The 57,671-nt window shown below is 35.2% G+C and carries 66 protein-coding genes and 2 riboswitches (2 of these 68 cut by a window edge); of the genes, 57 read left to right on the top strand and 9 right to left on the bottom strand.

What is annotated here, in order from left to right; genetic code table 11:
* The 4 genes from HUW50_RS26780 to HUW50_RS26765 all read left to right on the top strand — a co-directional run.
* Positions 1-1,158: the 3' portion of a spore germination protein gene (locus HUW50_RS26780; RefSeq protein WP_260445632.1), read on the top strand. The gene continues 303 nt to the left of window position 1, outside the view; only the last 1,158 of its 1,461 coding nucleotides appear in the window; its start codon lies beyond the left edge, outside the window; its stop codon occupies positions 1,156-1,158.
* Entirely contained in the window at positions 1,155-2,309 is a 1,155-nt protein-coding gene (locus tag HUW50_RS26775) for a Ger(x)C family spore germination protein (protein ID WP_066330172.1), read from the top strand. The genes HUW50_RS26780 and HUW50_RS26775 overlap by 4 nt, the downstream gene beginning before the upstream one ends.
* 95 nt (positions 2,310-2,404) lie before the next feature.
* Positions 2,405-2,728 (top strand): iron-sulfur cluster biosynthesis family protein, encoded by a 324-nt coding sequence (locus HUW50_RS26770; protein ID WP_066330157.1) that lies wholly within the window; start codon positions 2,405-2,407, stop codon positions 2,726-2,728.
* A gap of 10 nt (positions 2,729-2,738) precedes the next feature.
* On the top strand, positions 2,739-2,981 hold the full coding sequence (locus HUW50_RS26765; protein ID WP_066330155.1) for a DUF2552 family protein: 243 nt from the start codon (positions 2,739-2,741) through the stop codon (positions 2,979-2,981).
* A gap of 458 nt (positions 2,982-3,439) precedes the next feature.
* On the opposite strand, the gene HUW50_RS26760 is transcribed toward HUW50_RS26765, so the two are convergent.
* Positions 3,440-4,345 carry an alpha/beta hydrolase gene (locus HUW50_RS26760; RefSeq protein WP_066330153.1) on the bottom strand — a complete coding sequence of 302 codons (906 nt, stop codon included), beginning with the start codon at positions 4,343-4,345 and terminating at the stop codon, positions 3,440-3,442.
* 348 nt (positions 4,346-4,693) lie between these two features.
* On the opposite strand from HUW50_RS26760, the gene HUW50_RS26755 reads away from it, so the two are divergent.
* Positions 4,694-4,978 carry a DUF5316 family protein gene (locus HUW50_RS26755; RefSeq protein ID WP_066330150.1) on the top strand — a complete coding sequence of 95 codons (285 nt, stop codon included), beginning with the start codon at positions 4,694-4,696 and terminating at the stop codon, positions 4,976-4,978.
* A 142-nt stretch (positions 4,979-5,120) separates the two neighbouring features.
* A complete protein-coding gene (locus HUW50_RS26750; protein WP_066330149.1) occupies positions 5,121-5,354 on the top strand; it encodes a YqkE family protein in 234 nt (77 codons plus the stop codon).
* A 42-nt stretch (positions 5,355-5,396) separates the two neighbouring features.
* Here HUW50_RS26750 and HUW50_RS26745 read toward each other — a convergent pair whose 3' ends face one another.
* Positions 5,397-6,305 (bottom strand): aldo/keto reductase, encoded by a 909-nt coding sequence (locus HUW50_RS26745; protein ID WP_066330148.1) that lies wholly within the window; start codon positions 6,303-6,305, stop codon positions 5,397-5,399.
* 80 nt (positions 6,306-6,385) lie between these two features.
* Complete coding sequence (gene mciZ / locus HUW50_RS26740; RefSeq protein ID WP_083964553.1) at positions 6,386-6,544, bottom strand: Z-ring formation inhibitor MciZ; 159 nt, start codon at positions 6,542-6,544, stop codon at positions 6,386-6,388.
* Between the two features lie 165 nt (positions 6,545-6,709).
* Between mciZ and HUW50_RS26735 the strand changes: the two genes are divergently transcribed.
* Together HUW50_RS26735 and HUW50_RS26730 are read left to right on the top strand one after the other, a co-directional pair.
* A complete protein-coding gene (locus HUW50_RS26735; RefSeq protein ID WP_066330256.1) occupies positions 6,710-7,270 on the top strand; it encodes an NUDIX hydrolase in 561 nt (186 codons plus the stop codon).
* A gap of 133 nt (positions 7,271-7,403) precedes the next feature.
* The gene (locus HUW50_RS26730; protein WP_066330142.1) at positions 7,404-8,570 is read left to right on the top strand and encodes an endonuclease Q family protein; all 1,167 of its coding nucleotides are present in this window, start codon (positions 7,404-7,406) and stop codon (positions 8,568-8,570) included.
* 53 nt (positions 8,571-8,623) lie between these two features.
* Here HUW50_RS26730 and HUW50_RS26725 read toward each other — a convergent pair whose 3' ends face one another.
* Complete coding sequence (locus tag HUW50_RS26725; protein ID WP_066330141.1) at positions 8,624-9,184, bottom strand: GNAT family N-acetyltransferase; 561 nt, start codon at positions 9,182-9,184, stop codon at positions 8,624-8,626.
* 127 nt (positions 9,185-9,311) lie between these two features.
* Between HUW50_RS26725 and spoIIM the strand changes: the two genes are divergently transcribed.
* The 19 genes from spoIIM (at position 9,312) to lysA (ending at position 25,882) form a co-directional block, all read left to right on the top strand.
* Positions 9,312-9,965 (top strand): stage II sporulation protein M, encoded by a 654-nt coding sequence (gene spoIIM, locus HUW50_RS26720; protein WP_066330140.1) that lies wholly within the window; start codon positions 9,312-9,314, stop codon positions 9,963-9,965.
* 118 nt (positions 9,966-10,083) lie between these two features.
* The gene (fur, locus tag HUW50_RS26715) at positions 10,084-10,560 is read left to right on the top strand and encodes a ferric iron uptake transcriptional regulator (protein WP_066330139.1); all 477 of its coding nucleotides are present in this window, start codon (positions 10,084-10,086) and stop codon (positions 10,558-10,560) included.
* 476 nt (positions 10,561-11,036) lie between these two features.
* Positions 11,037-11,264, top strand: a complete 228-nt coding sequence (locus tag HUW50_RS26710; RefSeq protein ID WP_066330136.1) for a YqzK family protein — start codon at positions 11,037-11,039, stop codon at positions 11,262-11,264.
* A 6-nt stretch (positions 11,265-11,270) separates the two neighbouring features.
* A complete protein-coding gene (gene xerD / locus HUW50_RS26705) occupies positions 11,271-12,164 on the top strand; it encodes a site-specific tyrosine recombinase XerD (protein ID WP_066330135.1) in 894 nt (297 codons plus the stop codon).
* Positions 12,165-12,401: 237 nt separating this feature from the next.
* Positions 12,402-13,586 (top strand): phosphopentomutase, encoded by a 1,185-nt coding sequence (deoB, locus tag HUW50_RS26700; RefSeq protein ID WP_066330134.1) that lies wholly within the window; start codon positions 12,402-12,404, stop codon positions 13,584-13,586.
* Positions 13,587-13,596: 10 nt separating this feature from the next.
* Positions 13,597-14,424: a purine-nucleoside phosphorylase gene (locus HUW50_RS26695; RefSeq protein ID WP_066330132.1), complete on the top strand. Its 828-nt coding sequence runs from the start codon at positions 13,597-13,599 to the stop codon at positions 14,422-14,424.
* Between the two features lie 20 nt (positions 14,425-14,444).
* Complete coding sequence (locus tag HUW50_RS26690) at positions 14,445-15,746, top strand: pyrimidine-nucleoside phosphorylase (RefSeq protein WP_157094345.1); 1,302 nt, start codon at positions 14,445-14,447, stop codon at positions 15,744-15,746.
* Between the two features lie 400 nt (positions 15,747-16,146).
* Positions 16,147-17,310: a D-alanyl-D-alanine carboxypeptidase family protein gene (locus tag HUW50_RS26685; RefSeq protein ID WP_066330131.1), complete on the top strand. Its 1,164-nt coding sequence runs from the start codon at positions 16,147-16,149 to the stop codon at positions 17,308-17,310.
* Between the two features lie 95 nt (positions 17,311-17,405).
* A complete protein-coding gene (spoIIAA, locus tag HUW50_RS26680) occupies positions 17,406-17,759 on the top strand; it encodes an anti-sigma F factor antagonist (RefSeq protein ID WP_066330129.1) in 354 nt (117 codons plus the stop codon).
* Entirely contained in the window at positions 17,756-18,196 is a 441-nt protein-coding gene (spoIIAB, locus tag HUW50_RS26675) for an anti-sigma F factor (RefSeq protein WP_066330128.1), read from the top strand. Before spoIIAA ends, spoIIAB begins: the two co-directional genes overlap by 4 nt.
* Positions 18,197-18,209: 13 nt before the next feature.
* Positions 18,210-18,968: an RNA polymerase sporulation sigma factor SigF gene (gene sigF, locus HUW50_RS26670; RefSeq protein WP_066330125.1), complete on the top strand. Its 759-nt coding sequence runs from the start codon at positions 18,210-18,212 to the stop codon at positions 18,966-18,968.
* A 375-nt stretch (positions 18,969-19,343) separates the two neighbouring features.
* Complete coding sequence (locus HUW50_RS26665; RefSeq protein WP_066330120.1) at positions 19,344-19,970, top strand: stage V sporulation protein AA; 627 nt, start codon at positions 19,344-19,346, stop codon at positions 19,968-19,970.
* A complete protein-coding gene (locus HUW50_RS26660; RefSeq protein ID WP_066330254.1) occupies positions 19,957-20,379 on the top strand; it encodes a stage V sporulation protein AB in 423 nt (140 codons plus the stop codon). Before HUW50_RS26665 ends, HUW50_RS26660 begins: the two co-directional genes overlap by 14 nt.
* A gap of 13 nt (positions 20,380-20,392) precedes the next feature.
* Positions 20,393-20,848 carry a stage V sporulation protein AC gene (gene spoVAC, locus HUW50_RS26655; RefSeq protein WP_066330118.1) on the top strand — a complete coding sequence of 152 codons (456 nt, stop codon included), beginning with the start codon at positions 20,393-20,395 and terminating at the stop codon, positions 20,846-20,848.
* Positions 20,849-20,863: 15 nt separating this feature from the next.
* Positions 20,864-21,886, top strand: coding sequence for a stage V sporulation protein AD (gene spoVAD / locus HUW50_RS26650; protein WP_066330115.1), 1,023 nt, complete (start codon positions 20,864-20,866; stop codon positions 21,884-21,886).
* Entirely contained in the window at positions 21,886-22,236 is a 351-nt protein-coding gene (gene spoVAE, locus HUW50_RS26645) for a stage V sporulation protein AE (RefSeq protein WP_066330112.1), read from the top strand. The genes spoVAD and spoVAE overlap by 1 nt, the downstream gene beginning before the upstream one ends.
* A gap of 9 nt (positions 22,237-22,245) precedes the next feature.
* A complete protein-coding gene (locus HUW50_RS26640) occupies positions 22,246-22,824 on the top strand; it encodes a stage V sporulation protein SpoVABEA (protein ID WP_066330106.1) in 579 nt (192 codons plus the stop codon).
* Positions 22,808-24,280: a spore germination protein gene (locus HUW50_RS26635; protein WP_066330103.1), complete on the top strand. Its 1,473-nt coding sequence runs from the start codon at positions 22,808-22,810 to the stop codon at positions 24,278-24,280. The genes HUW50_RS26640 and HUW50_RS26635 overlap by 17 nt, the downstream gene beginning before the upstream one ends.
* Positions 24,281-24,559: 279 nt before the next feature.
* The gene (gene lysA / locus HUW50_RS26630) at positions 24,560-25,882 is read left to right on the top strand and encodes a diaminopimelate decarboxylase (protein WP_066330099.1); all 1,323 of its coding nucleotides are present in this window, start codon (positions 24,560-24,562) and stop codon (positions 25,880-25,882) included.
* An 88-nt stretch (positions 25,883-25,970) separates the two neighbouring features.
* Here the strand turns inward: lysA and HUW50_RS26625 are convergent, their stop codons facing one another.
* Complete coding sequence (locus tag HUW50_RS26625; RefSeq protein ID WP_185653542.1) at positions 25,971-26,864, bottom strand: DUF1002 domain-containing protein; 894 nt, start codon at positions 26,862-26,864, stop codon at positions 25,971-25,973.
* A gap of 330 nt (positions 26,865-27,194) precedes the next feature.
* On the opposite strand from HUW50_RS26625, the gene HUW50_RS26620 reads away from it, so the two are divergent.
* The 5 genes from HUW50_RS26620 (at position 27,195) to HUW50_RS26600 (ending at position 31,175) form a co-directional block, all read left to right on the top strand.
* Positions 27,195-27,629 (top strand): peptidylprolyl isomerase, encoded by a 435-nt coding sequence (locus HUW50_RS26620; protein ID WP_066330089.1) that lies wholly within the window; start codon positions 27,195-27,197, stop codon positions 27,627-27,629.
* 127 nt (positions 27,630-27,756) lie between these two features.
* A riboswitch (FMN riboswitch) is annotated at positions 27,757-27,903 on the top strand.
* Between the two features lie 330 nt (positions 27,904-28,233).
* The gene (gene ribE / locus HUW50_RS26615) at positions 28,234-28,881 is read left to right on the top strand and encodes a riboflavin synthase (protein WP_066330087.1); all 648 of its coding nucleotides are present in this window, start codon (positions 28,234-28,236) and stop codon (positions 28,879-28,881) included.
* A gap of 57 nt (positions 28,882-28,938) precedes the next feature.
* Positions 28,939-30,132 carry a bifunctional 3,4-dihydroxy-2-butanone-4-phosphate synthase/GTP cyclohydrolase II gene (locus tag HUW50_RS26610; protein WP_066330085.1) on the top strand — a complete coding sequence of 398 codons (1,194 nt, stop codon included), beginning with the start codon at positions 28,939-28,941 and terminating at the stop codon, positions 30,130-30,132.
* A 26-nt stretch (positions 30,133-30,158) separates the two neighbouring features.
* Positions 30,159-30,623 (top strand): 6,7-dimethyl-8-ribityllumazine synthase, encoded by a 465-nt coding sequence (gene ribH, locus HUW50_RS26605; RefSeq protein WP_066330078.1) that lies wholly within the window; start codon positions 30,159-30,161, stop codon positions 30,621-30,623.
* 186 nt (positions 30,624-30,809) lie between these two features.
* Positions 30,810-31,175: a GNAT family N-acetyltransferase gene (locus HUW50_RS26600; protein ID WP_066330076.1), complete on the top strand. Its 366-nt coding sequence runs from the start codon at positions 30,810-30,812 to the stop codon at positions 31,173-31,175.
* 44 nt (positions 31,176-31,219) lie between these two features.
* Here the strand turns inward: HUW50_RS26600 and HUW50_RS26595 are convergent, their stop codons facing one another.
* Both HUW50_RS26595 and HUW50_RS26590 read right to left on the bottom strand, forming a co-directional pair.
* Entirely contained in the window at positions 31,220-31,750 is a 531-nt protein-coding gene (locus HUW50_RS26595; RefSeq protein WP_066330074.1) for a DUF309 domain-containing protein, read from the bottom strand.
* A 92-nt stretch (positions 31,751-31,842) separates the two neighbouring features.
* Positions 31,843-31,938, bottom strand: coding sequence for a YjcZ family sporulation protein (locus HUW50_RS26590; protein ID WP_072579338.1), 96 nt, complete (start codon positions 31,936-31,938; stop codon positions 31,843-31,845).
* Between the two features lie 206 nt (positions 31,939-32,144).
* On the opposite strand from HUW50_RS26590, the gene HUW50_RS26585 reads away from it, so the two are divergent.
* The 17 genes from HUW50_RS26585 to HUW50_RS26505 all read left to right on the top strand — a co-directional run bounded on the left by HUW50_RS26585 (position 32,145) and on the right by HUW50_RS26505 (position 48,304).
* Positions 32,145-32,888: a segregation/condensation protein A gene (locus tag HUW50_RS26585; protein WP_066330071.1), complete on the top strand. Its 744-nt coding sequence runs from the start codon at positions 32,145-32,147 to the stop codon at positions 32,886-32,888.
* Between the two features lie 3 nt (positions 32,889-32,891).
* On the top strand, positions 32,892-33,488 hold the full coding sequence (gene scpB, locus HUW50_RS26580) for an SMC-Scp complex subunit ScpB (RefSeq protein WP_066330068.1): 597 nt from the start codon (positions 32,892-32,894) through the stop codon (positions 33,486-33,488).
* A 172-nt stretch (positions 33,489-33,660) separates the two neighbouring features.
* Complete coding sequence (locus HUW50_RS26575) at positions 33,661-34,131, top strand: DUF3907 family protein (RefSeq protein ID WP_185653541.1); 471 nt, start codon at positions 33,661-33,663, stop codon at positions 34,129-34,131.
* A 68-nt stretch (positions 34,132-34,199) separates the two neighbouring features.
* Complete coding sequence (locus HUW50_RS26570; protein ID WP_066330060.1) at positions 34,200-35,351, top strand: D-alanyl-D-alanine carboxypeptidase family protein; 1,152 nt, start codon at positions 34,200-34,202, stop codon at positions 35,349-35,351.
* Positions 35,344-35,931 (top strand): nucleoside recognition domain-containing protein, encoded by a 588-nt coding sequence (locus HUW50_RS26565; RefSeq protein ID WP_066330054.1) that lies wholly within the window; start codon positions 35,344-35,346, stop codon positions 35,929-35,931. The genes HUW50_RS26570 and HUW50_RS26565 overlap by 8 nt, the downstream gene beginning before the upstream one ends.
* Before the next feature lie 7 nt (positions 35,932-35,938).
* On the top strand, positions 35,939-36,469 hold the full coding sequence (locus tag HUW50_RS26560; RefSeq protein ID WP_066330052.1) for a spore maturation protein: 531 nt from the start codon (positions 35,939-35,941) through the stop codon (positions 36,467-36,469).
* A 261-nt stretch (positions 36,470-36,730) separates the two neighbouring features.
* Positions 36,731-37,459: a 23S rRNA pseudouridine(2605) synthase RluB gene (gene rluB / locus HUW50_RS26555; RefSeq protein WP_066330050.1), complete on the top strand. Its 729-nt coding sequence runs from the start codon at positions 36,731-36,733 to the stop codon at positions 37,457-37,459.
* 95 nt (positions 37,460-37,554) lie between these two features.
* Entirely contained in the window at positions 37,555-38,076 is a 522-nt protein-coding gene (gene resA / locus HUW50_RS26550) for a thiol-disulfide oxidoreductase ResA (protein ID WP_066330048.1), read from the top strand.
* 16 nt (positions 38,077-38,092) lie between these two features.
* A complete protein-coding gene (gene resB, locus HUW50_RS26545; RefSeq protein WP_066330043.1) occupies positions 38,093-39,727 on the top strand; it encodes a cytochrome c biogenesis protein ResB in 1,635 nt (544 codons plus the stop codon).
* A 90-nt stretch (positions 39,728-39,817) separates the two neighbouring features.
* Positions 39,818-40,993, top strand: coding sequence for a c-type cytochrome biogenesis protein CcsB (ccsB, locus tag HUW50_RS26540; protein ID WP_066330041.1), 1,176 nt, complete (start codon positions 39,818-39,820; stop codon positions 40,991-40,993).
* A gap of 147 nt (positions 40,994-41,140) precedes the next feature.
* Positions 41,141-41,863, top strand: a complete 723-nt coding sequence (locus HUW50_RS26535; protein WP_066330039.1) for a response regulator transcription factor — start codon at positions 41,141-41,143, stop codon at positions 41,861-41,863.
* Positions 41,860-43,659 (top strand): ATP-binding protein, encoded by a 1,800-nt coding sequence (locus HUW50_RS26530; RefSeq protein WP_066330037.1) that lies wholly within the window; start codon positions 41,860-41,862, stop codon positions 43,657-43,659. The genes HUW50_RS26535 and HUW50_RS26530 overlap by 4 nt, the downstream gene beginning before the upstream one ends.
* Before the next feature lie 225 nt (positions 43,660-43,884).
* Positions 43,885-44,466, top strand: coding sequence for a cob(I)yrinic acid a,c-diamide adenosyltransferase (locus tag HUW50_RS26525; protein WP_066330031.1), 582 nt, complete (start codon positions 43,885-43,887; stop codon positions 44,464-44,466).
* Positions 44,467-44,482: 16 nt separating this feature from the next.
* Positions 44,483-44,935: a 2-thiouracil desulfurase family protein gene (locus tag HUW50_RS26520; RefSeq protein ID WP_185653540.1), complete on the top strand. Its 453-nt coding sequence runs from the start codon at positions 44,483-44,485 to the stop codon at positions 44,933-44,935.
* A gap of 294 nt (positions 44,936-45,229) precedes the next feature.
* Entirely contained in the window at positions 45,230-45,778 is a 549-nt protein-coding gene (gene sigX / locus HUW50_RS26515; protein ID WP_066330029.1) for an RNA polymerase sigma factor SigX, read from the top strand.
* Positions 45,756-46,949 (top strand): GerMN domain-containing protein, encoded by a 1,194-nt coding sequence (locus HUW50_RS26510; protein ID WP_066330028.1) that lies wholly within the window; start codon positions 45,756-45,758, stop codon positions 46,947-46,949. Before sigX ends, HUW50_RS26510 begins: the two co-directional genes overlap by 23 nt.
* A 398-nt stretch (positions 46,950-47,347) precedes the next feature.
* Positions 47,348-48,304 carry a M23 family metallopeptidase gene (locus HUW50_RS26505; RefSeq protein WP_066330024.1) on the top strand — a complete coding sequence of 319 codons (957 nt, stop codon included), beginning with the start codon at positions 47,348-47,350 and terminating at the stop codon, positions 48,302-48,304.
* Positions 48,305-48,476: 172 nt separating this feature from the next.
* On the opposite strand, the gene serA is transcribed toward HUW50_RS26505, so the two are convergent.
* On the bottom strand, positions 48,477-50,051 hold the full coding sequence (gene serA / locus HUW50_RS26500; RefSeq protein ID WP_066330023.1) for a phosphoglycerate dehydrogenase: 1,575 nt from the start codon (positions 50,049-50,051) through the stop codon (positions 48,477-48,479).
* A 213-nt stretch (positions 50,052-50,264) separates the two neighbouring features.
* A riboswitch (FMN riboswitch) is annotated at positions 50,265-50,402 on the top strand.
* A 163-nt stretch (positions 50,403-50,565) separates the two neighbouring features.
* Between serA and HUW50_RS26495 the strand changes: the two genes are divergently transcribed.
* Positions 50,566-51,156: an ECF transporter S component gene (locus tag HUW50_RS26495; protein WP_066330022.1), complete on the top strand. Its 591-nt coding sequence runs from the start codon at positions 50,566-50,568 to the stop codon at positions 51,154-51,156.
* A gap of 38 nt (positions 51,157-51,194) precedes the next feature.
* Here the strand turns inward: HUW50_RS26495 and HUW50_RS26490 are convergent, their stop codons facing one another.
* Positions 51,195-51,443 (bottom strand): ferredoxin, encoded by a 249-nt coding sequence (locus HUW50_RS26490; RefSeq protein ID WP_066330021.1) that lies wholly within the window; start codon positions 51,441-51,443, stop codon positions 51,195-51,197.
* A 274-nt stretch (positions 51,444-51,717) separates the two neighbouring features.
* On the opposite strand from HUW50_RS26490, the gene HUW50_RS26485 reads away from it, so the two are divergent.
* The 7 genes from HUW50_RS26485 to HUW50_RS26455 form a co-directional block, all read left to right on the top strand.
* The gene (locus HUW50_RS26485) at positions 51,718-52,773 is read left to right on the top strand and encodes a YpbB family protein (protein ID WP_185653539.1); all 1,056 of its coding nucleotides are present in this window, start codon (positions 51,718-51,720) and stop codon (positions 52,771-52,773) included.
* Positions 52,770-54,269: a RecQ family ATP-dependent DNA helicase gene (locus HUW50_RS26480; protein WP_185653538.1), complete on the top strand. Its 1,500-nt coding sequence runs from the start codon at positions 52,770-52,772 to the stop codon at positions 54,267-54,269. Before HUW50_RS26485 ends, HUW50_RS26480 begins: the two co-directional genes overlap by 4 nt.
* A 3-nt stretch (positions 54,270-54,272) precedes the next feature.
* A complete protein-coding gene (locus tag HUW50_RS26475; protein WP_260445628.1) occupies positions 54,273-54,869 on the top strand; it encodes a CPBP family intramembrane glutamic endopeptidase in 597 nt (198 codons plus the stop codon).
* Positions 54,866-55,564, top strand: a complete 699-nt coding sequence (locus tag HUW50_RS26470; RefSeq protein WP_066330007.1) for a LysM peptidoglycan-binding domain-containing protein — start codon at positions 54,866-54,868, stop codon at positions 55,562-55,564. Before HUW50_RS26475 ends, HUW50_RS26470 begins: the two co-directional genes overlap by 4 nt.
* A gap of 96 nt (positions 55,565-55,660) precedes the next feature.
* On the top strand, positions 55,661-56,128 hold the full coding sequence (locus tag HUW50_RS26465) for a DUF2663 family protein (RefSeq protein ID WP_185653537.1): 468 nt from the start codon (positions 55,661-55,663) through the stop codon (positions 56,126-56,128).
* A 184-nt stretch (positions 56,129-56,312) separates the two neighbouring features.
* The gene (locus HUW50_RS26460; RefSeq protein WP_260445627.1) at positions 56,313-57,107 is read left to right on the top strand and encodes a metallophosphoesterase; all 795 of its coding nucleotides are present in this window, start codon (positions 56,313-56,315) and stop codon (positions 57,105-57,107) included.
* Positions 57,108-57,242: 135 nt separating this feature from the next.
* Positions 57,243-57,671, top strand: partial view of a MerR family transcriptional regulator gene (locus HUW50_RS26455; protein WP_185653536.1) — the 5' portion only. Its footprint extends 483 nt past the window's final position; 429 of the gene's 912 nt are visible here — the first part of the coding sequence; the start codon lies at positions 57,243-57,245; the stop codon falls past the right edge of the window.

Here is a 57,671-nt window from a genome sequence, read left to right as displayed (position 1 = left end):
ATGATCACAACGAAGGAAAGTGATCATGTCTATTTTTATAACATCAGTAAAATACCATCAAGAACACCTGATGAATCAATTACAGAAGTATCAGTAAGAGGACCAAAGGATGGATTTGTGGAGGATATAAGTATAAATCTTGGTTTAGTTAGAAAGCGTTTGAAAACAGCTTCTTTTGTTGTAGAGGAATATACAATAGGCACACGGTCCCAAACGAAGGTAGCACTTCTATATATAACAGATATTATAAATTCCGAATTATTAAAGAAAATTAAAGAGAAATTAGAAAAGATAGAAATTGACATTATTACGGGTAGTTCACAAATGGAAGAACTAATTGCAGAAAAGCAATTATTATCATTATTTCCATTGGTAAACTATACAGGAAGAGCAGATTTTGTCGTTGAATCATTAAATCAAGGCAGGTTTTCAATCATTGTTGATGGAGCACCAACAGCATTACTTGCTCCCGCGAACTTAGGATATTTAATAAAGACCTCAGAAGATGATCACACAAGCTTCTTTTATGCATCTGTTGAAAGGCTTCTACGTTTATTTGGACTATTTATTACAGTTTTTTTACCTGGTTTATATACTGCTTTAACCACTCATAATGTCGGTGAATTACCACTCCCGTTATTAGCGACTATTTCAATTTCAAGAATAGGGCTACCATTTACAGCCTTTATTGAAGTGTTAATTATGCTAGTTATGTTTGAATTATTTCGAGAGGCTGGCGCACGACTACCTAAAGCTGTAGGACAAACAGTTGCTGTTTTAGGCGGATTGATTATTGGCGATGCAGCGATAAGAGGTGGTATAACATCTCCAACTATGCTTGTTGTAATAGGAGTTACAGCAATTGCAAGTTTTACTCTTGTCAATCAATCACTTGCAGGAAATATTTTTATTATACGATTATATGTTGTGATCCTAAGCTTTTTTATGGGGATATTTGGATTTACCATTAGCTTTATTTCTATTATGATGTATCTAGCTAATTTAAAGTCATTCGGTTTTTCGTATTTATCATTTTATACGAATTTGACTTGGAAAGATTTATTATCAATATTTGTCAAATTACCTGAATTAATAAAAGATAAGCGGGGTTCAGAATTGAAGCCAAAGGATTCATCAAGACTAGGTGAAGCTGAATGAGTTGGAGAAAGATTTGGATCTTAACAATAATGTTAATTCTTTTATCAGGGTGTGGAAAGGTAAAAGAAATTCATAACCAAGCATATGCAGTTGGAATGGGAATTGACTATGTGGATAATGAGTATCATGTTGTCATTCAATTTCTTGATTTTAGTAATGTTGCAAAAACAGATCAAGGGAAAAGTTCAGATCAGGTACCTGTGTGGATAACAAAGGGAAAAGGAAAAACAATTGAAACAGCGTTATCAGGTATCTATCAAACAATTCAAATGAGAGTGAATTTTGAACAGTTAAATTTAATTATTTTTGGAGAAGGGATGATCACATCTAAACAGCTTTATGAGGCATTCGAATCATTAACTTCAAACTTTACTGTTCGTTTAACAGCATGGACATATGGGACCCAAGAGAAATTTGATGACATTTTTACGTCTTCGGTGATATTTGATTATCCATTTTCTTATTCGAGATTGAACCAGCCTAATGAAGGAAATCAGCAGAGTTCAACGATTCCAGCAATAACATTACGAGATTTTGTATGGAGATTAAATGAAAAAACAATGACGACCATCGTTCCATCAGTCTCACTTAACGAACAACATATATTTAAAGAGAGTAAGCCAATAAAAGCTGCGGTTATCAATGGTGCATACATATTAAACGATAAAACGTATAAAGGCTGGTTATCCACCTCAGATCTACGTGGTTTTATTTGGGCAAATGATGAGTCAATAAGATCAATTACAACGATTGAAGAAGACAAGGATCATCTTATAGAAGTTGAATTAATAGAACCAGAAATAAAATTGAAAAAGAAAAAAGATGCATTGAGCTATAACATTAATGTGAATTTAAGAGCAATGATGAGAGAAAGCTTAGATAGTGATATGACACAAGAAAAAGTAAAAAAGAAAGTGGAAGCTAGAGTCAAAGAAGAAGTGAAAAAAGCGTTCAATGCAGGGAAAGAATTGGGGGCTGATATTTTTCAGCTAGAAGACAATTTGTATCGGTACCATTATAAAGAATGGCTGAACAACAAACATGAAAAGCCGATTGAGTTGGCAAATGTAAAGGTAAATGTGGTACCGCTATATAGTATTGAAAAATTTAAAAGTAAAAAGCAAGATGCAAATACAAAAAGAGAAAATTAATTTAATTACTAATTGTTATTTTGCATTGCTAGTTCATGCATGAAATAAAAGGGTGTGATAAACTATGCATATAGAATGTTGAGAAGGAGAATATCATGCAGCTAACATTTACAAAAGAAGCAATTGAGCAATTAACACCTAAACTTCGAGAAAATAAAAATAGAGTGTTGAAATTAAAATATGATACAGAAGGCTGCGGATGTGTGATGAGTGGTGTCACTGCATTATGGCTAGTAAAAGAGCAGGATGCAGATGACATAAAGTTAGAAACAAATGAAGTACCGTTATTTGTTGAAAAGACAAAAATGGTATTTTTAGATGAAGAGCTCACAATATCCTATAACAAAACAGCTAATTGCTATATGCTAAAAAGCCCTTCACAAATATTAAATCCACGCATGAGTTTACTTGTAAAGTGAGGGGAAATAGGTGAAGAATCGGTTAAAATCAATAAAAAATGTTGCGTTAAATAAAACGTGGGTATCTTTTTTAAATGATAACCACCCATATAGTCTGCTTCACTGGTCAATCGGAGGCTCTCATGACGATACGAAGGACGTATGGTTGCTTCAAGATGAAATGACGTTTGAAGCACAAGAATTCCCGACTATAGATGAAGCTATTCAATGGATGGAGAAAAATATGGAGCATATTTCTGATGTGCTAGGATGAAAAAAGGCTACCACCTGATTAATGTGGTAGCCTTAATAAGTTCTCAATAAGCGGGTGCTTACGCTTTTGTTTTCGTATAGGAAGTGGTAAAAATTCTTGTACTATGGATAGGCGCTTTGACATCCAGCTCCAGCGCTAAAGCAGAAGTGAACTTCACACTCCTTATACGCTAAGTCAACATCGAATCGCTTACGCTCTTCGTGTTTCCTTTGCCGCACATTAACGGGCAGTATATGATTAAACTGCCCGTAAAAGTCCGATAAGTCTCGCTATCCATCAGATAGCCCACTGATGGAAGTCTCGCTTTTCCCCACCTTAACGGGCCGTAATGAAAACTGCCCGTAAAGGTCCGATAAGTCTCGCTATCCATCAGATAACCCACTGATGGAAGTCTCGCTTTATCTCATACAGAGTGCTCCAGTTCATACGTCGCTAAGCGGGCGCCTACGCTTTTGTACTTATAAACCAATCTCAGCAAAAAACTCATCAATAACTTTAGAATATTCCTCGCGGTTTTCTGCATACGACATCGCATGTGAGCCTTTTTCAGCAATATAAAGCTTTTTAAGCCCTGTCTTTTTTTCGTAAAGTTGTTTAGTCATTTCAGCTGGTATGTAATCATCTTCCTTACTATGAATCAATAAAACAGGACGTTTTATATTTGCTATTGCATTAAGTGGCGAAACACCTTTAATAGAGTAACGATCACGCAGCTGAACAAAAGGCTTTGCAATTGGCATAATCAAAAGGCTTGGTACCTTGAACTCTACTTTAAGTCTGTAGAGTAGCTGTGCTTCAAGCTCTGAGAAAGGGCAGTCGGCAATATAAAAATCTGCGCTGTCTTCAACCATTCCAGCATAAAGCAACGTCGTAACTGCACCCATTGATTCACCATGTATCCCTAAAATAATTGAATCCCCAAGTTCTGTCTTTAACCATTGAACAACAGATTGAAGATCAAATTTCTCATAATGACCATAACTTGTTGTTTTCCCACCACTTTCACCATGCCTACGATGGTCATAAATCAAAACATTCCAGCCCTTTTGCAAAAATAAATTCATATACTTAACTGAATTAAGGCGATTTACTGTAACTCCGTGACAAATAATGATGTAACGATTCGTCTTGTGGGGTTCAATAAGAGTGCCTTTAATTGAGTAACCAAACTGAGAGGGAATTGAGACATCTTTCTTTTCAAGAGCATCAAAATCCCTTTGATTATAAAGTCCGTATTTAGTATCACGATTGATAATTTCTTCATCTGTTTTCTTTTTGATATACATCATTTTATTTGTAAAGAAAAATCCAATGATAAAAATATACGAAAGGATAATAAGCAATCCAATAAATATTTTTTTCATAACGCTGACTCCTTTACCTTTTACTTCATTCTTATTTTACATGAACAGCTACCACACTTCCAATGTTTACAAAGTCATGCAAATAAAAAAGACAAGCACTAAGCCTGTCTAATTAATCATTGCTCTGAATTCTGTCTTTTTGTAGGATGGATCGCTTTTGCTACTTCTTCAGCAGCCATCATCTTTTTAGAAGTATCAGCATTTGGTTTGCCTTTTTGTCCTCGTTGCTTAGCCATGTTAAATCGCTCCTTTCTATCAAATAAAATATGTGTTTATTGAACAAATTATACAATTATCGAAACAGCCAAGCAGTATTTGCGTATCAATATATAATAATGAGGTGTTTAAATGAAAGCCTTTCTCTTAGGATTATTGCTTGCTTGCTTAATAGGACTAATTGGTTATATGACGAATGATAAAACGATTATTACCATGCTATCTGGGAGTGTTGGTTTAGTTTCCTTTTTAGCATCAGGATTGTATGTGGGAGTTTTTGTAAGTAGTGATCGCATAAGAATACAATATCAAAATGAAACAAAGGAAGAACGAATAAAAAGAGTGAACAGAGCTGCGATGTTCTTTTTACTGGGATTACCTAATCTCTTGCTTGGTATTTATACAATTGCAATGTAATGAATTTCCTTTAGTAAATCTCTTTTCAATTTTAAAAATCTTTTTTATACTTTGAAGTAGAGATAATCCAAGCTCTGTTTACTTCGTTCAATTAAATGGGCGTTTATAAGTGACATTGAAAAAGGATGTAGGAGGCGAGTGGATGAAAAAGCCAAGCAAGAAAAAGGATGATCAGTCAGTATCAGTTTCAGATCATTTAAATAGTAATTTATTAGAGCAGTTGAAAGCAGTGAAAAAAGGATTAACACAGGAACAAGAGGAAAGACAAGCAGCGCTTGAACGCCAAAAACTAGAAGAACGAAAACAAAGAGAAAAAAATAAAAGCTTTGAAGAACTGTTAGACGAGAGTTCCTTATCATGGAAGAATTTTAAATAATTATAGAGAGACAAGAAAACGGGGCCAAATCGGCCCCGTTTTTTAACGGTGTTGTTCGTATTTATCTAGTTTCGTTAGTTGTTGTAGCTTTTCATATGTTTGGGGATCAAGTGGCACACCTGATCCCGCTGTAGCATTTTCAATTAATTGCTGTATCTTACTTGCCCCAGGAATTACTGTGCCGATGGCATCCTGATAAAGGCAATATTGCAAAGCAAGCTCTGTCATACTATGGTGGGTGTCTACATTCTCAAGTTCTACTAGTTGTTTTTCAAGCTCTTCCTTTGAATAAGATAGATACCCTTTATTTAGGAGCTTTAATGATAGAGGTTTTTCGGTTAAAAGACCTTTTGCAAGAGGTCCACGAGCAATTACACTCACCCCATTTTCTTTCATGAGCGAAAACCATTCTTCAGGACGTCGATCTAGTAGGCTGTATTGCATCATAATTGAGATGATACTTGATTTTTTAAGATACTCCTTAATCACATTAGGTCGAATGGAAGAAATACCATAATAACGAATAACACCTTCTAGTTTTAATTCTTCAAAAGCTTCTATCGTTTCATCAATATTATCTTCAATTGTTCCCCCATGCAGCTGATAAAGATCAATATAATCAGTTTGCAAACGAAGCAAGCTCTGTTTTACAGCTTCTTTTATATATGCCTTAGAAGGATCCCAGCTCCAGCCAGTTTTGTCATCCTTCCAACGATTTCCTACTTTTGTTGCTAAAATAATGTCCTTTCGGCGATGTTTAATAGCTTTTCCGACAAGTTCTTCATTTCGTCCAAAATCATATAAATCCGCTGTATCAAAGTAATTAATACCTTGTTCTATTGCTGCATCAATAAGTGAGAGAGCATGCTTTTCTTCCGTTCCAAGTGACATACAGCCAAGTCCTACTTCACTTATATATAATTCTGATTTGCCAAGTTGTCTTTTTCGCACTTTATCACTCCTTTTCAATAATCATCTTTAAATTCGAGGTTAGTATAAAGAATGCGAAAAAGCAACTCAAAACACTTAGTCTATTTTTTTTGAATTGACCCTGAATGTTTCCTTGTTTTTTCATCACTAATCCATTCATTTACAGTTGTATACGAACGACCATACTCCTTCAATTTTGTACGAATCTCCCACGCTTTCCCAACAAGAACAATACCCTTGTCCAGCAGATAGATTTTCACGTTTTTTAGAACCATTCCTTTCCAATAGGCCTGTTAAAGCTCACTGTTGATTTTGGCACCTTGTTGATTGCAGCGGAAATCAACAACCAAGTTTAACAGAGCCTTCCAATAAGATATGATAGAATGTATGAAGGAAGAAATGCTTATAGAACAGGAGCTGATCGAATGGATCATTTAAAAGAAACGACACTCTCTTCAAAGGAAATATTCAAGGGGAGAATTATTGATTTATATGTAGAAGAAGTTGAACTACCAAATGGTAAAACAAGTACTCGCGAAATTGTAAAACATCCAGGGGCAGTAGCTGTTATAGCAATAACACCAGAAAATAAAATTTTAATGGTTGAGCAATTTCGTAAGCCACTTGGACGGACATTAGTTGAGATTCCAGCTGGTAAGCTAGAAAAAGGAGAACAACCAGAATCTACAGCTAAAAGAGAATTAGAGGAAGAAACCGGTTATACATGTGGTAATCTACAACCATTGATCTCGTTTTATACCTCACCTGGGTTTGCTGATGAACTTGTTCATTTATTTATTGCAGAGAATTTGGAAAAGCTAACAGTAGCTGCAGAACTAGATGAAGATGAATTTTTAGATGTGATGGAAGTGACATTAGAGGAAGCAGCGGAAATGATTCAAAATAAAAGAATATACGATGCAAAAACAGCCTATGCCGTTCAATACTTACAACTTAAACAAGCGCTAAAAGGACAGGAAAGCTAAATTACAGCATAGCCTGATGTAACATAGATAATTTATATCAAGGAACTTAATTAATAGTTAATCTAGTAGTAAAACTTAGTCTAACCTTCGTATTAAATTGGCGTAAACACTCGACAGGAGGTTTGTTAACATCATGAATCGTTATTTTGCTGATTTACATATTCATATCGGTCAAACAACTTCTGGAAAGCCAGTGAAAATTACAGCCTCACGAACGCTCACCTTAGAAAATATATTAGTCGAAGCTAGTGAGCATAAAGGAATTGATATTGTAGGAATCATTGACTGTCATGTACCTGAAGTATTACTGACGCTTACTAAGCTTGTTAAAAATGGTGATTGTGTCGAGCTAGAAAACGGTGGCATTCGCTTTAACAATACAACCTTAATTCTCGGTAGTGAGCTGGAAATTTATGATGATGCTTGCAAAGGTCCGATCCATGTATTGGCCTTTATGCCATCACTTGAAAAAATGCAGGAGTTTTCTACATGGCTTTCTTCGCGATTAACAAATATTACGCTAAGTTCACAAAGAATTTATGAAGAAGGAAAAACATTACAGAAGGTTGTTAAAAACCTAGGTGGGATATTTATACCTGCTCATATTTTTACACCTCACAAAAGCTTATTTGGAAGTGGAGTAACGTATACATTGAAAGAGGTTTTTGATGGAAGCCTAATTGATGCGGTTGAACTTGGATTAAGCTCTGATACCACTATGGCGGACCAAATAGCTGAGTTACATAACTTTACGTACTTAACCAATTCAGATGCTCATTCATTGCCGAAAATTGGGAGAGAATACCAAAAACTAGTTTTGCAAGAACCAAGCTTTTTAGAATTGAAAAAAGCACTAGCTGGGGAAGATGGTAGAGGTGTAGAAGCTAATTATGGTTTAAATCCATATTTGGGAAAATATTATGAAACAACATGTGAAAAATGTGGTATAAAGCCGGAAGCAGATCAAGTAAAATGTGAAAACTGTGGTAGTACTCGTTTTGTAAAAGGAGTATCAAAACGGCTCAAAGAACTAGCAAGTTCAATAGAAAATACCAATATTCGTCCTCCATATATTCATCAAGTTCCACTTCAATTTATTCCTGGTATTGGTCCGAAAACATTAGAAAAATTGAAGGACATGTTCGGAACCGAGATGAACATACTACATGAAGTACCTAAGCATGAACTTCAGAAGGTAGTACCAGAAAAAATTGTAGAGTATATAGTGGCTGGAAGAGAAGGTCGCCTCCAAGTGACATCTGGCGGTGGCGGAACGTATGGAAAGGTTACAGGAATTTAGTGAAGATGGGGGAAAAGTACTTATTTGTATTTCCCCCTATCAGTTCATTTCCTTTAGATAATTTTAGCGAACACAGATGTATCTCTCAGTGACGTACCATCTGCTGACAGAGCGTCATGATGAAACGTACCCTCTAATGTAAATCCTAATTTTTCAGGTATATTTCGACTTTTAACATTATTTGAATCACATCTAATTTCAATTCGTTTAGCAGCAAGTTCTGTTTCAGCAAAATATATTAATCCTTGGACAGCTTCTGTCATGAACCCTTTACCACTGAATCTTGAATCGATCCAGTAACCAATTTCAAAGCTACGTATCTCCCAATTTATTCTATGTAGGCCAGTACTCCCGATAAACTGATCAGTAAATCGATCAAATATAAGAAAGCGCAAATCTTCGCGTGAAATAAATTTTGCGATTGCTTCTCTAGTATTTATTTCGGTATCCTCAAGCGTTGGAGCTTGCTGTGCAAAAGGTAGCCATTGTTTTAACTCGTTAATCGAAGCAAGAATTGCCGAATTAACTGCTTTGCCATCACCAAACTTAGGGGCGCGAAGGAGTAGGTGTTTTGTTGTGAATTCAGAAGGGAAATCTAGTAAAATAGGATTCATTTCTACACATCCTCTTCATTTTTATAAAAGTATATAATAGAAAACTAGAAAAGAAAACCAACTTTTTGAGTCATAGAATAGTGATCCTCTCATATACTCTAGTAAGTGAATGACGGGAGGAAATAATATGCGTAGACAACTGCCAATCAGTGCAATGATAAAGCAGCATCTTAAAGAGCATTCTTCAATATATCTGTTTGTGTTTGTTTTGTTTCTAATGGGGGTTATTTTTGGCGCGATTATTGTAAACAGTATGAACTTAAGTCAAAAAGAAGACTTATACTACTATTTAAACCGATTTTTCGGACAAGTTGCTGAAGGGAAAGTAGCAAGTTCTACAGATATGTTCCAACAAAGTTTTTTTCATAACTTAAAATACTTAGGCTTAATGTGGATCTTAGGTATTTCAATCATTGGACTACCAGTCATATTAGTTATGCTTTTTATAAAAGGTATGGTCGTTGGTTTCACAGTCGGATTTTTAGTGAATCAATTAGGATTAAAGGGCTTTTTACTCTCATTTGTTACAGTACTACCGCAAAATGTGCTGCTTATCCCAGCCTTTATCATTATGTGTTCCGTTGCAATTGCCTTTACGTTAAAGATCATCAGACAGCTATTCGTAAAGAAAACAAGTAATTTAGAGGCCCCATTCTCTTTATTTATGCGGTATGTAACCGTGTTTTTATTTATTGGAGTTCTTGCTATAGTAGCATCTGGGTTTGAAGCTTACGCATCACCATTTTTAATGAAAAATGTAGTAGAGTTTGTAAGTAAATAATAATTATTATTAATTAATATAGATTATGTTTATTAGATTGTAATGATTTTAGTTGGACACTTTCCTTCCAAATGATATATAATAGTTTTGGGAACGCGGCGAGGGAGGAAAAGTAGTTATGGAAAACCGCATTGATCGGATCAAGAAGCAGCTGCACTCTGCTAGCTATAAGCTAACACCGCAGCGTGAAGCAACTGTTCGGGTATTACTAGAAAATGAAGAAGATCACTTAAGTGCTGAAGATGTGTACCTTCTCGTAAAAGAAAAAGCACCCGAAATTGGACTAGCAACAGTATATCGTACTTTGGAATTATTAACTGAATTAAAAGTTGTCGATAAAATAAACTTTGGTGATGGTGTATCTAGATACGATCTTCGTAAAGAAGGAGCAGCACATTTTCACCACCATTTAGTATGTATTGAATGTGGTTCTGTAGCTGAAATTGAAGAAGATTTACTAGAAGATGTTGAAGAAATCGTTGAAAGTAAATGGAATTTTAAAATAAAAGATCACCGCCTAACATTTCACGGAATATGTGTGAAATGTCAGGAAAAGGCGCAAAACGAACAACAAGAGCCTAATAATGATGAGTAACAGAGTCTAACATACATAGTTAGGCTTTTTTTGTCGTTTACAAAACTTTAAATACATTAAAATTTGGAAAATTGCTTCTATATCCAGCAATAGCTCTTTATTTAGTACATGAAAAATCATGTTTAAAGATTAACAAAAAAATAAAAATGATGTATAAAGTTTGTCCTTTTTGGCATATCTTCTAATAATCAGTACAAAAGCGCAAGCGCCTCGTTCAGCCTAGGGCAAATAAGACGATTTAGAATAGAAGGCGCTCTTTGCCTTCAATACTAAATTGGCTAGACCCTAGAGGGGCTAGGCGCTGGAGCTGGATGTAAAAGCGCTTATCCACAGTACAAAAATTTTATAATTTCCAAAACGATAATAAAAACTCCTCGTTAACGTATGATCCTTCAAAATCAAATAGACTAAAAGCAATTTATTGACAATCTTCGTTTTGGGCGGAGTAAATCACCGAATAGAGTTGGAGGTTCCTTATGATTCGCTGGTTAAAGACGGTTAGAGATATGTTAAAGGTATTTATTTTATTCACTGGATTTACGATTTTATTCTATTATGCTATCATTTGGGTGAACTTAGAGTATCAGGAATTACATCGATATGATCAGCCAGAAGGAGCTGCCTTAAAAGTAACAAACATGGTTAACAATGAGGAAGAAAGCTGGTTTAACAGATTAATGTTCTTTATTGACAATGGGGAGTAGACGATTTTGAAGGATCAAATAAAAGATTTTATCCACTATTTAATAGTAGAACGAGGTTTATCCAATAACACTATCGTATCTTATGAAAGAGATTTAAAAAGTTATCAAAAGCATTTAACGGAAAATCAACAAATTAAAACATTTAATGATGTCACACGTCTTCATATTATTCAATTCTTAAAATCCTTAAAAGAAGCTGGGAAATCAAGTAAAACGATTGCGAGACATACAGCATCCATACGCTCGCTTCATCAATTTTTGCTAAGAGAAAAGCAAGCAGACCAGGATCCATCTGTATTAATTGAGTCTCCACAATTAGAACGGAATTTACCTAAAATCCTCTCTTTACAAGAGGTGGAAATGCTGCTTGATACACCAAAGCTTACAACTCCGTTTGGCTATCGAGATAAAGCAATGCTTGAGCTTTTATATGCCACTGGAATTCGAGTAAGCGAGATGATTAATCTTAACCTAACAGATGTTCATTTAACAATGGGATTTATTCGATGTTATGGAAAAGGGAATAAAGAACGAATTGTTCCAATTGGTCGAACAGCAACTGAGGTCATTACCAATTATATTGAAAAGGGAAGACCAAAATTATTAAATGCAAAGCAGCCAACTGAAGCTCTCTTCGTCAATCATCACGGAAAACGAATTACTAGGCAAGGCTTTTGGAAAAATCTAAAGAAAATAGCACTAGAAGCAAATGTGAATAAAGAGCTCACACCACATACTTTAAGACATTCCTTTGCAACACATTTACTTGAGAACGGTGCAGATTTAAGAGCTGTTCAAGAAATGCTCGGGCATGCAGATATTTCAACAACTCAAATTTATACACATGTAACAAAAGCTAGATTAAAGGATGTTTATAATCAATTTCATCCTAGGGCTTAACGAGGCATCACACATTTGTGGAGATGCTTTTTTATCGTTAAGCAGGAAATAGATCAATGCTTTGAAAAAGAATAGAAAATTGAATTTACTCCTTAAAAGTTGTCAATGTTCATGTAAGGGGTTTATAATAGAGACATGGTTTAGTTGTCAGACTTCCGACAAGTTCTCATTTTCGAATTGAATATAGTGTTATTAGGGAACAGTAAGTTAAGAGAATATGAAAGAAGGAGGATTTGCATGGCAAATTATACATATAAACGAATTTTTTTAATTGTGATGGATTCAGTTGGCATTGGAGAAGCTCCAGATGCAGACAAGTTTAACGACCTTGGCTCAGACACGCTTGGACACATAGCAGAACATATGGGTGGGCTAAATATGCCTAATATGGCTAAGCTAGGTCTAAGTAATATTCGTGAAATTAACGGAATACCAAAACAAGAACAGCCACTAGCTTTTTATACAAAAATGCAGGAAGCATCGAATGGCAAAGATACAATGACCGGGCATTGGGAGATTATGGGGCTTAATATAAAGCAACCCTTCAGAGTCTTTCCAGATGGTTTCCCACCAGAACTTATCAACGAATTAGAAGAAAAAACGGGTCGTAAAATTATTGGTAATAAGCCTGCATCAGGAACGGAAATATTAGATGAATTAGGCGAAGAGCATATAAATACAGGGGCATTAATTGTGTATACATCTGCAGACTCAGTCTTGCAAATTGCTGCACATGAGGAAATTGTTCCACTAGATGAACTATATAAAATATGTGAACTAGCACGTGAAATGACATTAGATGAAAAATATATGGTAGGACGTATAATTGCTCGTCCATTCCTAGGTAATCCTGGGGAATTCACACGAACTGCAAATCGTCATGACTATGCCTTAAAACCTTTTGATCGGACAGTCATGAATGAGCTAAAAGATAGTGGATATGATGTTTTGTCTATCGGGAAGATTTCTGATATTTATGATGGTGAAGGAATCACAAAATCATTACGAACAAAATCCAATATGGATGGCATGGATAAGCTAAATGATACTGTTGGTATAGATTTTACTGGTATTAGTTTTGTAAACTTAGTAGATTTTGATGCATTATATGGTCACCGTCGTGATCCCGCTGGATACGGTAAAGCGCTAGAAGAATTTGATGCAAGATTAACAGAAGTCCTTGACAAATTAACGGAACAAGATCTTTTAATTATCACAGCAGACCATGGCAATGATCCTATTCACCACGGAACAGATCATACAAGGGAATATGTTCCATTACTGGTTTATAGTCCGCGTTTAAAAATAGGTAAAGAGCTGCAAATAAGAGAGACGTTTGCTGATATTGGGGCAACCATTGCTGATAATTTTGCAGTAAAAATGCCTGCATTCGGAAAAAGCTTTTTAGCAGATTTAGAATAGGAGGATACATATGAATTACGATGCAATTAAAGAAGCTGCGAGTTATGTGAAATCGAAATACGAGGATACACCAAAAATCGGTCTGATTTTAGGCTCAGGTTTAGGAGTATTAGCAGATGAAATCGAAAACCCTGTAAAGATTCCATACAATGAAATCCCGAATTTTCCAGTATCAACAGTTGAAGGACACGCAGGTCAACTTGTAATAGGAACACTTAAGGAAGCAAAAGTAATTGCAATGCAAGGCCGCTTCCATTTTTATGAGGGATATAGTTTAGACAAAGTAACAGCACCAGTTCGAGTGATGAAAGAGCTTGGAGTTGAAACTTTAATCGTCACAAATGCAGCAGGGGGAATTAATGAGTCCTTCGAAGCTGGCGATTTAATGTTAATCACCGATCATATTAATAATATGGGGACAAATCCTTTGATTGGGCCAAATAACGCTAATATAGGAGTTCGTTTCCCAGATATGTCAGAGAGTTACAATAGAAAGCTTCGAGATATGGCAAAAAATATTGCTAATGAGCTTAATATTAAGCTTCAAGAAGGAGTATATGTTGGTAATACTGGACCATCCTATGAAACTCCTGCAGAAGTACGCGCCCTTCGTACATTAGGAGGAGATGCAGTCGGTATGTCAACGGTACCAGAGGTCATCATCGCTAGACATGCAGGACTAAATGTATTAGGTATATCCTGTATTTCCAATATGGCTGCAGGTATTTTAGATCAACCTCTATCGCATGACGAAGTGATCGAAACCACGGATAAAGTGCGTGTCAACTTTTTAAAATTAGTAAAAAGTATCGTAGAGAAGATCCAGTCATCAAACTAAAAATAAAGGTGAGATTATCTATGAGAATGGTTGATTTAATTGAGAAAAAAAGAGATGGCCAAGAATTAACAAAAGAAGAAATCCATCATATCATTAAAGCCTATACTTCTGGTGATATTCCAGATTATCAAATGAGTGCTTTTACAATGGCTGTTTATTTCCAAGGTATGACAGACAATGAGCGTGCAGAGCTAACAATGGCCATGGTCCATTCCGGTGACACAATCGATTTAAGTGAAATTCAAGGAATTAAAGTGGATAAGCACAGTACAGGTGGAGTTGGTGATACTACAACACTTGTATTAGGCCCATTAGTAGCTGCAGTCGGTGTGCCCGTTGCAAAAATGTCAGGACGTGGTTTAGGTCATACAGGCGGTACAATCGATAAACTAGAATCCGTACCTGGCTTTCACGTAGAAATAGAAAATAAACAATTTATTGAGCTAGTGAATAAAAACAAAATCGCTGTAATCGGTCAAAGTGGGAACCTTACCCCGGCTGATAAAAAGCTATATGGATTACGTGATGTTACAGCAACGGTAAATAGCATTCCACTCATTGCAAGCTCCATCATGAGTAAAAAAATTGCAGCAGGTGCAGATGCCATCGTATTAGATGTAAAAACGGGCGCCGGTGCGTTCATGAAAGATCTAGAGGATTCAAAAGAACTTGCCAAAGCAATGGTTGACATTGGAAATTTAGTTGGTCGGAGAACAATGGCCGTTATTTCTGATATGAGCCAGCCATTAGGATACGCAATTGGCAATGCACTAGAAGTAAAAGAAGCAATTGATACCTTAAGTGGAAAAGGACCAACAGACTTGGAAGAGCTTTGTTTAACACTAGGTAGCTACATGGTCCTCTTAGCTGAAAAAGCAAAGACACTAGATGAAGCTCGATCAATGCTTGTGGAAGTCATGAGCAACGGAGATGCACTGAAAACACTGAAAATATTTTTAGAAGCGCAAGGTGGAGATGGATCTGTTGTTGATCATCCAGATACTCTACCACAAGCGAAGTTTATCGTTGAACTAGAGGCAGAACAAGAAGGCTACGTTTCTGAGATTATTGCTGACTCAGTTGGAACTGCAGCCATGCTACTCGGAGCAGGACGTGCAACAAAAGAATCACAAATTGATTTAGCAGTTGGCTTAATATTAAATAAAAAAATTGGTGACTTTGTTAAAAAAGGTGAATCTCTTGTTACGATTCACAGCAACCAAGAAAATATAGATGACGTGATGAACAAGTTGTATAGTAGCATATCGATATCCAGTAGTGAGGTAAAAGCACCGAAATTGATTTATGCCACGGTGGAATAGCGGGATTTATTGAATTGACCACAGCCTAATGGGCTGTGGTTTTTAAGTGTGGACTTAATACAAGTTAATAAAAAGAGAAAAGACAAGTCAAATTTTCAAAAAAACAACTCAAATAGAAAAGAAGCGATCAAAGCCCGAATAGACGCAACTAGTGCAAAAGTGGCGCAAAATTAAGAGGGAAAGATGCACCAAAGTGGCAAAAAGAAGAGACCAATTCTCATCTCGTACAACCTCCTATAAGATTCTTTCATCTTTAAATTTCAAGGTTACTGGTAGCACATGTGATAAGCGTTATCACATTTCAATAGAATAACTACCTATAAAAAATCTTTCCTCCACCCTAGTATAATTTCCCTCCAAATGGAAAAAATGGATGTATAAAGAATGGAGGGCTTATGAAATGAAACGGATACTTTCTTGTTTTACGCTTATAGCAATGCTTATTTCTGTCACACCAGTGGCATTTGCCAAAGAATCTACAACTGTCGAACTTGCAGATAAAGCGAAGTCAGCTGTTTTAATCGAACGAGATACGGGAACGATTTTGTACGATAAAAATAGTGATGAAAAGCTGCCTCCAGCAAGTATGACAAAAATAATGACGATGCTATTAATTATGGAATCGCTCGAAAATAATCAAATTAAATGGGATGAAAAAGTTCGTACAAGTGAATATGCTGCTTCAATGGGCGGTTCGCAGATTTTCTTAGAGGCCGGAGAAGAAATGACTGTCGAGCAAATGTTAAAAGGTATTGCGATTGGATCGGGAAATGATGCTTCAGTTGCAATGGCTGAAAAAATAGCAGGCTCTACAGAACAGTTTGTAAATATGATGAACAAGAAAGTAGAAGAGCTAGGCTTAAAAAATACTCATTTTAAAAATCCGACAGGTTTGCCTGAGCCTGACCATTATAGCTCAGCTCATGACATGGCTTTAATGGCAAAAGAATTATTAAAGTATGAAGAAATTACGAAATTTACCGGTAAATATGAGGATTATTTACGAGAAGGAACTGACAAGAAATTCTGGCTAGTTAATACGAATCGCCTTGTTAAGTTTTATCCAGGTGTTGATGGAGTGAAAACTGGGTTTACAAATGAAGCGAAGTATTGCTTAACGGCAACTGCAAAAAAAGATAATATGCGTGTAATTGCAGTTGTTTTTGGAGCAGATACACCGAAAGACCGTAATGCACAAGTAACAAAAATGCTAGATTATGCATTTAGTCAGTATCAAACACATCCTCTATTTGAAAAAGATCATGTTTTAACAAAGGTGAATGTAAGTAAGGGTAGTGAAAAAGAAGCAAACTTAATGACATCTGAGCCAATTTCAGTCCTTACTAAAAAGGGTGAAAATGTGGATGATGTGACTCAAGAGATTGTGATGAAAAAAGATGTGAAAGCACCTATTGAAAAAGGTGATGAGCTAGGTTCTCTTCAATTAAAGAAAGATGACAAAATTCTGGCTGAAAGCAAATTAGTAGCCGAAAAAGATATTTCAGAAGCGAGCTGGTGGCAGTTATTTAAACGGGTAATGGGGGATTTTACAAAGTCTAGCTAATGTTGACGAATAACCACTAGTTTTGTCACCATGCAGGAAAATGAAGTTCCAATCAAGAATGACTCTTTATCCAGAAATTAAGGAGGGGTAAAACCTTGAGTCTAGCGATTGAACTTGATGTGAAGGAAGCTGTATTATGTGTAAGACTTTCAGGTGAGCTTGATCATCATGCAGCTGAAGAATTACGTGCAAAAGTTACAGAGACGTTAGCCACGAATCCTATTAAGCATATTATGTTAAATCTTGAAAATTTATCGTTTATGGATAGCTCCGGTTTGGGTGTGATTTTAGGAAGATACAAACAAATTAAAGCTTCAGGTGGAGAGATGGTTGTGTGTGCAATTTCTCCTGCTGTAAAACGATTATTTGATATGTCAGGGTTATTTAAAATTATCCGTTTAGAAGATGATGAGCAAAAAGCACTGCAAACATTGGGGGTGGCATCATGAAAAATGAAATGAACCTCCAATTTTCAGCACTTAGTCAAAATGAATCCTTTGCAAGGGTCACGGTAGCAGCATTTATTGCACAACTTGATCCGACAATGGATGAATTGACGGAAATAAAAACAGTCGTTTCTGAGGCAGTGACAAATGCGATCATTCATGGATATGAAAATGATCCAAATGGTATTGTGTTCATTTCAGTTACATTAGAGGATGATGTCATCCATATGACAATTCGTGATGAAGGTATAGGGATTGCTGACATTGAAGAAGCGAGACAACCTCTCTATACAACAAAGCCTGAACTTGAACGATCAGGTATGGGTTTTACAATCATGGAGAATTTTATGGATGAAATTAAGGTAGAGTCGTTAGAAACAAGAGGTACAACAGTTAGGCTGACAAAACACTTATCGAAAAGTAAAGCTTTATGCAATTAAAGGGAGACTTGCTATGGATGTGGAGGTCAAGAACGATAATTCAAAGACACAGTTAAAGGACCATGAAGTCAAGGAGTTAATTCGTCGCAGTCAAGAAGGGGACCAAGAGGCTCGTGATTTAATTATTCAAAAAAATATGCGTCTCGTTTGGTCAGTTGTTCAACGCTTTTTGAACCGCGGTTATGAGCCTGATGATTTATTTCAAATTGGAAGTATTGGTTTACTGAAATCGGTCGATAAATTTGATTTATCTTATGATGTGCGATTTTCAACCTATGCAGTACCTATGATTATTGGAGAAATTCAGCGATTTATCCGAGATGATGGGACAGTAAAGGTTAGTCGATCATTAAAAGAACTAGGCAATAAAATTCGACGTGCTCGTGATGAACTCTCGAAAACAATGGGGAAGGTTCCCACTGTAGCAGAAATCGCAAACTACTTAGACATTTCTCCCGAAGATGTGGTTCTCGCTCAAGAAGCTGTAAGAGCACCTTCATCCATTCATGAGACGGTTTACGAGAATGATGGTGATCCGATAACATTGCTCGATCAAATAGCTGATAATACGGAAACAAAATGGTTCGATAAAATCGTGTTAAAAGATGCAATTCGTGATCTCGATGAACGAGAAAGACTTATCGTATACTTAAGGTATTATAAAGACCAAACACAATCTGAAGTTGCAGAGCGGTTAGGAATATCTCAAGTACAAGTATCACGACTTGAAAAGAAGATCTTACAGCAAATGAAGGATAAAATGAATCAATAGAAAAAAGCTGGCCTTATTGGGTCAGCTTTTTTGTCGTTTTAATCCATATGGGAATACACCAAATATTCGACTATAACGTATATAAATCAAAGTAAAATAATGCTGTCCTTCCATGGTAATTATTGGACTTCAGCTAAGGCTTGCATGATTAAAAATCAGCAAATGCATACTACATATACGAACAAAATTAATAAGACGAATTTATGACAGTAAAAAACGAACATCTAAAGCAATGTGGGGCTCTGTATGAGGTAACAAAATATAATTTACTATACTAAATTCGTCCGTTTTTAAAAATTGATTGGAATTATTATTTGTTAGAATGTTCTTTATCCAACCTTGCTTATAAACCAAATCATTAGGAAGTGAATCTTGATGGAAAAGACGGTATATATTCGACTTCGTCATCGCATTCAAGTCCATCCTAACGATGTCATTACGATTGATAAAATCGCACTCGTCGTCGGCGATAAGGGGTTGACGGAAAAACTAAGACAACTATTTATTCACAAAATTAAACCGAGTGATAAAAATATGGTGGTAATAGACGTCATGCACGTTTTAAAAGAAATACATAAATTTGACCACCTTATTGATGTCCAGACAATTGGATCTTCACAAACAATCGTTGAAATCGTGTACGAAAAAAAGAAGCTTTCACCAATCTTATTTCTTGCTGTATGGATCCTACTATTTATAGGTTCGGGGCTTGCAATTATGAACTTTCATGAGGATGTAAGTATGCAGCAAGTTCATCAACGTATCCATAAAATTGTAACGGGGAATTCAAATGATCAACCACTCTTACTGCAAATTCCATATTCAATTGGATTAGGATTAGGAATGGTTTTGTTTTTCAATCATTTATTTAAGAAAAAAATTAATGAGGAACCAAGCCCCCTGGAAGTTGAAATCTTTAATTATCAGCTAGATTTAGATAAATATGTTGCAATGAATGAAAATAAGGAGAATTTGAACAACGTTGATAATGATCGTAAATAGTGTGATCTTAATTATTATTGGCTTGTCAGGGGGGCTAGTTGTAGGTACTGGGTTTGTAGCTTTTTTAGCTGTACTCGGGATTATTCCAAGGCTAACTCAGCTAACAAAAACAAACCATTTTATCCAAGTATATGAGTGGGCGATTATTCTCGGAACTGTTATTACAGGCTGGATGAGCTTACGAGATACAGTACTATTCCAGTCAGAGTTATGGCTTATTCCAATTGGACTTTTTAGTGGGATGTTCATTGGAATGTTAGCAGCCGCCTTAACAGAGGTATTAAATGTTTTTCCGATCTTAGCAAAGCGGATTGGATTAGGAGATAAAATTGTTATTCTGTTAATGGCGATTGTGTTTGGGAAAATTATTGGTTCCCTTTTCCACTGGATCTATTTCGTGAATCATTAAAGGAGGTAGAAGCATGGCAAACTCTAAAATGAAGGATGACTATAAAAATCAGATTAAAAGCTATCAACCAAAAACACCTTACGTTTTAAACTGCTTAAAAGCATTTCTAATAGGTGGGTTTATTTGTATGATTGGTCAAGGTATCCAAAATTTTTACATTAATGTATTAAATTTTTCTGAAAAGGATGCAGGCAATCCTACTGCAGGAACGTTGATTCTAATCTCAGCCATTTTAACTGGAATAGGTGTTTATGATAAACTTGGACAGTTTGCGGGTGCAGGATCTGCAGTTCCTATTACTGGTTTTGCAAATTCCATGACAAGTGCTGCAATTGAGCATCGAAGTGAAGGGATTGTTTTAGGTATTGCAACCAATATGTTTAAGCTAGCCGGTAGTGTCATCGTATTTGGGGTTGTAGCAGCGTACATTGTAGGTATTATTCGTTATTTCTATGGGATTGTATTTTAAGGTGAGGTGACACTTATGAAATTAACTGGTAAACAAACTTGGCAATTTGAAAATCCATTATTTGTACAATCAAGTGGAACCGCTGTTGGTCCTAAGGAAGCAGATGGTCCCTTAGGCCAATTATTTGATGTGAAGCATAAAGAACTTCATTGTGGTGAAGACAATTGGGAGCTTGCCGAAAGACGATTAATGGAGCAAGCAATAGAACAATGTTTAAAGAAAGGGAATAAAACCACTGATGATATTGATCTTTTTTTAGCGGGAGATTTGTTAAATCAAAATGTAACAGCAAATTATGTTGCTAGACATGTAAATATCCCATTTCTTTGCATGTTTGGTGCATGTTCAACATCTATGGAAACCGTAGCAGTTGGATCTGCCCTAATAGATGGTGGCTTTGCTAGTAATGTGCTAGCAGCAACAAGTAGTCATAATGCTACTGCGGAAAGACAATTTCGCAATCCAACCGAATATGGTGGTCAAAAGCCAGATACTGCAACGTTTACTGTAACAGGTTCTGGTGCTGTATTAATAAGTAAAGAGGTCAGCAACATACGTATTACATCAGCTACAATTGGGAAAGTAGCTGATCTTGGCATCAAAAATCCGTTTGATATGGGTTCTGCGATGGCACCTGCGGCAGCTGATACAATTGCACAGCATTTAAAAGATTTAAATAGGACTCCGGATGATTATGACATGTTTTTAACTGGTGATTTGTCTGGAGTGGGTAGTCCAATTGTTAAAGAAATGCTTAAAGATGAAGGCTATGATGTTCACGACAAACACAATGATTGTGGTTTAATCGTCTATCGTCCCGATCAAAAGGTATTTGCAGGTGGAAGTGGGTGTGGGTGTTCAGCTGTTGTAACATATAGTCATATATTTAATGAATTAGAAAAAGGAAACCTAAACCGTGTTTTTGTAGTGGCAACAGGAGCATTATTAAGCCCGACAATGATTCAACAAAAAGAATCTATCCCTACTATCGCACACGGTGTTGTTTTTGAAAGAGCTGATGGGAGTGTGAATAGCTAATGGAGTACTTATTGGCTTTTATAGTAGGAGGTGCTATTTGTGTAGTTGGGCAGTTACTTTTAGATATTGTAAAGTTCACGCCTGCACATGTGATGAGTACTTTCGTCGTATCAGGTGCGATTTTAGATGGATTTGGTCTTTATGATAAGTTAATTGAGTTCGCAGGAGCAGGGGCAACTGTTCCAATCACAAGCTTTGGACATTCATTACTTCATGGGGCAATGGAGCAAGCTCATGAACATGGTTTTATAGGAATTGGCATTGGGATCTTTGAATTAACTTCAGCCGGGATATCAGCTGCGATACTGTTCGCTTTTATCATGGCCCTTATTTTTAAACCGAAAGGATAGGATTAAACATTGACAAAACAAAGACAGGTAATTTTAGTTACAGATGGGGATGAGTATGCAGCAAGAACAATCGAATATGTTGCAGCTGAAATAGGTGGAAGAGTAATATCTAGAACTCAAGGAAATCCGACAACTTTGAGTGGACCACACATTGTTCAGCTTATTCTCGAGGCTAAAAATGATCCTGTTTTTGTTATGTTTGATGATTGTGGATTATTAGGTGAAGGAGCAGGTGAAACGGCCTTGAAATATGTGGCCGGACATCAAAATATTGAAGTACTTGGTGTGATTGCTGTCGCATCAAAGACACATCAAACCGAGTGGGCAAAAGTAGATGTAAGTATTGATCGTTTCGGTGAGTTAACAGAATACGGTGTAGATAAAGGTGGGTTAAAGGATCTTGAGGTTGGGAGGATAAGTGGTGACACTGTTTATTGCCTAGACGAGATTGATGTTCCAATTATTGTAGGAATAGGTGACATCGGCAAAATGGCGCGAAAGGACAGTGTGAAAAACGGCTGTCCAGTCACAATGAAAGCTGTAAAACTTATTTTAGAAAGGAGCGGCTATCATGACAACAAAAACTGATAAGAAACCAATATCAGGAAATCTTGCGGAAAATGAACGGTACTTTAAAGAAAATGTAGGATTAAATATTAGTTTTGATTTAGGCATAAGAAAGCTATATATTTTAGATTACCAAGTCAATATGTATTTTTTAAACGGGCTATGTGATACTGGCTATATTACTGAGATCTTAAAGAATGTCACATCCATTAGTGACAATGAGGTAGATCATACAAAATTTAAGGAAATCCTTGAGAATCGAATCGTTAACCAATCAGTACAAAAAATAAAAACATTAGATGAAGTTGTTGATCAAGTTCTTTCAGGTTTAATTGTATTTTTAATGGAAGGCAGTGATTTCGGCTATGTTGTAGATGTAAGGAGTTATCCTGGACGGCAGCCTGCAGAGCCTGATACAGAAAAAATTGTTCGAGGAGCAAGAGATGGCTTTGTTGAAAATATCATTGTAAATACGGGGCTAATTAGACGAAGAATTAGAGATGAGCGTTTAAGATATGAAATGATGAGAATTGGAGAACGATCTAAAACCGATCTATGTATTGCTTATATAGAAGATGTTGCAGATCCTGGGCTAGTAAAAACAATTAAAAAGGAATTAGAAACAATCAAAATAGACGGAATTACAATGGCAGACAAAACGATCGAGGAATTTTTAGTGAGACAGGGATTTAACCCTTATCCATTAGTACGTTATACAGAGAGACCAGATGTTGCAGCAAATCATTTATTGGAAGGACATGTCATACTTATTGTTGATACATCACCAAGTGTTATCATTACTCCAACAACATTGTTTCATCATGTTCAACATGCGGAAGAATATCGCCAGGCCCCTGCAGTAGGGACATTTTTAAGATGGGTTCGATTTTTAGGCATTATCTCGTCTGTCTTTCTTTTGCCACTATGGTTTCTATTTGTTTTAGAGCCTTCCTTATTGCCAAAGGAAATAGCATTTATTGGTCCAACTGATCAAAAGAATATTCCAATTGTTGTCCAAATTTTCCTCGCAGACTTCGGTCTGGAATTCCTAAGAATGGCTGCCATACACACACCAACATCATTATCTACTGCAATGGGTTTAATCGCTGCAGCGTTAATCGGACAAATAGCTATTGATGTTGGTTTGTTTGTACCAGAGGTTATTTTATATGTTGCAGTTGCGGGTATCGGAACGTTTGCAACTCCTAGTTATGAGTTAAGTGTTGCAAATAAAATGTCACGTTTGATTTTATTGGTTGCTGTTGCATTATTTAAGCTAGAAGGCTTTGTAATAGGCTGTACACTATTTGTTTTACTGCTAGCAAGCATTCGTTCACTTAACACTCCATACTTATGGCCCTTTTTACCTTTTAATGCAAAAGCCTTATGGCAAATCATTATTCGGACATCTGTACCGGGTGCAAAACTTAGACCAAGCATTGTTCATCCTCAAAATGTAAAAAAACAATCAAATTAGGGTAAAGCGACATTGAAAGAACCCCTCTTTTATGATATTGTATGTTTAATTTATTAAGGAATCTTTTGTAACAGACAGTTAATGACCAGCTGGTGTTAACTGTCTTTTTCCTTTTAAGATCAATAGACGGCTTATTAATAATGGATGTTGTTTTTTTTCGCACAATAGGGATTGTTAAAGATCTGTTGGGGGACTACTAGTGTTTTTAGTTTGTTTAAAGCGTCATAAAGAACATTGCTTCTTAACTAGCCTAGATATAGTAGAAAGAGGGGATAATAGTTGTTCTTACATGGTACGAGCAAGATAAATGAAGAAGGACATTTAGAAATAGGCGGAGTCGATACGATAACATTAGCTAAAGAATATGGTACACCTCTTTATATTTATGATGTGGCTTTAATAAAAGACCGTGCTAATAGCTTTAAGATGGCCTTTGAAAATATGGGTGTTAGTGCACAAGTGGCTTATGCTAGTAAAGCCTTTTCATCGATTGCAATGTTCCAATTAATTGATGAACTGGGTTTATCATTGGATGTTGTGTCTGGAGGGGAGCTTTTTACGGCAATTACTTCTGGTTTTCCTGCATCGAGAATCCATTTACATGGAAATAATAAGAGTCGTTCAGAGTTAAAAATGGCTTTAGAACATGGAGTAGGTTGTATCGTTGTAGATAATTTTTATGAAATTTCCCTGCTTGAAGAATTATCTAAGGGTAATAGTAAACAAGTACCAGTTCTTTTACGTGTAACTCCAGGTGTTGAAGCACATACACATGATTATATAACAACAGGTCAAGAAGATTCAAAATTCGGTTTTGGACTATTAAATGGTCAAATCGAACAAGCAATTGAAGCTGTTTTGAAATCAGAAGGCATTCATTTATTAGGAATTCATTGCCATATCGGGTCACAAATTTTTGATACGGCTGGATTTGTTCTTGCGGCTGAGAGAGTCTTTGAAAAAATTAACACCTGGAGAGAAAAATTCTCCTTTACACCAGAGGTTGTTAATTTAGGCGGAGGATTTGGAATTCGTTATACAGAGGAAGATGAGCCTCTACCAGCAACTTATTATGTGGAACAAATTGTTGAAGCAGTAAAAAAACAGGTGAATGAGATGGGAATAAACATGCCTGAAATCTGGATCGAACCAGGCCGTTCACTTGTTGGAGACGCAGGTACGACGCTTTATACAGTAGGCTCACAAAAAACAGTACCTAATATTAGAGAATACGTTGCAATTGATGGTGGTATGAGTGATAATATCCGTCCTGCACTTTATCAAGCAAAATATGAAGCAGTTTTAGCGAATAGAGTTGCTGAAAAACATGATAGACCAGTATCAATTGCAGGTAAATGCTGTGAAAGCGGAGATATGTTAATTTGGGATTTACCACTACCAGAGGTTAAACCAGAGGATATCTTAGCAGTTTTCTGTACAGGAGCTTATGGATATTCGATGGCGAATAATTATAACAGAATTCCTCGACCAGCAGTTGTTTTCGTGGAAAATGGAGAATCACAGCTTGTAATAAAAAGGGAAAGCTTTGAAGATCTAATTGCAAATGATTTACCTTTAAAATCAAAGGTATCGCAAAATTAAGAAAATAGAATTAATGCTTTTATATAATTTATAATAGTAAGAGGAGCAACGGAAAAACGTTGCTCCTCTTACTGTTATATTCAGATATCTATTTTTTCATTGCAGATTGCTCATTATTAGTAAAGATGGAAATAATCGCATTCCATAAGGCAATAAAGAAATCCTTCACTTGTTGTAAGAAGGTTTGACCTTCCTCAGAGTTCAGGAAGTTTGATATTTTATCTTGAGCCTTATCAAGCTGCTGACCAACTTGATTCCAATCGATATTAATGTCCGTCATTTTATTAAAGAGTTCAATTAGACTGTTAATATCTGCTTCTGATAAGGTAATTCCGAGGTCTTTGGCTGCATTTTCGATAAGTGTTCTAAGATCAGCTTCTGTTTCAGGAACGCCATTTTTTGCGATTTCGTCTTTGATTTTTGCCATAAGGGCTGAGGCATTTTCAGCACCAACTTCATCACCAAGCTTTGCTGTTGTGACAAGTTCCTCATTAGCTACTTGCTTAACATCCTCAGGTATCGCTTCATCTGAAGAAATTTCGTAGGCCTTAATTAATCCAGTTAATGCAGCAGTTCCTGAAACTTCAAATGGAGCTGTAACATAGATTGTTGCATCCTTAACACCAGCTGTCATGAGTGCATTTAAATACATTTCATCAGTTACCCAGTTAATATTTTTAGTACTTACCTCAAGTCCGGAACCTTCTTTTTCAATTGTTATACTTGTTGAAGAAATAGCTTTCGTCCCTATTGTTGCTTTAGGAATATAATCACCTAAATATTTATGTTCTTCTTCATTAGAAACGGTGATGATTTGATTCTGTTCGGTTGCGTTCATTTCTTTTAGCAGATTTTGTTTTTGTTGTTCAGTTAAATTTTCCCCAAGTGTAATTATTAGATCACCAACCACTGCATCCGCATGGCTTAGTGATGGAAATGCAAATAGTAATACAGCAATTAAGCTTAAAACATACTTTTTCAAAGGTGAATCCTCCTTTATTTGTAAAGCAAGTGTCTTTAATACAATCTATTATAGTGTTTTTTTTCAAAAGTCAATAGTATTTTGAAGTTGATTCCTTTATTTTAGGTTTTATTTCGTTTAGATGAAGGGTATCATTTTTCTAGTTAATCAACAATATCGTATTTGGTAAAATATTTGTTTCTCGCTCCAAGTACCACCAGAATGGTAAATGCTGTCGAAGGTTACGACACCTTTTGCGTTTCTTATTTGCTGTTCACTCCTTGATTATAGTAGAATAGAAAGGTATTCATGTCTATTAGACGTATTAAACTTATTGGAGGTTACATACATATGAAAAAAGCACAAATTACAATGGAAAATGGAGATACACTTGGTATCGAATTATTTCCAAATGAAGCACCTGGTACGGTAGCTAACTTTGAAAAATTAGCAAATGAAGGTTTTTACAATGGTTTAACATTTCACCGTGTAATCCCTGGATTTGTTGCACAAGGCGGCTGTCCACAAGGTACAGGTACTGGTGGTCCTGGTTATTCAATTAAGTGTGAAACACAAGGAAACCCGCATAAGCATGAAGCAGGTTCTTTATCAATGGCACATGCAGGTAAAGATACTGGTGGAAGCCAATTCTTCATCGTTCATGAGCCACAACCCCATTTAAATGGAGTTCATACTGTTTTTGGTAAGGTTAATGAAAATCTTGAAGCAGTATATAAAATTAAGCCAAACGATGTTATGAAGGAAGTAAAAGTGTACGAAGAGTAAGAACAATTTAAAAGCTGCGACTGTTCATTTGAGAATAGTTTCAGCTTTTTGTTTTATTTAAATATCTAAAAGATTGCATATATCACATTATACGGATAAAATAAAATTATAACTTCATATTTCGTTTTACATTCTTCGGGGCAGGGTGGAATTCCCTACCGGCGGTGATGAAGCTAAAATAGCTTCTTAGTCCGTGACCCGTTAATATATATTAACGGTGGATCTAGTGAAACTCTAGAGCCGACAGTTAAAGTCTGGATGGGAGAAGAATTGCGCGATTTTGCGGCGTATTAAAATTTGTTTAAAAATCAATTTTTAATACTCTTATTTGACTTACTCAAATATCAATTTCTTAAATTAAAAGCCCTAGTCTATTGACTATGGGCTTTTTTAAAACGATAAAAAAGTATATGTTTTTAGTACTTAGTTTTCGTGTCTAGCTCCAGGCGCTGTCAGCTTAAGTCATATGCCTTCGTATGCTTATTGACCGATAACTGGCGCCGTGTACTTTTCTCGAGTAAACGTAAATATGGACATCTTTATCAAAGGGGAGGTCTATATGTTTATTAATAGCTATTAGTATGCAGCAAAGTGAGGGAACTTAATGTTTACAGGAATTGTTGAAGAAATTGGTACGATATCAAGCGTTCAAGGTTCTAAGGACGCAATTGTTTTTACAATAGTAGCCAAAAAAATAATGGGTGATATGTCCTTGGGGGATAGTATTTCCGTTAACGGAGTTTGTTTAACAGTTACAGATTTCAGTCCAGCTTCTTTTTCTGTTGATGTGATGCCTGAAACTGTTAAAGACACGTCGTTAAACCAATTAAAGCAAGGTTCCAAAGTTAATTTGGAAAGAGCGATGGCTGCTAACGGTCGTTTCGGAGGACATTTTGTTTCAGGGCATGTTGATGGAATAGCTAAAATTAGTAAAAAACAACGTTTTTCAAATGCTGTTTATTACGAATTACAGGTAGCAGAAGAGTTAACAGATACTCTAATTCATAAAGGTTCGATCACAATTGATGGAATTAGTTTAACAATATTTGGTCTGGAAAAAGATAAAGTTGTTATTTCAATTATTCCTCATACGCTAACAGAGTCAATCCTCGGTACGAAAGCTGTTGGAGACATTGTTAATATTGAATGCGATATGATTGGTAAGTATATAAAGAAATTTATTAACCAACAGGTAAATCCAAAGAACTCTTCATTGAGTAAATCATTTTTAGCAGATAATGGATTTTATTAAGGGACGAAAACACCTTTATTATTGATTGGAAATGATAAAGATGAAGGAGGCTTGACAATGTTTCATAAAATAGAAGATGCCATTCATGATCTAAAAGAAGGTAAGGTTATTATAGTTGTTGATGACGAAGATAGGGAAAATGAAGGGGATTTTGTCTCCTTAGCAGATCGAGTGACACCAGAAACGATTAATTTTATGATTAAGCATGGAAGAGGATTAGTTTGCGTTCCGATTACTGAACAACAAGCTAAAAGATTAGAACTAACGCCGATGGTTAATCAAAACACAGATCCACATGGTACTGCCTTCACTGTTAGTGTTGATTATAAATCGAATAAAACGGGAATCAGTGCATTTGAACGTGCGGACACCGTTAAAGCATTACTAGCAGATGATACAAATCCATCCGATTTTAAACGTCCAGGTCATACATTTCCATTAGTGGCTAAGGAAGGTGGAGTACTTCGGAGAGCAGGCCATACTGAAGCAGCTGTGGATTTATCCATTCTTTGCGGTGCAAAACCTGGTGGTGTTATTTGTGAAATCATTAAAGAAGATGGTACGATGGCGAGAGTACCTGATTTACTAATAATTGCTGAACAGCTAGATTTGAAAATCATTACGATTAAGGATTTAATCCAATACCGTAATCGAAGCGAAAAATTAGTTAAGAGAGAAATAGAAATTGATTTACCAACAGAATATGGATCATTTAAAGCCATAGGTTATTCTAACTCATTAGATGATAAAGAACATGTTGCACTTGTAAAAGGTGAAATTGATACAACTGTACCCACATTAGTAAGAGTGCATTCTGAGTGCTTAACAGGTGATGTTTTTAGTTCATATCGATGTGATTGTGGTCCACAATTGCACGCAGCACTTGCACAAATTGAGAAAGAGGGCAAAGGTGTATTATTGTATATGCGCCAAGAAGGCAGGGGCATTGGTTTACTAAATAAAATGAGAGCGTATAAGCTTCAAGAGCAAGGGTATGATACAGTAGCAGCAAATGAAAAGCTAGGCTTTGCTCCTGATCTCCGAGATTATGGAATTGGTGCTCAAATCCTAAAAGATTTAGGAATTGAAAAAATGAACCTATTAACGAATAATCCTAGGAAAATTGCAGGACTTGAAGGATACGACTTAACTGTTGTTGATCGAGTACCTATTGAAATGCCGGCAAGAGAAGAGAATGAACAATACTTAAGAACAAAGTATGAAAAACTTGGACATTATTTACATTTTTAATACAAACAAATCAGGAGGAATTATAGATGAAAACATTTGAAGGTCATTTAATTGGTAGTGGATTAAAGGTAGCGATCGTAGTTGCTCGTTTCAATGAATTTATTACGTCTAAGCTGTTAGGTGGAGCAGAGGATGGGTTAAGAAGGCACGGTGTAGAAGAAGAAAATGTAACTGTAGCTTGGGTTCCTGGCGCTTTTGAATTACCTCTAATAGCAAAAAAACTTGCTGAAACAGGGAATTATGATGCTGTTATTACATTAGGTACAGTTATTCGTGGAGCAACAACTCATTATGATTATGTTTGTAATGAGGCAGCTAAAGGTGTCTCTAAAGCATCTTTATCAACAGGTGTTCCAGTAGTATTTGGTGTTTTAACAACTGAAACAATTGAGCAAGCAGTAGAGAGAGCTGGCACAAAGGCTGGTAACAAAGGATATGAAGCAGCCGTTACAGCTATTGAAATGTCAAATTTACTTAAAGCCCTACATTAATTTTACAAAAAGTGTTTAAAATCGATAAAAAACTGTTTATAATGTTTTGAGAAGTAGTTTTCTTGAAATTCAAACATCAGCAATATCAAAGGGTATCATGTTTCGTTTTTGTATCTAATATTTTTTATCGACGCTTGACTAATGCTTTCGCTTTTTAGGAAGCTATTTCGTTAATGAGGGGTATTTATGTTAATACGTTATAAAAAAAGTTTTGAAAAAATTGCAATGGGTCTCTTGTCATTTATGCCAGGTGAAAAGGATCTTAAGCAATTACAACAAACTATTAAGCAATATGAAACGACAGATGATTGGCAGTTGTTTCTATGGAAACAAGAAGAGGATATTATTGGTGCCATTGGAGTTGTTTTTAAAGGTGAGGACCTGGTAGAAGTTCAACATATCTCAGTGAATCCTTCCCATAGGCAACAAGGTATCGGTAAGCGTATGGTAAATGCAGTAAGAGACCTATACAAAAACAAATCTGTTGTTCCTAATGACGAAACAGAGGCATTCTTTAAAAAGTGTAATGCTGATAAAGACCTAGATTGTTAGTGAAAGGCCAGAGATCAATTTATTGTGATCTCTGGCTTTAACTATTATTTAGAGTTTCTGGACCTTTTTCGTATTTCAAGCTGCTGTAATCGTTGTTCAATAACAGCAGATCGATTTCGTTTTTTATGCTTATGAATTAAATACTCATCCAATAAGTCACTATCTTTTCCCCATACCTTATGTGAGTCTTTACATTGCATTTTGCACATGTGTAACAATTCCTTATCGATGATTGGTAAATTGAAGCTATAGTAGCCTCTTTTATCTAGAATTTCGTTTTTTCGCTTTTTTAATTCTTTAATTAGCTCTTCACTATGTAATCCAAGCTTTTCAATTGCCTGTCTATCATTCTCCAATAACTGAATTGAATTTGAAATCATTCGCAATGCTCCGGAAAAATTCCCTCGCCTTTGATGATATAAGCCAACAGCAATTTGAATAAGACCAACCCAGTATTTTTTCCGGTTCTTAGGTGGATCAGCTTTCCAATGCTCTTCTAACACTTCATGGCACTCAAAATAATCCCGTTCACAATGAAAGTGTAGGAGATATTCTATAAAGGCACGGTCATACATACTCGTTTCATCCCTTCAGTGATTCTATATAAATAATTGTATCATAAAAGTAAACAAAGACTGCTGATACACTCAGCAGTCTTTTGATTTAATTAGTATAACCAAGCAGCACCAACGATAATTAATAAAATAAACAATACAACGATTAACGCAAATCCTCCACCATAGTTAAAACCTTGTTCACCCATGATTAATTCCTCCTTAATGTTGAGCTATTACATTTGTAATATATGAGGAAAGAGCTGAAATGTATGGGCGAATGACCAATTATTAGGTATTTTTCTTACAACTAGTTATGAATATTTTTGTTAAAATACCTTAAATATTATTGGACATGCTTAAATTTTACTCTATACTATATGTTGGCTAGTTGTAAGAATGGTGGGATATAAAATTGCAATATCATGTGAAGATTGATGCTTTTGAAGGTCCATTAGACCTTTTACTACATTTAATTAATCGTTTAGAAATTGATATATATGATATTCCTGTTTCAGAAATTACAGAGCAATACATGCTATACATTCACACAATGCAAGAGTTGCAGCTTGATATCGCTTCTGAATATTTAGTTATGGCAGCTACATTGCTTTCAATTAAAAGTAGAATGCTTTTACCAAAACAAGATGAAGAGCTATTTGAGGATGAATATGGGGAAGAACCAGAAGAAGATCCTCGGGAAGAGTTAATGAGAAGGTTAATTGAGTATCGTGTTTATAAAGAAGCAGCGGAGGACTTACGTACTCTTGAAGAAGACCGGTCACAGGTCTATACTAAGCCACCTAGTGATTTAAGTGAATACGGCACACTGCCAGTAAATCAAATGGATTCTTTGAATGTTTCTTTATATGACATGCTTGGTGCATTTCAAAAAATGTTAAGAAGAAAGAAAATACAAAAACCAATCCAAACAAAAATTACTAGGCAAGAAATTCCAATTGAAAAAAGAATGGAAGAGATCTTAGATGATTTACGATCAAGTCCTGGGAGACGTCGATTTGTGGATTTATTTCCATCTAACAGTAAAGATCATTTAGTCGTTACGTTTTTAGCTATATTAGAATTGATGAAATCACATTCAATATTAATTGAACAAGAAAATAATTTTGCAGATATTTATATTATGGGGAGTGAGTAGCTCATGTCCTTAGGTTTAATTGAGTGGAAAGCAATTGTAGAAGCTCTATTATTTGCTTCTGGTGATGAGGGCCTTTCTTTAAAACAGCTTACGGTTGTTTTAGAACTAGAAGAACAGGAAGTCAATGATATTCTAGAAGAGCTGTCACAAAGCTATAAAGGAAATGAACGTGGAATTGAATTAGTCGTAGTTGCAGGACAATACCAATTAACTACGAAAAAGGATCATGCAATTTATTTGAAAAGATTAGTTGAAGCACCTGTAAATGCTTCACTATCACAAGCAGCGCTTGAAACTTTAGCTATTGTTGCCTATAGACAACCAATTACAAGAACTGAAATTGAAGAAATCCGTGGAGTGAAAACAGAGCGTCCAATCCAGACCCTTGTAGCAAAAATTCTAATAAAAGAGGTTGGTAGGGCAGAAGGTACAGGTCGCGCCATACTATATGGTACAACAAAGGAATTCCTTGAATATTTCGGATTGAAATCAATAAAAGAGCTTCCACCTCTTCCGGATAAAGAAAATGAAGAATATGAACAGGAAGAAGCAGACTTATTCTTTGAAAAATTTAATGAAACATTAGAGGAACTAAAATAATGAACTAAGACTGACTTAGGGGTAATGTTCAATGCTTGCTAAAAAGGCAAAAGCGTGAAATTACCTGAGTCAGTCTTATTTCGTATGTTCAGTTTTTAAAATAATAAGCATATACTATTCGAGAAGTTGCTCCTAGCTTTTATTGATTATACATATGACGAAAAGGGTGTGTATGATGGAAAATACACGTTTAAAATCAGAACTTAAGAGAGTAGTAGTATTTTTGGAGAATGTAGTCGATAAAATAACGAATTATTTGAATGATACTACAATCACATCTTTAGAAAATGAAATAGCTGGCGACAAGGACTACTTCTTAAAATTGTTAAAATCCATTCGAAAGCTTGTAGTATTTTGTGAGGAGGCACTTGATGCCTGTATTACTATTTTAAGGAATCAGCCTTTTAAAGAAGATGTGGCAAACCAACTACTTTTTAAAGTGTATCAGCAATGTATTGAAAGATATTTTCACCCCAAGAATGATGTTTGGTACGAAGATAGTCGTAGTGCCTATTCAAGCACAAAAGCGATTGTTTTTAGAAAAACACCACCTCCTTCATTAGCCGATTTAATCACCGCCTTTGAAGACGATTTTCAAGTAGTTAGAGAAGCATTAGATAAAGGAGTCCAGCCACAATTTTGAAATTTCCATTCATAAGCTTTGTCCACGTGCATAAACTTGTACAAAACAAGTAAGAGGACGTGATAGCTTTGCCGCATATAAAGAAAGTGACAACCGGTTTTATCATCATTTTTTTGCTGCTAACATTATTTCCGCACCAGTCACAAGCAATAGGTGTGAGTGCGAGAGCTGCGATATTAATAGATCAGGAATCAGGTAGAATTCTCTATGAAAAAGATGCTCACACTAAGATGAGAATTGCAAGTATTACGAAGATTATGACGGCAATTCTGGCAATTGAATCCGGAAAGCTCGATTCAATGGTAAAAGTTAGTGATCATGCGCTTAAGGCTGAAGGATCCTCGATTTATTTGCAAAAGGGAGAAAAAATAAAATTAGAGGATTTAGTATACGGACTAATGCTACGTTCAGGAAATGATGCAGCTGTAGCAATCGCCGAACATGTAGGGGGCAGCCTTGAAGGCTTCGTGGTAATGATGAATCAAAAAGCTGAAGAAATCGGGATGACAAACACGGAATTTGCAAATCCGCATGGGCTAGATGATCATGAAAATCATTATTCTACCGCTTACGATATGGCTATTTTAACTCAATATGCTATGCAAAATGAAACATATCAAAAGATTTCTAGTACCGAAACCCATAAAGCACCCAATCCTAATGAAAAATGGGACAGAGTATGGCATAACAAAAATAAATTATTAACTAGTCTTTATGAATATAGCACAGGAGGAAAGACGGGTTACACAGTAAGAGCAAAACGAACCCTTGTCTCAACAGCATCAAAGGATGGATTTAATACAATTGTTGTTACCTTAAATGATCCAAATGATTGGAAGGATCATATGAATCTTCACAATTATGCCTATAATAATTTTGAACTTGTAAATATTAAACAACAGGGAACACTTAATCAACTAGACAATGATTTTTATAAGGAAAGAGTGTTTATTAATAGAAATGTCATATATCCCTTAACAGCTGAAGAACAAGAAAAAGTGAAAATTAATCTATCCTTGATAACACCAAATAAGAAATGGGAAGACCCTGAGGATGTGCCCAATGTTGTAGGGGAAATGACTGTTATGCTTGATAAAAAAGAAATTGCGGAGGTTCCAATTTACTTTGACAATGGTCAGGTTGAAAAGCCGAAAGGCTCATTCTGGGAGCTGTTTAAAAGTTTATTTTTTGCTTCAGCAGGAGTAAATAAATATGGTTAATCTCATATGGGTACTTTTAACTGTGATCGGCATTGTCTTTGCGATGTTTAATGGAACAATGGAGCAAGTAAATGAAGCTGTTTTTAAAGGTGGAAAAGAAGCAATAACGATTTCGTTTGGATTAATTAGTGTATTAGTATTTTGGCTTGGTTTAATGAAGATTGCTGAAAAAGCAGGTTTATTAGAAAAACTAGGTAACTTATTTAAGCCAATTGTGTCTAGGCTTTTTCCAGAGGTGCCGCCTGAACATCCGGCAATGGGGTATATGATTTCCAATATGATGGCCAACCTTTTTGGGTTAGGAAATGCTGCCACACCATTAGGAATAAAAGCTATGGAACAATTGAAAGTCTTAAATGGAAATTCAGATAAAGTTAGTCGTTCTATGATAACATTTTTAGCTATTAACACCTCGAGTATTACGTTAATACCCACGACTGTCATCGCGATCATGATGACCTATGGTTCATCCTCTCCAACTAGTATAGTCGGACCAACGATTCTTGCGACATTTATATCAGCAATTGGAGGAATATTAATAGATCGATACTTTTATTATCGGAGAAAGAGAAAAGGGTGAAAAGAACATGGGAATCATTGGAGTGATCTCTTTATGGCTAATTCCAGTAATAATTGGTTTTATTTTAATATATGGAACCTTAAAAAAGGTTCCTACTTATGAAACATTTGTTGAAGGTGGAAAAGAAGGCATTACCATTTCCTTTTCAATTATTCCATATTTAGTTGGGATGCTTGTAGCTATCTCAATCTTCCGTGCTTCGGGTGCATTAGATTTTTTAATGAATATAATGAAACCTGCACTAGATATTCTAAATATTCCGGCAGAAATAGTCCCTTTAGCTTTTATTCGCCCAATATCAGGGACAGCTGCTTTAGGACTAACCTCCGATATAATTGCTACATATGGACCTGATTCATTTATCGGAATGTTAGCAGCAACAATGCAAGGTAGTACTGACACAACACTGTATGTACTGACCGTTTATTTCGGTGCTGTTGGTATTAAAAAAATGGGAGATGCTTTGAAGGTGGGCTTATTAGCTGATCTTGTTGGGATTGTTGCTTCAATTGTTATTGTCACATTAATGTTCTCATAGGATGAAATTCATACTAAATTGAAAGAGGCTGGCCCGTTTAGGTCAGTCTCTTTATGGTGCATATAACAAAACTAGCGGTTAAACGTAATTTAAACATAGAATAGGAATTGTGGTATGATGGTAAAGCACAATTTGACGTTTAATATCGAAAAAATGATAATAGGTGAAATGATAGTAAATTGATGTTGTTTTTTTCAACTAAACTTGTCGAAACTTGTGAAAAAAACTGGAAAGCAGTAATATGTTAACGAGGTGAACAAGATGGAACGCTTACAAAAAGTAATTGCTCATGCCGGTGTAGCATCTAGAAGAAAAGCAGAGCAGTTAATAGTAGAAGGTAAAGTAAAAGTGAATGGAAAAGTAGTAAAGGAACTCGGAATAAAAGTGACCGATCAAGATCGAGTCGAGGTTGAAGGAGTACCATTAGAACGGGAGGAACCTGTTTATTTATTATTGTATAAACCTACAGGTGTAATATCGGCTGCAAAAGATGATAAAAGTAGAAAGGTTGTTACGGACTTTTTCCCTTATATAAAGCAACGGATTTATCCAATTGGAAGACTTGATTATGATACATCCGGACTGATACTTCTAACAAACGACGGTGAATTTGCCAATATTCTTATGCATCCACGCTATGAGGTTGAAAAAACATATGTTGCGAAAATTAAAGGCATCCCACTTCGTGAGAAGGTAAGACAACTTGAAAAGGGTGTCCATCTTGAGGATGGAAAAACGGCTCCTGCAAAAGTAAAGGTATTATCCGTAGACAAAAAAAAGCAGACGTGTATTATTGAGCTGAAAATACATGAAGGTCGTAATCGTCAAGTAAGACGAATGCTAGAAGCGATTGGTCACCCTGTCCAAAAGTTAAAAAGAGAACAATATGCATTTCTAGATTTAAAAGGTCTTGCTACAGGTGATTCAAGAGAATTATCACCACATGAAGTCAAACAGCTTCGAGCTCTTGCTCTCCATGGCAACAAGTAAGACAATTTTCACATAAACTTCAAAAACTGCAGCAAACCATCTATATGGATAATGTTATAATGACACTGAATGTTTAAGTGTAGGGGAGTTTGTAAATGAAGAAGAAACGTTTACTTATGCGCTCTATTATATTAATTTTATTAATTGGTGCGTTAGGATATACATTATATTCAAATTTTATTGTGAGCAAAGAGAAGGTAAAGGTTGGGAGTGAAGCACCCGATTTTGTATTAACTGATTTAGAGGGAAAACAGCACCAGCTTTCAGATTACAAGGGTAAAGGTGTATTTTTAAACTTTTGGGGAACATGGTGTGAGCCTTGTGAACGAGAAATGCCTTATATGGATAATCAATATGAGTACTATAAAACTCAAGGTGTTGAAGTCTTAGCAGTTAATATTGCTGAATCCAATGTTGCGGTTCAAAGCTTTGTGGACAAACATGATTTGTCATTCCCTGTCATACTGGATAAAGATCGTCAAGTGTTAGATGCTTATGGTGTAGGTCCTCTGCCAACAACGTTTCTAATTAACCCAGAGGGTGAAGTCGTACATATTACTTCAGGTTCATTGACAGAGAGAATGGTAAGGGATTTTATGGAACAGATTAAACCATAAATGGGGAGTTTTCAGCATGAATAAGGTACAATGTGAATGTAGTCATGCAAATCCGCAGGGAACACATATATGTGAATCATGTGGGAATCCGATAGGTGATAAAGAGCAAAAAGAACCTAAACATCTATTGGATATGAAATATGAAGGATCTGCAAGACGTTCTCAAACTTATAAAAAGACATTTATAGATAAAATATGGAATTTCTTTTCATCTGTTAAAGTTGGAATATGGATCATTGTATTGCTCTTAATTGCTTCTGCACTAGGAACAGTTTTTCCACAGGAAATGTATATACCTCCGACAATGACCGCAAGTGAGTTCTATAAAGATGAATATGGAGTTCTAGGTCAGTTGTATTATGACTTAGGTTTCCATAATTTATATGGTTCATGGTGGTATATGATCTTAGTTGCATCATTAGGTATTTCACTCGTTATTGCAAGCTTAGATCGTTTTGTACCATTATATCGAGCATTGAAAAAGCAAGGTGTTACTAGACATGCATCGTTTATGAAGCGCCAGAGGTTGTTTAGTGCTACTAAAACTGATGAAACAAACCTTGAAACCATTAAAGAACGATTAACATCTCGCCGTTACAATGTTAGAGAAGAAAATGGAAACTTATTAGCAGAAAAAGGTCGTTTTTCAAGATGGGGTCCTTATGTCAATCATTGTGGATTAATATTATTCTTATTTGGGGCAATGCTTCGCTTTATACCTGGAATGTATGTTGATGAAGTGCTTTGGGTTAGAGAAGGAGAGACAGCAGTCATACCAGGAACAGAAGGGAAATACTACCTAGAAAATAAAGAATTTATAATGGAAGTTTACGAGAAAGACAAAGAAAATGAGGTCTTCGCGGATGCAATTACCCGTGTTGGAGACGGAAGTGTTGTTAAGAATTTCCAATCGAATGTTGTTTTATATGAAAGAAAAGGTGAAATTGTCCATGGTGCAGAGCCTAATCTTGAAGAGGTGAAGCAAGAAGAAATTCGTGTCAATGAACCACTTAAATTTAATTCTTTTTCACTTTATCAAGTAGATTATAAGCTAGATGAATTAAATAAAATGACATTTAGTTTAATAGATAAAGAAACAGAAAAGAGTTTTGGAGAAATTACAGTAGATCTTCTAGATCCTCAATCAAATTACGATTTAGGAAATGGATATAAAGTTGAAATTTCAACTTATCTTCCAGACTTTTTCTTTAATGAGGAAGGTGTTCCATCAACAAAAACAAGGATACCAAATAATCCTGCTTTTGTTTTCAAAATGATTACACCTGAAACTCCTAAAGGCGAGACAAGTTTTGTTGCGATTCAACAGACGATAGAGCCATCAGGAGATAATCAATACAAGATGAAATTTCAAGGTGTTGAAACAAAGAATTTAACAGCATTAACTGTCAGAAAAGATTTAACACTTTGGTTTTTAGCATTAGGTGGGGCAATTTTTATGATTGGTGTTATTCAAGGTATGTATTGGAATCATCGTCGAATTTGGATCAGACGTAGTGATGATGAATTATTAATTGCTGGTCACACAAATAAAAATTGGTACGGTTTGTCACAGGAATTGAAACTGATTTTAGATGGTACTTCTTTGACAATCCCTAAAGATCAAATGAAAAAAATAATTACTAATGAATAGAACTTCTGGACTTAGCTTTCTGTACTAGCTCCAATGCTTGTCCTATGAGGCTGTCATGGCACATACACATTTCTAAAAGGAGGGGAAAACGTGGCATCATTAAGTAGTACATTTTTAGAAATTGCGTTTATTTTGTATTTAGTGGCCATCTTTCTATTTGGTGGCTCAATCCGAGATAAACGAAGCAAGTTAGATAAAATGAGTAAGTGGACTATACTGGCAGTAGGGACAACCATTTTAGGTTTTGCTTCACAATTAGTCTATTTTATTACAAGATGGATAGCATCTGGACATGCGCCGGTTAGTAATCTCTTTGAGTTTACAACAGCGTTTGGTATGATGCTTGTCCTCGCTTTCATAATCCTATTTTTCATATACAAAGTTGCAGTATTAGGTCTGTTTACTTTACCTATTGTTATTTTAATTATTGCATATGGAAGCATGTTTCCATCAGATATTAGTCCACTTATTCCATCATTACAAAGTCACTGGTTATACATTCACGTAACAACAGCTGCATTAGGTCAAGCAATTCTAGCAATCAGTGCGATCGCAGGGATTATACACCTTGTCACTGTTGTTGATCAAACAAAATCAACGAGTAAAACGCGATGGTTAGAATTTGTCATGTATATTCTAGTTATAACTATAGGGTTTATCGTTGTTACGTCAACATTTAAGGGACTGGGATATGAAGCAGAATTTAATTGGATTGATAAAAATGATCAAGAAGCTGTAATGACATTTAATTTACCGGCTTTAGTAGGTCCACATGAAGGAGAATTGGTGACAGAAGGAAAATTTGCACCTTTAGTTGAGCTTCCAGCACTTTTTTCTGCAAACAAGGTAAATACTGTTATTTGGTCAACAATTGTAGGTACCCTTTTATATGGTTTATTTAGGCTATTATTTCGTAAACGAATCTCAGCTTTGCTTCAACCATTTACGAAAAATATTAATCTTGATCTCGTCGATGAAATTGGCTATCGTTCGGTTACAATTGGTTTTCCTGTATTTACACTAGGTGCATTGATCTTTGCAATGATTTGGGCACAAATCGCATGGACCCGATTTTGGGGTTGGGACCCGAAAGAGGTATGGGCACTAATTACTTGGTTATTTTATGCTGCATACTTACATCTCCGTCTCTCAAAAGGCTGGCATGGAGAGAAGTCAGCATGGCTTGCAGTTATAGGATTCGCAATCATTATGTTTAATTTGATTTTTGTTAATTTAGTTATCGCAGGCTTGCATTCTTATGCATAAAGAAAAGGAAATCCTAAAATAATAGTAAGATCGTCAATTAAATGTGCTAAGTAGCATAAAAATAATTGCAACGCTGCTATCAAAGCCTTCACTCCAATGCAGTGAAGGCTTTTCATTATACGTACTACATACTAGGGAGGGCTCCAAATGGAAGATAATCAAAGTGCAAGAATTCTAGTTGTTGATGATGAAGATCGAATCCGTCGACTTATACGCATGTATTTAGAAAGAGAAAATTATGTAATTGAAGAAGCTGAAAATGGTGATGAGGCATTAGAGCTGGGATTAAATAACGAATATGACCTTATTATGTTAGATATAATGATGCCTGGTATTGACGGAATAGAAGTTTGTAAACAACTTCGAGAAAAAAAAGCAACCCCGATAATCATGCTTACAGCAAAAGGGGAAGAAGCGAATCGAGTTCAAGGCTTTGAGGTTGGAACAGATGATTATATCGTGAAACCATTTAGTCCAAGAGAGGTTGTTTTACGTGTTAAGGCTTTGCTAAGAAGATCATCACAGACCTCTTACTTAAAAACGGATACAAAAGCGAAAAATGTTATCGTTTTTCCACATCTTTCTATTGATCATGATGCACATCGTGTAACCGCTGATGGAACTGAGGTGAGTTTAACCCCTAAGGAATATGAACTATTATATTTTCTAGCTAAAACACCTGATAAAGTGTATGACCGTGAAAAGCTTTTAAAAGAAGTATGGCAGTATGAATTTTTCGGAGACTTACGTACAGTTGATACACATGTTAAACGTCTTCGTGAAAAGTTAAGCAAAGTGTCACCTGAAGCTGCAAAAATGATTGTAACGGTTTGGGGAGTTGGCTACAAATTTGAGGTTAATAATGCATGATACTTTGGAGAAGTGTTGTAGGAAAGCTATGGGGAACGATTTTATTACTCGTTTGCTTTGTCTTATTTGTTCTAACAATTTTAATGCTCGAGTTTATTGAAAATTATCATGTTGCTGAGGCTGAAGAAGAACTAGCTCAGCTTGCAAATAAAGTATCTGCAATCATGGAAAGTCATGAGGATCAACAACTTGCAAGATCAATTACATGGGAATTAACTGATGAATTAACTCATATTCTGATTATAAAAGACGGGGATACCTATTGGAATTCACCTAATCTAGATAAAGAAATACCTGCTCTAGAATTTGCTGATATTGAAAAAGATCCAGATCTCGCTGCTGTATTAACTAAGGACCAGAATATAAGCAAACGAACTAATCTAGTTAATCCAAATAATCCATTAGCAAACGGTGAAGATGAAATCTTAATTGTTGGCGTACCTTATAAAATTTCTGAACATGATAACGGTGCTGTTTTTATCTCGCAATCGCTGTTAGCTGTTCACGAAACTACTAAATATACAACAAAATATATTATTTTAGCTGCGGGTATCGCTATAATCTTAACAACAATTTTCGCTTTCTTTTTATCTACGAGAATTACCTATCCTTTAAGGAAAATGAAAGAGGTTGCTCAAAACCTTGCAAGAGGAAAGTTTGATATGAAGGTGCCAATAATGTCTAATGATGAAATAGGAGAGCTTGGTATTGCCTTTAATCAAATGGGGCGGCAATTAAAATTCCATATAAATGCACTTAATCAAGAAAAGGAGCATTTATCAAATATATTAAGTAGTATGGCAGATGGAGTTATTACATTAAATATAAACGGAACAATATTAGTCACAAATCCCCCTGCAGAGCGATTCTTGCAGGCGTGGTATTATGAGCAAGGAATGAATATTCAAACTAGTGAAGAACTTCCTCCAGAGGCAAATGATTTGTTTCATCTTGTAGTTAATACAGAAAAGGAACAGGTTCTAGAAATATCGCTTCAAGGAAGAAGCTGGGTTATATTAATGAGTCCATTATATAATCAATCCTATGTTCGAGGAGCAGTTGCAGTGCTTAGAGACATGACAGAGGAACGTCGATTAGACAAGCTCCGTAAGGACTTTATTGCGAATGTGAGTCATGAATTACGAACACCAATATCAATGCTTCAAGGATATAGTGAAGCAATCGTTGATGATATTGCTAGCACTGATGATGAGAAGAAAGAGATTGCACAAGTTATTCATGATGAATCTCTGCGAATGGGTCGTTTAGTTAATGATTTATTAGATTTAGCTAGAATGGAAGCTGGGCATATCTCCCTAAATCTTGAGGAGATTTCTGTACCGAATTTTATCGATAAAATAAATCGTAAGTTTCAAGGCCTTGCAAAAGAGAAAATAATATCTTTAAAAGCAGATATTGATTTAGATGAAACAATTTATGTATTAGACGCAGACAAGATTGAGCAGGTGTTAACAAATTTAATTGATAATGCCATAAGGCACACCTCTGAAAATGGCACTGTTTCTATCGTTGTTTCAAATAATGAAAATGGAATTTCACTAAAAGTTCAAGATTCAGGTAGTGGAATCCCTGAAGAAGATCTCCCGTTTGTCTTCGAACGATTCTATAAAGCTGATAAAGCTAGAACTAGAGGAAGAGCTGGAACAGGTCTTGGGTTAGCTATTGCGAAGAATATTGTGGAAGCACATCAAGGGAAAATCCAAGTTCATAGTAAAATAGGAGAAGGTACGACATTTAGTATCTTTTTACCACGAAAAAAGCTAGATTCTGATTGAAAATGACGAACAATCTTGTTTCATAAGAAACAATTTGCATGCGTAAATTGTGTGACAAACTTTTTCATTAAATAGCCTATTCGTAGGAATAGGCTATTTTTTTATATCAAACGTATTTTTAATTCATCTATAAAAGGTGAATTGAAATAGTAAGTCGAATTGTATACATAATGGAAAAACGATATATATATTGAGCTAGGAAAGAAGATTGGAGTGTGAAAAAAGTTGAATTTATATACTAGAACAGGTGATAACGGAAAAACCAGCCTTATTGGTGCAAGAGTGGATAAAGACGATTTACGTGTAGAAGCATATGGAACGATTGATGAGGCCAATTCCTTTGTAGGACAGGCAATGACATTACTTACAGACTCATTGTTCGATGATATTTACAAAGAGCTAGAAAAAATTCAACATGAGTTATTCGATTGTGGGGGCGATTTAGCAGTTGTAAAAGAAAAATATCCATATAAAACAACCGCTGAAATGGTTTCTTTTTTGGAAGAAAGAATTGACCATTATGTGAAAGAAGCCCCTGAATTAGAGCGGTTTATTTTACCTGGAGGCAGCCCGGCAGCTGCTGTAATCCACCTTGCAAGAACTGTTACTCGCCGTGCTGAAAGATGTACAGTAACACTTCAAAAAGAAATGGAGATAAATGATATTGTCTTAAAATACTTAAATCGTTTGTCAGATTACTTTTTTGCGATTGCAAGAGTGATTAATTTTCGCTTAGGAATTAGTGATGTTGAATACGAAAGAAGTGCACTTGTATTTAAGAGCAAGCCTTCAAAAAAAGACAATTAGTATAAGGAGCCTTTCGATGATTCTCGTTAGTTCCTGCTTAGCAGGGGTTAAATGCCGTTATAATGGAACAGCTAGTTTAAATGGGGAAATTCAAGAATTAGTTGATGATAAAAAAGCGATGTTGGTTTGCCCAGAGTTATTAGGAGGCTTTTTAACGCCAAGAGAGCCAGCTGAAATTATTGGTGGATATGGAAATGATGTTTTAGAAGGTCGTGCAAAGGTTATTGAAAAATCAGGTAAAGATGTAACAGAACTTTATATTAATGGTGCCCTTCGTACATTGGAACTAGTAAACTTGAACAAGGTATCTTGTGTTGTACTAAAGGAATATAGCCCCTCATGTGGATCAAAAATGATTTATGATGGTAGTTTTCAAAACAAAAAAATAGCTGGAGATGGAGTTACTTCAGCGCTGCTAAAGAGGGAAGGTATTAAAGTAATTTCAGAAGAGGAACTCTCTGAGCTTTGATAAGGTATGTAGAAAAGTGCGTAATAATAACACTGCGACTCTAATACAATATGAGTCGCTTTTTAATGTTTTTACATATAACACTCTGTTTTAGGTTTATATAGTGATAAGAAGTAACAAAAGCCAAATCTTTTGTGAATTTTTTAAAATAACCTTAGAGATTACAAGTTTGTATGCTAAAGTTAAATATAGTTGATGTCAAATATTACATAAATGTTTCAAATACATTTCATATTACATCTATGCAACTTTTCCTATTTATTTACGACTAAATAAAAGAATGGAGGGGCATTCATGGAGGATACCTTTCAGAGAATATATGAAAAATATCATCATGATCTTTTTCAATTTTTATTCTATATGGTGAAAAACCGTGAACAGGCTGAAGACCTTGTGCAAGAGGTGTATATTCGAGTTTTAAAGGCTTACGATACATTCCAAGGAAGAAGTAGTGAAAAAACATGGCTATTTTCAATTGCTAGACATGTTGCCATTGATTGGTTTCGCAAACAAAAAACAATTCGCATGCGGATTTTAGAAAAATTTGATTGGGATAAACAGCAGATAAAGGATGATCAAGTGTTACCTGATGAGGTTGCCTTGCAAAATGAACAGGTTAAATGGTTATACAAAGCACTTGACGTATGCTCGATTGACCAACGTTCTGTACTTATTTTACGGTATCTACAAGAACTATCAATTTCAGAAACAGCGGAAGCTCTTGGTTGGACGGTAAGTAAAGTAAAAACAACGCAGCATCGTGCTATAAAACAGTTGCAAAAGCAAATGATAAGCATATCTGAAAAGGAGGGGTTTTCTATTGAAAAGACAAGAGTGGAGTGAAGAACAACTCGAACAGCTTTTGAAGCAGTTGCCCTCTGTTAAAGATAAACAAACTGCTAAAGACATCTTTCAAAGCATTCAATATAAACGGCAGATTAATAAAAAGTCACGAAGTTGGATTACTCCTGCTGTTGCTACTGTTGCAGCGCTTTTGATATTCGCTTTAATCTCTCCATTTATTTTTCAAAATTTCACAACAAATAAAGAAAGTTCAATGGATATGTCAACAGCGAAAATATCAGAGGAAACAGCAACAATTGAGAATGATTCTGCTAACGATAATAAAATGGCTGAGGCAAATTCAAAACAAGGAAGTAATCAAGAGCAAAATACACTAGCTAATACTCATTTAAAAAGGGATAAAAAGGAAACATTTGTGGCCAGTGAACATGATGCAGAAGAGATCATTACAGTTGGTTTTACTGATCCACAAGCACAAAATATTATACCTATAAGTTTAGAGGCGAATGAGAAGAAGGAAAAGTTGGAACAAATTGAAGAGGTAAATCCAGAAACTTATATAGATGAACTTGGTCCGATTTCGTATGAATTAAGTAAAACAGATATATTGGAAACAGATAATCCCGAGGAAATTAACATTGAATATAATGGGGAACCAAATGTAAAATCATCTAGTCATGATATGTTATATCAAAATGCCATTATAGAAACTTTTAGATGGCTAGATTATAAAAATGCAAAACTTTATACAAATGAAAAAGAAGGAATTGAATTCGGTCAAACAGGTCATAAGAAAGATTTAGTTGTAAAGAAAGAAACGAAAAAGGCATATTTCCTATATCAATTTGACGAGGATACTCTAAAGCTTCTTGTCCCATCGCCAGATCCATATGACTCAGTTGATAGTGCTTTCGAAGCGATGAAGAAAGGGCTAGAAGAGCGTAGTTTAAAACCTACAATAATGAATAACATTACAACGATAAAGGTAAATGAAAATGGTGACATGTTAGAAATCGAATTTAATCAAGGTGTTGAATTTGAAAACAGTGAACCAACGATAATTATGTTTGAATCTATTTTATTAACAGCTAAAGAATTTGGTTATAAAACTGTTCAGTTTAATGGGATCAATATTGATAAGGTCGGTGTCATGGATGTTACTAAGCCAATAGAAGTGCCTTATTCCCCAAATCCAATTGAAGGTAATTAGTTAGAGACTCATTTTTTAGGGTCTCTTTTTGTTTTAACTAGCAATTATCTTTAGTTCTGAGCAATTATAGGGGTTATTTACAGTAAAAGTTCAACTTATGTATATTAAGGAAATAAATGCAATATACTACAGTTGTTCTGTTTCTAGACGAGCATACATACAATGTCCGTGTAGCAAAATGAGACTTGCTATTTGTGTCGAATGATCAATCATTCAAGTGGATAGGATATTATCATTTGAAACTTTCACATCAAGCCTGAGCATACTAAGTGCGTTTTTCGTACATGCTGGTGAAGTATTGTAAATCCTTCGTAAATTCACTTAATAACCATTTTATTTAGTCGATGGATTTAAAACGGAGCGTTACGAAAAATCCAAAAAAATGTAGGGGGAGAAAAATGCTAGTAAAAGTAAGACATATTATAGTGATGACCATGATTGGACTTTTTATTGGAATGATCTTTATGGGAAGTAAGCCAGTGAATGCCCAATCATACATAGATGAGTTAGATGATAACTGGGTGCAACCTGTTGATGGGGAAATTACGGATACATTTGGCACGAGAAATGGTAACCATAAAGGAATTGACATTGCTGCTCCTGAAGGTGAAAAAATTGTCTCAGTATCTGATGGTGAAGTAACAAAATCGTATTACTCCAATACATATGGACATGTAGTATTTGTTGAACATCCAGAAGGCTACGAAACTGTTTATGCTCATTTAAGTACGAGAATGGTTGAAGAAGGAGATATGGTTAAAAGAGGGCAAACTCTAGGCATTATCGGTAATACTGGTGTATCGACAGGAACACATTTACATTTTGAATTGCATGAAGGAGAATGGACTTATGATAAATCACATGCATTAGATCCTCTGTTTGTATTCGATTTGTCAAATTCAACTGTTCATGCAGAACACGATCACAAAACCATTGATCAAGAGTCAATCCAAAAAGTTCAAGATTCGACTGAAGTAAAACAGAAGTCAGTTCAAACAAAGGTTCATTCAACTTCTATTGATAAGTCTTTAAATGAACAACAAGAAAAAAATCAGCAAAAAAAGGTGATAACAGTCAGAGAGGGTGACACCCTATGGGGATTGTCACAAAACTATAAGGTAACGATTAAATCACTGCTGGAATGGAATACGTTAGACTCTGATGTTATTTACCCGGGACAAGAGCTTAAAGTCTATTTGAACAATGAAAAAAGCTATGTTGTGAAAGCTGGTGACACGCTTCAGTCAATTGCCAAAGAGTTTAGTATGGATCCTGAAGCCATAAAAAAGGCAAATCGATTAAGCAATGAACTCCTTCATCCTCAACAAGTTTTATTAATAAGTAAAAACGAATGATAAAAAAAACTGACTTTTACAAATCCTAAATGTAAACCTTCCAGTTTTCTTAATTTAGCATGAATTTCTTGTAATGTGGATAACGTCGCATCGACATCCACATTACAAGAGAATAATATAAAAGTGGCTGAACCGAACCACTTTATTGTATTCAGCCATCAAAACATCCTTATTACAAATCAATTGATTTTACAGAAACTATGTCATCATAGGCTGCTAATTGACTAGTTAATGTATCATCTAAAGGTCGGTCAAAAGCTAACATCATGATTGCTTCGCCACCTTTTTCTTTACGACCAACCTGCATAGTAGCAATGTTAACCTCATGATCACCTAACACTTTACCAACGCGTCCAATTACACCTGGTTTATCTTGGTGTTGAATGTACAATAAATGTCCTGTTGGATAGAAATCAATATTAAAGTCATTTATACCGACAATTCGTTCCCCATAGTGTGGAACATGAGTACCTCTTAGAACAAAGTTTTGATTGTCTCCAAATACTTTTACTTCTAATAAATTTTCGTAACCTGAGTTATTTGAGGTGATTTTCTCACTAAACGAAATGCCTCTTTCTTTAGCAATCATACCTGCATTAACTTCATTTACAGTTATATCAACCCTAGCACCTAAAAATCCTGATAATAAAGCTTTCGTAATGAATGAAGTTTCAAGTTCAGCTACAGATCCTTCATATTGAATCGCAACTTCTTGTACTGGTACCTTCATGCATTGTGAAACAATATTACCCATCTTTTTAGCAAGGTGATAAAAAGGTTGAATTTTATCGAAAAGCTCTTTTGTAAGAGTTGGTAAATTTATAGATGATGTAACTGGTTTACCATCTAAGAAATTTAATACCTCTTGAGTTACTTGGGCTGCAACATTTAATTGAGCTTCTTTTGTTGATGCACCTAAGTGTGGTGTTACGATAACATTGTCAAATTTAAGAAGCTTATTATTAACTGGAGGCTCTACTTCGAATACGTCCAAGGCAGCTCCAGCTACATGACCGTTTTCTAGATGATGTATCAATCCTGCCTCATCGATGATTCCACCACGAGCACAGTTCAATAAATATACACCTTTTTTTGTTTTTGCAATTGTTTCTTTGTTGAGAATACCTCGTGTTTCTTTTATAAGTGGTGTATGGACTGTGATAATATCAGCATTTGTTAAAAGCTCATCTAATGTACAGTTACTAACACCAATTTTTTCTGCCCGATCTTTCGTAAGGAATGGATCGAAAACGAGAATATTCATTCCAAATACACGTGCACGCTTCGCTATTTCTCCACCAATTCTTCCGAACCCGATAATACCTAAAGACTTACCGTATAATTCTGTACCAACAAAAGCAGAACGATTCCATTCATTTGATTTAACTGTAACATTTGCTTGAGGGATATGACGTAATAATGATGCCATCATCGCAAAAGTGTGCTCTGCTGTTGAAATTGTATTTCCATTTGGTGCATTAATAACAACAACACCATGTTTTGTTGCTGCTTCAATATCAATGTTATCAACACCAACACCAGCACGACCTACAATTTTAAGATTTGTCATCTTTTCAAACAATTCTTCCGTAACCTTGGTGGCACTTCTAACTAGTAATGCATCAAACAAGTGGAGCTCATGATCAACCTCTTCAACCTTTTTTTGCACTACATTAATATGTGCTGCATCTAATAATGGTTGTAAACCTTCGCTACTCATTGAGTCTGAAACTAGAACATGGATCATATTAAAATCCCCCCAAAGTACAGTTTAAATATCTGATAATTTAACATATTAAGGCAATTTTGTCAAAAATCCGTTAAAGCACTAAAGTACGAAAGCGTATTCTTTATCCTTAGTGGTATCTTATCTCCGAGTTCTAGAGTAGAGAATACTTATTTCTATACAAAATTCGGTTAAAGTTATATACTACTAAAGAGTTAAAAACTAAATAAAATGATCAATCTTCGGGGCAGGGTGAGATTCCCGACCGGCGGTGATGGAAATAATTTTTCAAAGTCCGCGAGCCTTTATTATTGGGCAGGATCTGGTGTGAATCCAGAACCGACAGTATAGTCTGGATGAGAGAAGATGGAGGTTCAAACGTTTAAAATTTACGTTTTTTAAACGTTTATTTAGACTTGTGAAATTGCCCCTGATGTTATTGTTGTTCTTTATAAGACAATGATAATACAGGGGCTTGTTTTATGTAGTCTAAGAACTTTCTCTTTTTCAAGTGCGATCAGAAAAGGAGAGAAAAATGATGCAACAAAGTAAAGTTAGAAAACATGTAACAGTAGGAATGCTAAGCAGTATAGCATACTTGCTCATGATGCTTGATTTCCCATTTCCGGGTTTTCCAAGCTTTTTACAGATTGATTTTAGTGATGTACCTGCATTAATTGCAGCGATTGTTTTTGGACCAGCAGCAGGACTAATGGTAGAAGCCATAAAAAATATTCTTCACTATCTCATTCAGGGAAGTGCGACAGGTGTTCCTGTAGGTGAAATATCAAACTTTATTGCTGGCTCATTATTTATTTTACCGTCAGCGTATCTGTTTAGACGATTTAAAAATCTGAAAGGTCTACTCGTTGGGCTTGCAATTGGTACATTGTTAATGACTGTTATTATGAGCATATTAAATTATTTTGTCATCATGCCTGCATATACATTATTTTTAAATATGCCTGCGATGACTTCAGAAGCGACAAGACAGCTAGTTGTTGCGGCAATTTTACCATTCAACCTTATAAAAGGATTAATAGTCACACTGCTGATAATCGCTATAATGTCGAAAATGAGAACTTGGTTAACAAACCAATTAATAATAAATTATAAGCAAGTATAACAAAAACCCTCTGCAACTTAGCAGAGGGTTTTAATTTACTATTCAAATTTTAACGCGTCACCATCGAATTTTTCGTCAGCGATCTTGATAGAATCGGTTGGGCAGCCTTCAAAAGCATCCATCATATCCTCTTCAAGTACCTCTGGAACTTCGACAATACCTTGGTTATCGTCTAAGGTAACAAATGCGATACCTTCGTCGTCATAATCATAAATGTCTGGTGCTGCAGCGCCACAAGCACCACATGCGATGCAAGTGTCTTTGTCTACGATAGTATATTTTGCCATATAAAACAAACCTCCTGAAATAATTAATACCATATCATCATATGGTAGAACTTAAAAGTTGAGAAATTCTTTTTCACTTATATCAACAGCTAATCATGTTCCTAATTAGTATTGTAAATCTGTTTTTTGGACATTTCAATAAAAAACTCTATTGATAATCCTTTTCACATCTAAAGTAGTCAATAAAATATGCTTATTTTGTAAACGAATGTCCAAAAATTTGTTAAAATAAACAGTGTAGCTCGAATATTGTCAAACATTGTAGGGTGATATAATGAAACAAGGTTATTTTCAATTTGTACTGCTAAATTGTGTTAAACATTTTAATGGAGAAAGATCTCTCTCCGCTATATATCATTTGCTTAATGGGAAAAAATCTTCACAAACAATTCAAGATGGCAAACTTTTTAACCTATCACATATGTTCAGTCTTTTTCCTAGGCTTTCACGGCAACAGTTAAATGATGCATGTGAACAAATATGGAAAGCTGGACTAATTGAACTATTAACAAGTCAGCATTATGCATTAACTGAAAAAGGTCATTTCATTTTGGTTGAAAATCAAAAAGTTAAGCCAATTCCATCTGCTTTAAATGGTTGGGAATATGGGGATATTGCTAGGGTTTTTTGGAGAAGACTTTCTTTACTTGTACAGGTTTTATCTAATAGTGTGTATGAAAGAAATCATTACTTGCCATTAACTAAAAATCAAGAGGATCTGCAATGGGTTAAAAAATTTTTAAGAGAAAATTCAAAATCGGATCTTATAAACTTATTGTACGAAGAATTAAAGCAACTGCTTCTTTTACAATCGAACAAAGAAGCAACAATTTTTATTCAAAGACTAACCTCAAGTCAAAGAGTAGGACTAACATTTGAGCAAATAGCGTTAAAGCATAAAGATGACCCTATATATATTTACTTGCAATTTTGGAATATCGTTCATTCGATTATTCAGCAGCAACAAGTAATTGGACATAAACATTTAGTATTAAAGGAGATCATTAAAGATAAGCAACAAAAAAATACGCTTACTGCTTCAACTGCAATAACACGCTCCTATTTGTTAAAAGGAATCAGTCTATCGGAAATTGCAGTTATTCGTAGGCTAAAGGAGAGCACGATAGAGGATCATATCGTAGAAATCACGCTACATGATAATACTTATACGCCAGATCCTTATTTATCGAAAGAGGATATCAAACGAATTACTGCTGCAATTGAGGTCCTTAAAACATATCAGTTGAAAAAAGTAAAAGAATATTTAAATCATCAATTCAGTTACTTTCAAATAAGACTAGTCTTTGCAATGAATGGGAGGAACGAATGAACCAGCAATTAGGTATTGTGTTGAAATCTTACTTTCATCTTGAACATTTTCGAACAGGGCAAAAGGAAATAATTGAAGCGGTCTTAAATGGGAAGGATGTTGTAGCGATGCTTCCTACTGGAGGAGGCAAGTCACTATGTTACCAGCTTCCTGGATACCTGTTAAATGGCCCAATTTTAATTGTTTCACCTTTGTTATCTTTAATGGAGGACCAAGTTGAGCAAATTAAACTAAGAGGCGAGAAGAGCGTCATTGCATTAAATAGCACTATTCCCTTTAATAAAAGGAAGATGTATTTACAATCTATTAACAAATATCGATATATTTATGCTTCTCCAGAAATCCTTCAATATGAATATGTACAAAATGCATTAATGAAAGCGAAAATCTCATTGTTCGTTGTAGATGAAGCCCATTGTATCTCACAGTGGGGGCATGATTTCAGGCCAGACTATTCTAAATTAGGGGAGATTAGAAAAAAACTGGGGCAGCCTCCTTGCTTAGCTTTAACAGCAACAGGAACAAGTGAGGTACTGGAGGACATCCAAAAAATTCTTCAATTTCGTTCAGGAAATAAAGCTTTCATCTATTCAATTGATCGTCCAAATATTGCGTTAACAGTAGAAAAACATAAAACAATTGATGAAAAAATAACTCGAATCCTTCATTTAGTTCGTTCATTAAAAGGTCCTGGGGTCATTTATTGTTCAAGTAGATTGTGGGCAGAACGACTCGCCCAAATTCTTATTGAATCAGGTGCAAATGGTATTGGTTATTATCATGGTGGAATGGATCAAGAGCAGCGAATTCTCATTCAGCAGCAATTTTTATATGATCAACTAAAAGTTGTATGCTGTACAAATGCATTTGGAATGGGAATTAATAAGCAAAATATCCGGTATGTTATCCATTTTCATTTCCCCGCTCAATTAGAATCTTATATGCAGGAGATTGGAAGAGCTGGTAGAGATAGGTCCCCAAGTCTTGCAATTACGATGTTAACAGATGCTGATTATGAAGTACCTAAATCATTGGTGGAATCCGAATTTCCGACTTATGATAAACTTTATCGAACGATTTATTTTTTGCAGGCAAATAATAATGAACCAGTCTCTTTCGAAAAGATAAATGAACAGTGTGGATTAACAGAAATTCAATGGCGATATATAGAAAATCACTTAATGGGTTTAAATAATCTGAAACTCAAGCCGGAGAGTCTTATTTCTCACATTTGGTCTGAGATTGAAAACAGGATTATGATTAAACAGGAAAAATTACGTAAGATGACAAATTGGCTTTCAACTGAGGGATGTAGAAGGAAAAAGCTATTAGCTTATTTCAATGAGGAATATACTAATCCTGATATCCGGAATTGTTGTGACAGCTGTGGAGTTGACTATACGATCTATGAGGGTAATGATGAGAGTATAGATCAAGTATTAGAAGTGGAATGGGAAGAAGAATTAAAGATGATTTTTCGTAAGGCGAGTGATTAATTTTTGTTGAAAAAGCAAAATGAACTAATTAAACAACTAACAGATAAACAAATTGTTCAAAATTTATACTTTACACAATTTTTACTACTTTTCATTGCTATTGCATTAGGGTTCTTTTTATTTGATCAGATTGAGCAATATCTTGATTTGTGGGTAATCAAAAATTATTTATTTGTCATATATGGCATAGGTTTAGCATTAATTGTTATCATTGTAGATTTTATAATAATGAAAGTAGCGCCATCTCGTTTAACTGATGATGGTGGTATTAATGAAAAAATTTTCGAAAAAAGATCTATTCCACATATATTTGTTTTGACTGCGTTAATTGCGATTTCTGAGGAAATTTTATTTCGTGGTGTGTTACAAACACATTTTGGAATATGGACTGCAAGTCTAATATTTGCTATTTTGCATTTTCGTTATTTGTCAAAATGGCTCTTATTTACAATGGTCGTTACAATTAGTTTTCTGTTAGGTATTGTATATGAAATGACTGAAACTTTATATACAACAATTATTGCTCATTTTTTAATTGATTTAGTGTTTGCAATTCAAATTAGGTTGCAATTTATCAAAAGGGGTGAAAGAAACAAATGAGTGAATATGATAAACGCCCTGACCAAGCGGAATATTTACGTGAAAAAATGATTGATGATTATAAAGAAATACATGGAGATTATCCACCACGTGGTGAAGTTCATAAAGATAAGCAAAAAAAGAAAAATCCAAAAATGAAATATCCATTAATAAGTATTCTAACCGTGTTTTTCATTTTGGTTTTAATCGCACTACCAATTTATTTATACTTCGGTAGCAATGGAGATCAGTCTGTAACTAGCAAAAATTCCTCAGGGAACGAAACGGTTTATATTGCTAGAGGAGAAGAATCAGAAGAGGAACAGGATAGCGTGGGTATAGAATTGGATAGCGATTCATCTGAGGAGGAAGTAGAAGCTGAGCCTGTAGATGGAAATGAAACCAATGATAATGATAGTGGAACAACTAGCGCTACCGAGGCCGATTCAACTGAAAAGGATTACTCAAACCAGAAAAATCAAGATAATACAGATAGTGCTACGGAAAAACCTACAAATGATTCAGATACCGTTCAATCTGATGAGACCGACTATACTGAAATAAAAACACACAAAGTTGCTGCCGATGAGACTCTTTTTAAAATTGCGATTAAGTATTATAAGAGTCGTTCCGGAGAAGAGATTATTCGTCAATATAATGGGATAGAGGCAAATAATATTTATGAGGGGCAAATTTTGAAAATACCTATAAAATAGCTATTCTTTGTTAGTTTTTTTAAAAGGAACCTATTCATATATATGTGGACGACTTCATACAATGTAGTAACAATAAGAACCGTTGTATGAGAGGAAGTGGTTAATATAGAAACGAGGATTCAACTGCTGAATGGTCATACTGACGAACCAACAAAGAAAATGCTTCATCATCTAGTTGAGCGCAAAAAAAAGCTTGAAACATATAAAAATAAATGCTTTCAGGCACAATTCATCACCTTTATCTTATTAATGGGATTTATTGTCTACTTATATGCATTTATTATCAAACCTACAGGTGGTCAACTGGAGGTGATATTTCATACATTGTTTGATGGTACTTATCACATATTGGTTGTCTTACTAATCGTGGGTGGGTATGCAACAGCACAGTTTTATAAAAAGAAAGAAGAAAAAGCTGAAACGGAATATCATAATCTAAGATGTGAAGTAATAAGAAAAAGCACAGAATTATGGCCACAACCTATACAATGGGAAAAACGCCATGAAGTTTTTTCAATGATGAAGAATGAATTTGATATAAATTTGTTTCATGAAAGTAAATGAAATGGTTCAAAAGTATCTAGAAAAAAGATAGACAGTCAGATTTTACAACTCATAAGCCTACCCCTTCTTTTCATAAAGTAGAATGGAAGGGTTTTTTCGTTCACTGTTATTTTATGTTATAATCCATCTTTACAATCATTCAATGATTAATATTTATCTCTTTTATTGTATACAGAATGCTGAGGTGTTTTCCTTGCTAATAAAAATCATTTTTGTCTTTTGTTTCATACTTTTTGCATTAATTATAATCATGCTGTTCAAAGCGAAGGAAAATCGTTTAACAAAACATACGCTTTTATTTGATGAATTTCCAAAAAGTTTCGACACATTCAGGATATTTTTTATTTCTGATATTCATAGAAGAACCATTTCTAAAAAAATGTTAGAAATGGTTCCGGATTCAATTAATCTTGTTGTGATAGGTGGAGATTTAACTGAAGCAGGTGTACCTTTTCAGAAAGTTGAGAAAAATTTAAATGTATTAAAAAAGATTGCGCCAATTTATTTTGTATTGGGCAATAACGATTATGAAGTAGGAAAAGACAAGCTTGAATACCTTTTAACAAAACATGGTGTTACGATACTAAATAATTCGTCTGCCACCATAACTTCAAACACTGGTGAAAAACTGATTTTGTTAGGAGTAGAGGATATGAGTGAGGACAGAGATAGACTTGATATAACATTGGATCATTTACCAGAAGGTGACTTTAGACTATTAATTAGTCATAACCCAGATATTTATCACAAGTTAAAGAAGGCAGACAACATATCATTAATCTTAAGTGGGCATACACATGGTGGTCAAATCCGTATATTTGGTTTAGGATTATATGAAAAGGGGAAACTTCACAATCTAAAAAAGGCTTCACTTTTAATTAGTAATGGATACGGAACATCAGGGATTCCACTTAGACTAGGTGCTCCTGCTGAAGCACATTTTATCCAATTGAAGCATACTAGTTTACATAATGAATAGGACAATTTATTGATATGATAGAATAGACCATGCTTACATACAGCATGGTCTATTCTATAGCTTGACTTAATTTTACATGTGGTAAAGGATTCGATATAATTTTATAAAGGGTTTTCACTTTTTGGGGGATTTACTATGTCTAAGCAAGAAGGCAAGTATAATATAAAAGCTGTTACTACTCTACTCGGTATCCAAGCGGGTACTCTAAGAGCATGGGAACGGCGCTATAAAATGATCGCACCTAAACGAAACGAGTCAGGTCATCGTTTATATACTGAAGAGCACATTAGTACGTTAAAATGGTTAATTGATAAAGTGAATAAAGGGTTTACGATAAGTCAGGCTGTCAATTTGTTAGAGAATAGTCTAGCACCATTACATCACGATATTGAGATTGGGACTAGAGTAGAGGAAGCAGATCTATCTGTGGAACTCATGGACAAGCTCCTTCAATCACTTCTGAATTTCGATGAAAACCAAGCTAATGAACGTTTAAATAAGGCTTTTAGTCTATATACTGTTGATAAAGTTGTTATCGAAATGCTAGGGGAATTACTCGTGAAA

The sequence above is a fragment of the Metabacillus sp. KUDC1714 genome, from assembly GCF_014217835.1.
Taxonomy (GTDB): Bacteria; Bacillota; Bacilli; order Bacillales; family Bacillaceae; genus Metabacillus; species Metabacillus rhizosphaerae.
This window is presented reverse-complemented; position numbering and strand designations above follow the sequence as displayed.

Bases quoted from the DNA above. Each gene is read 5' to 3' on its own strand.
- HUW50_RS26520 (WP_185653540.1), top strand. From the start codon at position 44,483: ATGATTCTCGTTAGTTCCTGCTTAGCAGGGGTTAAATGCCGTTATAAT.
- HUW50_RS26770 (WP_066330157.1), top strand. From the start codon at position 2,405: ATGCAGCTAACATTTACAAAAGAAGCAATTGAGCAATTAACACCTAAA.
- HUW50_RS26480 (WP_185653538.1), top strand. From the start codon at position 52,770: ATGAACCAGCAATTAGGTATTGTGTTGAAATCTTACTTTCATCTTGAA.
- HUW50_RS26560 (WP_066330052.1), top strand. From the start codon at position 35,939: ATGGGAATCATTGGAGTGATCTCTTTATGGCTAATTCCAGTAATAATT.
- scpB (WP_066330068.1), top strand. From the start codon at position 32,892: ATGTCCTTAGGTTTAATTGAGTGGAAAGCAATTGTAGAAGCTCTATTA.
- HUW50_RS26750 (WP_066330149.1), top strand. From the start codon at position 5,121: ATGAAAAAGCCAAGCAAGAAAAAGGATGATCAGTCAGTATCAGTTTCA.
- HUW50_RS26485 (WP_185653539.1), top strand. From the start codon at position 51,718: ATGAAACAAGGTTATTTTCAATTTGTACTGCTAAATTGTGTTAAACAT.
- fur (WP_066330139.1), top strand. From the start codon at position 10,084: ATGGAAAACCGCATTGATCGGATCAAGAAGCAGCTGCACTCTGCTAGC.
- sigX (WP_066330029.1), top strand. From the start codon at position 45,230: ATGGAGGATACCTTTCAGAGAATATATGAAAAATATCATCATGATCTT.
- HUW50_RS26530 (WP_066330037.1), top strand. From the start codon at position 41,860: ATGATACTTTGGAGAAGTGTTGTAGGAAAGCTATGGGGAACGATTTTA.
- spoIIAB (WP_066330128.1), top strand. From the start codon at position 17,756: ATGAAAAATGAAATGAACCTCCAATTTTCAGCACTTAGTCAAAATGAA.
- HUW50_RS26490 (WP_066330021.1), bottom strand. From the start codon at position 51,443: ATGGCAAAATATACTATCGTAGACAAAGACACTTGCATCGCATGTGGT.
- HUW50_RS26470 (WP_066330007.1), top strand. From the start codon at position 54,866: ATGAGTGAATATGATAAACGCCCTGACCAAGCGGAATATTTACGTGAA.
- serA (WP_066330023.1), bottom strand. From the start codon at position 50,051: ATGATCCATGTTCTAGTTTCAGACTCAATGAGTAGCGAAGGTTTACAA.
- spoVAE (WP_066330112.1), top strand. From the start codon at position 21,886: ATGGAGTACTTATTGGCTTTTATAGTAGGAGGTGCTATTTGTGTAGTT.
- HUW50_RS26660 (WP_066330254.1), top strand. From the start codon at position 19,957: ATGATCGTAAATAGTGTGATCTTAATTATTATTGGCTTGTCAGGGGGG.
- HUW50_RS26775 (WP_066330172.1), top strand. From the start codon at position 1,155: ATGAGTTGGAGAAAGATTTGGATCTTAACAATAATGTTAATTCTTTTA.
- HUW50_RS26495 (WP_066330022.1), top strand. From the start codon at position 50,566: ATGATGCAACAAAGTAAAGTTAGAAAACATGTAACAGTAGGAATGCTA.
- rluB (WP_066330050.1), top strand. From the start codon at position 36,731: ATGGAACGCTTACAAAAAGTAATTGCTCATGCCGGTGTAGCATCTAGA.
- HUW50_RS26595 (WP_066330074.1), bottom strand. From the start codon at position 31,750: ATGTATGACCGTGCCTTTATAGAATATCTCCTACACTTTCATTGTGAA.
- ribH (WP_066330078.1), top strand. From the start codon at position 30,159: ATGAAAACATTTGAAGGTCATTTAATTGGTAGTGGATTAAAGGTAGCG.
- spoVAC (WP_066330118.1), top strand. From the start codon at position 20,393: ATGGCAAACTCTAAAATGAAGGATGACTATAAAAATCAGATTAAAAGC.
- HUW50_RS26760 (WP_066330153.1), bottom strand. From the start codon at position 4,345: ATGAAAAAAATATTTATTGGATTGCTTATTATCCTTTCGTATATTTTT.
- spoIIM (WP_066330140.1), top strand. From the start codon at position 9,312: ATGCGTAGACAACTGCCAATCAGTGCAATGATAAAGCAGCATCTTAAA.
- HUW50_RS26665 (WP_066330120.1), top strand. From the start codon at position 19,344: ATGGAAAAGACGGTATATATTCGACTTCGTCATCGCATTCAAGTCCAT.
- HUW50_RS26690 (WP_157094345.1), top strand. From the start codon at position 14,445: ATGAGAATGGTTGATTTAATTGAGAAAAAAAGAGATGGCCAAGAATTA.
- HUW50_RS26600 (WP_066330076.1), top strand. From the start codon at position 30,810: ATGTTAATACGTTATAAAAAAAGTTTTGAAAAAATTGCAATGGGTCTC.
- HUW50_RS26620 (WP_066330089.1), top strand. From the start codon at position 27,195: ATGAAAAAAGCACAAATTACAATGGAAAATGGAGATACACTTGGTATC.
- HUW50_RS26635 (WP_066330103.1), top strand. From the start codon at position 22,808: ATGACAACAAAAACTGATAAGAAACCAATATCAGGAAATCTTGCGGAA.
- HUW50_RS26735 (WP_066330256.1), top strand. From the start codon at position 6,710: ATGGATCATTTAAAAGAAACGACACTCTCTTCAAAGGAAATATTCAAG.
- HUW50_RS26685 (WP_066330131.1), top strand. From the start codon at position 16,147: ATGAAACGGATACTTTCTTGTTTTACGCTTATAGCAATGCTTATTTCT.
- HUW50_RS26730 (WP_066330142.1), top strand. From the start codon at position 7,404: ATGAATCGTTATTTTGCTGATTTACATATTCATATCGGTCAAACAACT.
- sigF (WP_066330125.1), top strand. From the start codon at position 18,210: ATGGATGTGGAGGTCAAGAACGATAATTCAAAGACACAGTTAAAGGAC.
- resB (WP_066330043.1), top strand. From the start codon at position 38,093: ATGAATAAGGTACAATGTGAATGTAGTCATGCAAATCCGCAGGGAACA.
- HUW50_RS26755 (WP_066330150.1), top strand. From the start codon at position 4,694: ATGAAAGCCTTTCTCTTAGGATTATTGCTTGCTTGCTTAATAGGACTA.
- ribE (WP_066330087.1), top strand. From the start codon at position 28,234: ATGTTTACAGGAATTGTTGAAGAAATTGGTACGATATCAAGCGTTCAA.
- deoB (WP_066330134.1), top strand. From the start codon at position 12,402: ATGGCAAATTATACATATAAACGAATTTTTTTAATTGTGATGGATTCA.
- spoVAD (WP_066330115.1), top strand. From the start codon at position 20,864: ATGAAATTAACTGGTAAACAAACTTGGCAATTTGAAAATCCATTATTT.
- HUW50_RS26610 (WP_066330085.1), top strand. From the start codon at position 28,939: ATGTTTCATAAAATAGAAGATGCCATTCATGATCTAAAAGAAGGTAAG.
- HUW50_RS26535 (WP_066330039.1), top strand. From the start codon at position 41,141: ATGGAAGATAATCAAAGTGCAAGAATTCTAGTTGTTGATGATGAAGAT.
- HUW50_RS26710 (WP_066330136.1), top strand. From the start codon at position 11,037: ATGATTCGCTGGTTAAAGACGGTTAGAGATATGTTAAAGGTATTTATT.
- HUW50_RS26590 (WP_072579338.1), bottom strand. From the start codon at position 31,938: ATGGGTGAACAAGGTTTTAACTATGGTGGAGGATTTGCGTTAATCGTT.
- HUW50_RS26575 (WP_185653541.1), top strand. From the start codon at position 33,661: ATGATGGAAAATACACGTTTAAAATCAGAACTTAAGAGAGTAGTAGTA.
- HUW50_RS26565 (WP_066330054.1), top strand. From the start codon at position 35,344: ATGGTTAATCTCATATGGGTACTTTTAACTGTGATCGGCATTGTCTTT.
- HUW50_RS26725 (WP_066330141.1), bottom strand. From the start codon at position 9,184: ATGAATCCTATTTTACTAGATTTCCCTTCTGAATTCACAACAAAACAC.
- HUW50_RS26505 (WP_066330024.1), top strand. From the start codon at position 47,348: ATGCTAGTAAAAGTAAGACATATTATAGTGATGACCATGATTGGACTT.
- HUW50_RS26695 (WP_066330132.1), top strand. From the start codon at position 13,597: ATGAATTACGATGCAATTAAAGAAGCTGCGAGTTATGTGAAATCGAAA.
- resA (WP_066330048.1), top strand. From the start codon at position 37,555: ATGAAGAAGAAACGTTTACTTATGCGCTCTATTATATTAATTTTATTA.